The sequence below is a fragment of the Thalassotalea euphylliae genome, from assembly GCF_003390335.1.
GTDB lineage: Bacteria > Pseudomonadota > Gammaproteobacteria > Enterobacterales > Alteromonadaceae > Thalassotalea_F > Thalassotalea_F euphylliae_B.
This window is the reverse complement of the sequence record NZ_QUOU01000001.1, coordinates 1,902,302-1,959,972: the sequence shown is the minus strand read 5'-3', so window position 1 is coordinate 1,959,972 and position 57,671 is coordinate 1,902,302. Positions and strand designations below refer to the sequence as shown.

Sequence of the window (57,671 nt, the reverse complement as noted above, 5' to 3'; positions counted from 1 at the left end):
TCTATTGCATAATTATACTCACCCTAAAAAGCCACCCTATCCACATGTTTTTATTGATGTTTAAATCATTTATAAAATATTTATCACCATTTTCCAACCAATATTGCATGAAAAACCAGTTGCATGCTGAGAAATATTAGATAACAATTTATTTACATTATGGAATAAAACTTCGTTAAGGATAACGATGTGGCATCTACTCGCCCTAAAACTGATCTGAGTGCTATATCTGCACAATTAATCATTAAATGTAATCATGCCACTTATAATGCTATCTCCTTAATCGGTAGTGATAAACTGAGTGAAGATAGCTGCTACACGATAACAGTGGATACGATTGATATTGAGCCGCTCAACGACGGTTTAGGTCAATCTGTGACAATGGAATTCATCGCAGACGACGGCTTTGCACACTCTGTTTGTCATACCTTACTTGCCATTGAAGATAAAGGCTTAATTAGTGCCAGTCCCGAAAAAGCGGCAGAGCAAATAACACTGGTTGCTAACGCCAAACGCCGCTATGAACTGACCATTGGCAGTCGCTTATCCTTGCTGGATAACACCCAGCACTCACGGGTTTTTGTTGATACCTCACTAGAAGAAATCCTGACGCATATTTTGGCAGGGGCTGGCTATCATCACGGACAAATACAATTCTCACTGGCCACCCCATTGCCGCAAATTGGCCAGTGCGTGCAAGCGATGGAAAACAATCGTGCCTTTTTTAATCGCTTGCTCAGTCAATACGGCCTGTTTTACTTTTTCGATACCCGAGATAACCAATCCAGTATCGTGATTACCGATACTAACCAAACCAGCCCATACCTTGGCCGTGGTTTGGTTCAGGTGCATGCGGGTGAAGGCTTTAATCGTCAAATAACGGATATTTATGCGCCTGCTGGGGAATCAGCGTTTGTCGGCTTTAGTGGCTGTCAGGTTGACCATCAAATGGCCACTGGGCTTGCCAGTATAATGAGCCATGATATGGTAACGGATGCTAGCGACAACCAAGCCGAACACCTTGCCGAGAACAATTTTGCACAGCCTGTAGCGAGCAATCACGGGCTAGCCAGCCACTTTGCCCAGCAGCAAAGCTTGGCGCTGAATAGCCTCAATCAGGTCATAACACTGGTGGGTAATGTGCCCGATATGTTTGCGGGTTGCTCGTTTTCACTGAGTGACAACAGTGGCTTAAATACAAGCGGTGATTATCTCTGTATTAGTGTTGAACATCATTGCCAGCAGCCCAGTGATGAAAGTACCCAAGATGGGCTTAGCCAATATGTTTGTGTGGTGAAAGCTATTCCCCGAGCAACACCCTTTAAGCTGCCATTAGCTGAGCCTGCACCGCTCCCCATGGTGTTTTCTGCTAAGGTAGAAGCCTTAGGTGGCGTGCCTACCCTGACCGAGCAAGGCGATTACTACACTAAGTTTGATGTTGATAAAACCGCGCAAGCCCCTCTTGGTAGCACACAGCCGCTACGTAAGCTGGTCAATTATGCTTGTGCCAATCAGCCACACGCCACTGGCTGGCATTTTCCGCTCACTCAAGATGCGCAAGTGTTACTGGGTTGTTTTAACAACGACCCCACCCAAGCGTACTTGATGGGTTTTGCCAGCAATGATGAACAGCCAAGCATCGTCAACAGTTTCAATCACACCCACAACAGAATGCTCAGCCGCGCAGGTCATGAGCTACGGTTTGATGATGACGGCAATGTCCCGACCGTGATACTGCAAACCTTAGGCGGTGAGCACTACCTAGAGCTCAACGCCAAGGCAGGCAATAATTACATTGAGTGGGCATCACGTCTGGGCAGTTTAAGCTTAGTGGCAGGTGACGATATTTTATTTACCTCAGATGAGCAAAGCATCAACCTTAATGCCAAGGCCAATCAGCAATTTGATATTAAAGGCGTGGCCAACCTCACCGCCGAGAAACAAAACGTGGCGATGCAAAGCGCCCTCGCCCATCAGCAAACCGCAAACAATATCACCTTTGAGGCTGAGCAAGACGCGACACTACTGACGGGGCGCAGTGTTAACGTGCGGGCCGATAGCGAGATTGCGTTACAAACCGAGCAAGGCAGCCTCACCGTTAACGTGCCCGAAGGCTCCACTATTATCAATGCTGAGGGGGATATTCGCATTGAAGGCACGGGCAGTGGTGATATTACCCTGTTTAACCAAGGCGGCATGATTAAACTCGATAGCGGCGGCAATGTCGAACTTATCGGCAGTGATGTACTGACCCTCAACGGCCAAATGATTACCTTTGATGGCGATGTCACCTACGAGATTACCTCACCTAAGACGGCCAGTGAGCCAAGTGCGAATTCAGCGCCGAGTATTGCCCCGATTGCCGATTTACCACTGGTCTCAGAAGCTGGTAAGCAAGTGGCGGTAGTACCACTTGAACTGAACTATTTCGACAGCAACAATGACCCCGTTGACGATATCGGCGTGGAAATACTCGACAGTTTAGGACAGCTGCATACCGGTACCTTACAAGCGGGTCTACTCACCCTGCCTGATTTACCAATTGGGCAATGTCAAATTTCCTACCTTGGCACCACAGATGTGGATGAGCAGCAACTTATTCAGCTAAGAGAAGACTTCAAACAACATCTCGCTGATATGATTGCTGAGGTAAAAGTACGCGCCGCGCGTGAAGATGCCCTGTTTGAACAAGAGAGTCTATTTACGCAATGGGCAATTGGGGTGGGTGCTCGACTTGATGGTTTGTACTATGCAGGTAAATCATTGATCACGGGTTTAGCCGACATGGTGGTCATGTCATTAGAGTTCCAATCTCAGATGTTAGCCGCTGTTTACAATATCCGGTTATCGATATTGAACGGTGATAAAGAAGCGGTTAAACAGCAGCTAGAAACACTTTTAGCGCACTCTAACAAGCAATTAGCCGACTTACAATTGGCCGCTGACATACTCCTCAACATCATGGACGATGAAGAGACTCGCACTGCCTTGTACCATTTCCCGTTCGATTATATTGATGCGCATTCTTTTGTGGATAAACAGCGTATCTATGGCATTCTAGCCTTTGAAGTATTGTTGGCGATACTGACCGGCGGAGTGGGCGTGGCCGCCTCCATTGCTTCAAAATCTAAATATGTGATTAAAGCGCACAAAACACTGACAGAAATTGCCGATATTCTTAAGCGTAAGCGCCTCAACCGACAGCAAACCCATGCACTAGCGCCAAGCAATACCAAGGCGGTTGAGAAGATTGAAGCGCCAGTGACGGAGCTTGAAAAACACGAAGAACTTGGCAGCAAAGAGAGATCAAATAAAAGTACTTACTCCTCAGGCAAATACAAAGCAGAGCCTTCCGCCCAATTAGAATTGGCACCTAAACAGCTTGCGATATTTGATGAAATGTATTCAAAGGCTCCTGCTGCAAAAAAAGAGATTGATTTTATAGCTCAAGAAATAGCAAATATTTACGCTAACGCTAGGGTAGCCAAGGCTCCATTGAAAAGTAGAGAAAGAGCGATACAAAAAATCGTAAGTGACTATGGTGGTGATCCTACTAGAATAAAAGACTTAGCGCGCAACACTATCATTGTGTCTGAAGACAATATTGAGAATGTCGTGGGCGAGTTGATCAAAAATAACTTTAAAGTTAAAAGAATCGATGGTTCTAGGGATCCTTTAGGTTACAGCGGGATAAACTCTACTTTAAAAACAAAGACATCTATTACTGGAGAAATTCAGGTTAATACGCCAACCATGATTTACGGTAAAGAATCTGAAAATATAGCTAGACTGCTATTAGGAAATGTACTTTATGATAACATTAAAGCTAAATCTAAAGTGCCTGGCGGCCAAGGACATTTGCTATATGAAGAATGGAGATCATTACCTGAATCAGATCCCAATAGAGAATTGATAGCGGCGAAGAGTAAAGCATATTACAGTAATTTAAGGAGTCTACTCGATGGCAATTAAAACAGGCGAGTATTTAAATAGCACAGATATATATATAGACTATGAATACGAAGATGTGATGTTCAGACGTATGAGTGCAGATGGATCTATACATAGAAAATTTTATGGTGAGACTGAGTGTAAGGAGTTGTTGAGTTTTGATAATAAACTGTTCAACGACGCATTACTGTATGGAGAGCTAATCACCGAAGAACAATATGCTAAAGGAAAAGCTGTTGAAAAGTCTTGATAAAGCTATAGCCATAGCAACTCAAGCACATGCTGAGCAAAAAGATAAATCAGGCATGCCTTATATACTTCATCCTTTAAGAGTTATGCTTAAGTTTAAGAACGAAGATGAGATGGCTATTGCGGTAATGCATGATGTAGTAGAGGATAGCGATGTAACTGTTGAAGAATTGAGAATTAAGGGTTTTTCAAACCTTGTGATAGATGCTATAGATTGCTTGACAAAAAGACCCGGTGAAAATTATGAACACTTCATACATCGAATAATGGGAAACGAACTGGCAACAAAGGTTAAAATTGAAGATATAAAAGATAACTTGAATATCACCCGCTTAAAAAGTCTCAATAACAAGGATGTCGCTAGAATAGAGAAATATCATCGAGCATTGAATTTACTGCTCGAGAAAAGCTAGCCAACAGTTGTTATAGTGCAGGCGCAGCCAACCTCACCGCCGAGAAGCAAAACGTGGCGATGCAAAGCGCCCTCGCCCATCAGCAAACCGCAAACAATATTACCTTTGAAGCTGAACAAGACACCACACTACTGACGGGGCGCAGTGTTAACGTGCGGGCCGATAGCGAGATTGCGTTACAAACCGAGCAAGGCAGCCTCACCGTTAACGTGCCCGAAGGCTCCACTATCATCAATGCTGAGGGGGATATTCGCATTGAAGGCACCGGCAGTGGTGATATCACCCTGTACAACCAAGGCGGCATGATTAAACTCGATAGCGGCGGCAATGTCGAACTTATCGGCAGTGATGTACTGACCCTCAACGGGCAAATGATTACCTTTGATGGCGATGTCACCTACGAAATTACCTCACCGAAGACGGCCAGCGAGCCGAGTGCGAATTCAGCACCTAGTATTGCTCGCATCGCTGATATTAATGACGATGCTACTACTGAGCAGGACATTGCCCCGCAAACCATTGATTTAGCGTACCACTACCAAGACGGTGAGCCTGTTAAGAATGCGCCTTACACACTTAAACTCGCCGATGGCACTGAAATTGAAGGGACGCTCGATGATAGCGGCCAAGCCACGCTCGACAACATGCCCACGGGGCAATTTAGTGTGCAATACGGTGAAGACACCCGCGAATACGCCCCTGTTGATAACACAAAGCCTAACCCGCTGTATGGCAAAATCACCCCAGCCAAGGCCGTGGCCATGGTCGAATCCGGTGAGACCTCCCTGCTTGATGAAGCCGGCGACCTTGCCGCCCAAGCGGGCGATTGGCTGTGGGGCACCCTGCAAGGAGATTTCAACGCAAACCCATCCACCTCACAAATTGTGGTCGGCTCGATTATTTCCATGATACCTGTGGTTGACCAAGTGATGGATTGCAGAGACGTTTGTGCCAATATCATGGTATTAACTGACGAGGAAGAAAGTAATGATAACAATGGTTGGATTGCATTAACGCTTACCGCAGTGGGTTTAGTACCAATCATAGGCTCCGCTGTCAAAGGTGTGTTTAAAGTTGTCCTAGCGAATGCGAGTAAATCGCTCGATGTTGCGCTAGCGGTGCTCAGAAAACTCGGTAAAGGTGACCCAGAGAAATTTATTCGCGACCTTGATTGGAATAAACTCACCAAAGACGCAACCAAAGCTGCCAAAGAAAAAGTCACCGTCATCAAAGATGCCCTAAAAGCGGTGACCGGCTCTTGGGCGGCAAGATTAGTGCTCGATAGTGCCACGCTAAAGTCTATTCAAGATAACATTGCCAAGCTCAATGCCTTTGAGCAGAAAATTGATCAAGGCATCGCCAATGCGATGCAAACCATTAAAGGCAAAGTGAATAAGGCGCTAGATAAAAGTGCAGAGCCTTTACCTCATCGTGGCAATACTGGTTACCCGCAAAAAGCAAAAACGGAAGAAGGCTATGCGCCAGGAGCTGCCCCTGTAGGATTTCATAATCAGCAGTGGGATAAGATCGATGTCAATGACTTTAAAACCCATCGACAGATTGACATGAATAATTTGTCTCAATCCGACTTGATTGTCATGGATACTCTGGATGAACAAGGCAGAAGTGATTTTGTAGAAGAGATTCTTAGCTCAGGAAAAGACTTTAGCATTACTCAAATCCAAAAAGGCGATGAACTTTATGGTTTTACTTCATCAGGCTTCCCCAAAGCAAAAGAATCAGCCTACTGGATGGACAAGAAAAGCTATATGGATGTCGAGGTAAGGTTTTACAAAAATGGTCAATGGGACAAAGAAGGTATCAAAAATTACTTGGCGCTGCCTTGCTATAACACAGCTGATACTTTTGAGAAAATTGAAGTGCTTGAAGAGCATACATTAGTTAAGTCCACAATTGGTGAAGCCTCAGAGCTTATTGGCTATACGCGTGGTGATTTCTCTACAGGGCTAACGTCAAAAACAATGTCAGGTGGTGGTATACAGGTCTCTCCGGATGCCTCGAAATTAGGTGAAGTGATTAGACTGCCGAAAGGAAAATTATGATCGAGCAATATCAAGATATTATAGATAACTGCAATCTATATTTAGACGCACTAGAAAAAATCTACATAGAATCTAATGATACCCCTCAAGGGCGAATGATTTCTCAGCTAAAATGGTTAAGGCAAGAAGCAGAAGGCGAAAGACTTCAGTTACCTGTCAAGGCTGAGTATATAGGGACGTTGAGGCATGTAGCTGTAGAGCATGGTGTATTAATGAACAACGCTACCCCCTTATGGAAAGTTTATCATAAGCGGTTGTTAAATCTCGCCAAAGGTCGCTTAATTGCTAAACCTCAATACAACCAGAAGATACTGCCATTAGTAACTTACTTACTTACTTACTTACCAGCAAACGAGGCTGTATTTAGACCAAAATTACTTGAGCTACAAGCACAAATGATTAATTTACACAATACATTGCCACTGAAAAGAGAATTATTTCAAGAGCTTGGAGTATTGTTTTACAAATCACCTGAATTAGCCCAAATTTCTAATGGAATTCAAACCATGGAAATGATTAGTGAATATTGTTTTGAGGGAGTACGAGATCTGGAAAACTCCCCATATACCATGTGTCAGAGACGGGCTGTTAATAAGCCGTCGATAGCAAAGTTTTAGTAGAGCTACCCATTTTTGCAAAATGTTATATGAAATACATAAAGACAAAGAAACTCACCAGTGACATAAGGTTAATAAGTGTCTACATTAATTGAAATGGAATTCGTTCTTGCTTTAAATGTTAAGTGAGCAATCGTTATAAAAAAGTTCACACATCTATGTTGTAGCTTTGACAAGGATTCACATCCAACAACTTTTCGTTGATTTGATGGCATCAGTACGGATGCTGGCGCTGTTATTTCGGCACCCTCTTCTTGATGATAGCGATGTCACCTACGAGATTACCTCACCTAAGACGGCCAGCGAGCCAAGTGCGAATTCAGCGCCGAGTATTGCCCCGATTGCCGATTTACCAATGGTCTCAGAAGCTGGTGAGCAAGTGGCAGTAGTACCACTTGAACTGAACTATTTCGACAGCAACAATGACCCCGTTGACGATATCGGCGTGGAAATACTCGACAGTTTAGGACAGCTGCATACCGGCACCTTACAAGGCGGTTTACTGACCATGCCTGATTTACCAATTGGACAATGTCAAATTTCCTACCTTGGCACCACTGATGTGGATGAGCAGCAGTTAATCGAAAAACGCAAAGTATTCAAACAATACCTGAGCGACATGCTGGCAGAAATCAAAGCACAAGCAGCACGCGAAGATGCCCTGTTTGAGCAGCAAGACTTAATTGACCAATGGCTGATTCAACTCGGTGCCACCATGACAGGCGTTTATGATGGTGGTAAATCCGTGGTGCAAGGGATTGCCGATATAGTGACCTTTACCGTGGATGTACAGCTACAAGTCTACTCCGCTTGTTATGACTTAATCGACAGTTTAATGCGCGGTGATATTCCAGCCATTAAACAGCAAATGGAAACCATTCTTGCGCATACCGAAAAAAGTCATCAAAGTTTAACCGAGGCCTTTGAGCTACTGGTCGTCATTGTCGAAGATGACGAAACCCGCACAGCGCTCGCCAATTTCCCAAACGACTACTTTAATGCCCATTCGTTTGTTGAAAAACACCGTATTGGTGGTATTTTCTTATTTGAGATATTACTCGCAGTACTTACCGCTGGCTATGGCGCTGCGGCCTCTGCTGCCTCAAAGTCTAAATACGTCGTTAAAGCACATAAAGCACTCACCGAAATTGCCGATATTATTAAGCGTAAGCGCCTCAATCGCCAGCAAACTCATGCACTAGCGCCAAGCAATACCAAAACGGTTGAGAAGATTGAACAACCTCCGAAAAAACTAGCACAGCCTAAGTTTAAGCGTTTACCTCCTCCTGTATCCATAGCAGAAGCGCTCAACCGTTTAACGCTGGCACGACAGAGCATCATTAAGCATGGCTATCGCGCTAAATATTCTGATGATGAGCTATTGGCGATGGCACAAGCCGGAAAAGTGGCGAATGAGCGTTTTCATGTCCGATTTATGGATGCTAATTACCTAGAATACAAAGGTAAGCCCGGAAATTTAGGTCAACCATTTGAAGGCGAATCCGGTTATGGTGCCAAATATTGGTCAACGACTTTTGATCAAATCGAAGATGCAGATTCTGATCCCAAAATAATTAGCGAAAAGCTTGGGCTGGATTACCAGCCAGACAAACAATTTGTAATGGTTGTTATTGATACCGAAAAAACGAAAAATATCGCCGATACCCACAGCATAATTCCCACTTATCAAAATCTAGGGAAATTTGCGAAAGAAGAGCTACCTAGCAATTTTTCCGTAGAAGAAGTCGATAAATTAATGACACCTGAATTTCAATCTCACTATGCACAACAGTATCAGGCCGCGCTTGATTCTGGATTAATGAAAGACGAATGGCATACAGCTGGCGCAGTTAAATACTTTAGCGAACATTCAGCTGATAAAACCGAGTTTGATCTAATGCAAAAACGTTTATTAATGCAGGATAAACTAGGTAACAATCAACATTTCTTAGGCAATGGGCTGACTAAAACATTACTGCCAAATGACGGTCAATTTGGAGCGGTGGAAACCTTTAATTTTGAGCGTAAGCTCGTTAATTTAGAAGAGTTTGGTGACGCGATAAAAATCTCCGACATACTCACTCCAATAGGTAAATAATTATGACAAACTCTTACTTCTCACCGTTAATTACAATAGAAAACCCCGATAAAACACCAGAAAATATTAAATTAGTTGCCCGTTTAAATGACTCTCTCAATTATGAAGATGAAACATATTCTTTTTTTACACAGGAAAATTACTTATCCATTGTTCATCACTGGATCGCAACTCCTAAAAATAAGCCTTCATTTCTCACGACAGATCAATTTGATGCTCCTCTCGAAATACTACCTTGGTTTGTCGACAAATTGGAGTTTTTCAGAAAACCATCAAGTCAAGGTGGTCTTCCACCACAAAAAATCGCAACAGATAAAGAGCTCGTTGGAGGTGAAAACATTATCCTTGGTCGACTGATGAATGCGGGAAATGCACGACAGGAAGGGGGCTATGATATTTGTAATTTAGATCGTGGAGATCACAACGAAATGAGTAGCTCATATGCCAGAATCAAATTTTCAGATAGCTTGTTGTTCGAAGGAGGGCTTCTGGACGTATGGAAAGAACTGGCCAGTAAGTACAAAAATGGAAGCCTTTAAAACACCAATAACAACCTGAAAAATTTAACTAGTTCTCGATAAACTATCGCTCTTTTACAACTTGAAACGGAATTTATGATTGCTCGCTTTAAACGTTAAGCGAGCAATCCTTACTAAAAGTTAACACTCTTGTGTTGTAGCTTTGAAAAGGATTCATACCAAACAATTTTTCGTCGATTTGATGGCATTAGTACGTAAAGTTCCAAAAACAAACAGACGCATACAAGAAAACAAAGGCTCACAATTTAAGATTAGATTGAGACTCATATAATTGAACTGGTATAGTTGACTCATTGCCTTTATATCACTCTCTTCTATGGATTTTTTTCTCTTTAAAAAAGTAATAGCAGCAGTTGTTATGCCGCTTAATATATCTCTTCTATTACTGATCTTCTCGGCGTTGTTTTTTAAACTAAAACCCAAGCTAAGCAGAATATCGCTGACCTCTGCGATATTCATTTTAGGTATATCATCCATTACCCCTGTTGCTTACAAAACAATAGCCCCTTTCGAGCAAACGTATGAAAGTTTTAGTCGCTCAATTAAATCGGTTAGTTATATCGTTGTACTTGGTTGTGGGCATGCCACTAACCATGCACTCCCTGCAACTTCACAGCTAAAAGCTTGTTCTTTAAGGCGACTAGTTGAAGGTATGAGAGTGCTAAAGCTACACCCAGAAGCAAAACTCATTGTGTCAGGCTATGGGCTTTATGATGAACAAACAAATGCCGAAACGGTGCAAAAAGCGGCGATTGCGTTAGGTGTTCCGAATAACAAGATTATCGTTGAACCATATCCCAAAGATACACGTGAAGAAGCCCAATTAATTGCGCCGCGTGTGCGAGGAAAAACAACGGTGTTGGTAACAGATGCTTATCACCTGCCTAGAGCAATGAAGTACTTTGAACTCGAAGGCGTTCATCCAATTCCTGCACCAGCTGGCTATTATGCAATTAACCCTGATCAAGACATAGTTTGGCCGCATTTAGTGCCTAGCGCTAAAAACCTGGAAACATCCAGCATTGTTTGGTACGAAACTATGGGTCGTATTTGGCAATGGCTTGCATACTAGCAAGCCATTGATCATCAACTATGCAGGCTACTCAGCTCAAGAATATTTAACAGCTAACCAGGAAAAATTTGCGCTCGCTAAGCCCGTCATCATTGAAAAGTTGAATACGTTTTATCGTCAAGAGCAACAGTTACATCAATTAAACTGGCAATTGGAAAACGGTTTTAAGACGTTAAATTACAATCAATTGATTGCTGATGAAATTAACAGAATAACTTACCAAGAATTTAGCGATGGGCTAAAAGTGTTAGCAGCTAATGTGAATAGAAATTACCTTGTTTGGTAATCATTCGAATATCACGAATTATTCAACTTCAATCACTATCTATACAAAAGCAACTTTTTAAATAAAAGCCATCTAAAAAACAGCCTAAAATCTGCTTAGGCTGTGTTATCGCTCAAATGTTGTGATCAACGAATGATCGCTTCGTGACAAAATTAACGGCTTAAATCGAGTGCTCACACCGGGTTATCAATATCAACAAAATCCACGTTAAGCCCTAAGTCGCGAGCAACAAATTCACCTAAAGCTTTGGCGCCGTAGCGTTCAGTGGCATGATGGCCAGCCGCAAAAAAATGAATATCCATTTCACGAGCAATATGGGTTGTCTGCTCAGACGCTTCGCCAGATATAAAGGCGTCGATGCCCTGCTCTGCTGCTAATTCTATGTAACCTTGCCCGCCGCCTGTACACCATGCCACAGTTTTTATCGGTTTGTTTGATGGAGGGGCGATATGTAAACTTTGGCGCTCTAATTTCTTGCTGATCATCTCATTAAAGCTTATGCCATCAATCGCAAACGGCAGCTCACCTTTAACGGGCACACTCACTGGGTTACCTGGCTCTAGGCCGCCAGTTGTTTTCATGCCCAATAGCTTGGCCAGTTGAGCATTATTGCCAAGCTCTGGGTGAACATCCAACGGCAAGTGATAAGCAAATAGGTTGATATTGTGATCAAGCAGTTTTTTTATGCGCTGATACTTCATACCAGTAATGGTTTGATTTTCCCCCTTCCAGAAATAACCATGGTGTACCAAAATAGTGTCCGCTTTTAGCGCAATTGCCTGATCAATTAAGGCTTGTGTTGCGGTAACGCCTGTCACAATATTTGTGACTTCATCAGCGCCTTGTATTTGAAGTCCATTTGGGCAAAAGTCTTTTATTTGTTCTGGTTTTAGCAACTGCTGTAAATATTGTGCAAACTCAGCTCTGAGCATATTTAATTCCAAATTTTTTATCGCGATTAATGGCAGCCACTTTACCTGATTTCGTTTGATTTTTCTCTGTTCAAGCGACCCATTTTTCCTAGTTTATAAATAGGTGCGTAGAGAAGTGTTCAGCAATAAACCACAAAACCCAGATCATTTAACAACCACATGCTGAGCACTTTTCGAGCTCTTTTGCAGCCATTAATTAATACCCATTCATTTTTGCTGCATATTAATTCACCAAACAATTCTAATGTTGAAATTTTTTATGATTTTTTTCGTACGAATTTGATCGTAAGGCATACAAAGTGGAGCCTATAAATTTCAAGGGCTGAGCGCTTTCTTAAAAAATTCCACAGACAGATTAATTTACAAATTGATTAAGTTATATACATATCCGCTATTTCTATATGCTGATTAATTTGATACAAAAATAACGTCATGCTTTACCTAGTATAACTTTGTGCTTCCTCCCTGTAACACTTGGTTGATAATGGTTTACTGATAGAATTTGACAAAAATAATTAAAAACAAAATAAAGCAAAAGGAAATATGGAAATGACAAAGTTCTTTTCAAAGAAAACGTCACTTGCGCTAAGCATTTCAGCTGCTCTACTTGCCTCTCAAAGTTTCACCGCAATCGCAGAAGAGGCAAATGATGAAATCGAACGCATTCAAATTACTGGTTCACACATTAAACGTACCAGTATGGAAGGCCCTTCACCTATCACCAGCTTGTCGTCTGACGATATCCAGAAAACTGGTGTAACTGATTTAATTAGCTTGTTTACTAAGCTACCTATTTCAGGCCAAGGTACTTTCTCAACCCAAGCGAACAGCTCTGACGACACGGCTAACGGTGGTTCATCGGTATCCTTGCGTGGCCTAGGTGCTGACTCAACCTTGATCTTAGTAAATGGTCGCCGTGTCTCGGTAAGCCCATTCGCTAAAGGTATTGATACTGCGTTCGTCGATATTAACAACATTCCACTGTCAGCCATCAAGCGCGTTGATATTCTAAAAGATGGTGCATCAGCAACTTATGGTTCAGACGCTGTTGCCGGTGTAATCAATGTCGTGTTACGCGATGATGTAGATGGCGTTGAACTATCCGGTAAAGTTGGTTCGACAGCCGATGGCGGTGGTGATGAGCAAAGCTACAGCTTGGTATTTGGTAATCAAACGGAAAAATCAAGCCATACCTTTATTTTAGAGTACTTTGATCGTGAAGAAGTCCTTTATGCGGATCGCGACTACTCGCGCTCGGCTAATCAAGCTGCGTTAACAGGCGACCCACTAGCAACTGACTTCCGCTCATCTTCAGGTATTCCAGGCACTATTGCACTAGCGTCAGATCCTTCGAACCGTTTAATTGATTTATTCGGTAATGACATTTGTCCTGTGGAAGACCAAGATACGGCTAATAACTTATGTCGCTATGATTACGCGCCGCATATGACCATGATCCCAGACGCTGAGCGCTTTAGCTGGAACTACATGGGTAAATACGAAATCAACGACAACGTTCGTGCTTTTGCCGAATTAAACGGTCAAAACTCGAAGTCGATTGTACGCGGTGCTGGTAGCCCAAGCTTTAATGAATTATTTATGTCGGGCGACAACCCGAATCATCCATTTGCGAACATGCCAGATCACCCGTTCTACCAGCAAGATTTAACCATGCGTCGTCGTACGGTTGATATTGGTAACCGTGAAAAGCGCGTTGACTCTGACTACTACCGTGCAATCCTTGGCTTACAGGGTGAAGTTAATGATTGGAGCTGGGAAGTCGCCTACAGCTACATTAAAAGTGAATCAACAGAGCGCGGTGTTGATGGTTTCCCTAACTCTCGCCGCGTACAAGAAGCCATTGATGGCGTAGCGCAAGACGATGGCACCACCTTGTATTGGAACCCATTTGAGCCTTCTTCGAATTCACAGGCAGCCCTAGATTACATTGAAACGACAACAGTGCGTGTCGGTAAATCGACGAACCGCTCTATCGACTTTAAAGTATCTGGTCCTGTATTAGAAATGCCACACGGCGATCTGTTACTTGCATTAGGTGCTGAGTACCGTGAAGAAAGCATTGCCGATAACCCAGACGATCAGTTTTTACGTGGTGATGTATTCGGTACTGAAGCAACGCAAGCAAATGGCTCTCGCGACAACACGGCGATTTTCGGTGAACTGGCGATCCCGGTATTAGATACTTTGGAAGTGCAATTAGCTGTGCGCTACGAAGACTACTCAGATTTTGGTACCACAACCGATCCTAAAGTCTCTTTCTTATGGGCACCAAGTGATGATTTAAGTGTACGTGGTTCATACGGTACAGCGTTCCGTGCACCGTCGTTACACCAATTGGGTTTAGGCCGTACAGATGAATCGCCTAACCTTGTCGACACCCAGCGTTGTGCGATTATTGGTGATCAAGACAGAGCCTGTGACCCGCAAGAATACACAGCAGTATTTGAAGGTAACCCAGACCTAGGCCCAGAAGAGTCAGAAAGCTACAACTTTGGTGTGATTTACAACATCACAGATGATTTAAGCTTCTCAATTGACTACTACAACTATGATATCGAAGACATTATTGACTCAGATACACAGTTTGTGATGGACAACTTTGGTTTAGATCCAAACATTGTTGAGCGCCGTCCGACGTCAATTCCGGGTGACCCAGGTGAAGTTATTCAAGTTAACGATAGCTTCCAAAACATCGGTGACTTAGAAACGTCAGGTTTAGACATTGATATTCGTTACAACCTAGAAACTGAATACGGTCAATTCCGTCTTGGTTACATCATGAACTATGTAACCAAGTTCGAAGACTTCCGTGGTACTGAAGAAGGCGGTTTTGAGCAACCAGAAATTCGCTGGACGACGTCAGTTGATTGGATTAAAGACGACTTTAGCGCAACGGTAGCCGTGAACTACATTGGCGAGTTCGAGCAAGAAGCGTCACTTAACATTGACCAAAAAGTTGACTCAATGACCACAGTAGATGCAACCATTAACTACTACGGCATTGAAGATATGGTACTAACGTTAGGTGCTACTAACTTGTTCAACGAAGAGCCACCGTTTGCCTACCACGACTTTATGGGCTTTGTGGTTAACGTACACAGTGGTCAAGGCCGCTTCGCGTACGCACAAGCAACCTATAAATTCTAAGATAAGCAATTTATCATATTATCAAGCCCGACGATTGTCGGGCTTTTTCTTGTCTATAAACAAGCTAACCCCAACACGGGATAAGACGGTAATAATTTAAGGAACTAAATACCTGCTCCAAGATCAGATCTTTCGACCAAAAAAGAAAGTGACCAACAAGGAGCAGGCATGAACAAATTAGTTGAAGTATTCTGCGATGTCGATGATTTTTGCAAAGTATTTACCCCTGAATGGGAAAAGCAATTGATTGAAGATGGCACGCAAAAACGTAAGCGCAATAGTCGAATGACAATGAGTGAAGTCATGACAAGACCCTGTAACACATTTTGTGTAACTGCCAGTTTTAAATAACATCTTTTAATCGGTCTTCGAATTCGATCATAAATCGATTTAAGGCCGATTTCCAATTTCTTATCGGCATCGTCCATTTTTTAGATGCCTGCTCAATAGCTAAGTAAACCACCTTTTTCGCCGAATCGTCATGTGGGAACAGCTTACGTTTCTTAATGGCTTTACGTATAACTGAGTTCAGCGATTCAATAGCGTTGGTGGTGTAAATAGCTTTTCTGATATCTTCAGGGTAATTGAAGATGGTACTAACGTTTTGCCAGTTATTTCGCCATGAGCGAGAGATATTGGGATATTTACTGTCCCAGCGTTGCTCAAACTGCTCTAAGGCCATTAAGGCTTCATCTTCAGTTACCGATTGGTATATGCGCTTTAAATCAGCCGTGATGGCTTTGTAGTCTTTCCACGGCACAAACTTCAATGAATTACGCACCATATGAACAATACAAAGCTGAATTTGTGTGTCAGGATAAACGGTATTAATTGCATCAGGGAAACCTTTAAGGCCATCGACACAGGCGATAAGGATATCTTTGACGCCACGGTTTTGAAGCTCCGTTAATACGTTAAGCCAGAACTTCGCGCCTTCGTTTTCTGATATCCACATACCTAGAAGTTCTTTATGGCCTTCGATATTCACGCCTAAGGCTAAGTAAATGGCTTTGTTGATGACTTGCTTATCTTGGCGTATTTTTACAACCAAGCAGTCGAGATAGACGATTGGGTAAACAGCATCAAGCGGCCTGGCTTGCCACTCGACGACTTGAGCGATAACCGCATCAGTCACACGAGAAATCAGTGTTGGTGAAACATCTGCATCGTACATTTCCTTGAATGTGGACACGATTTCACGAGTCGTCATGCCTTTGGAATACAGATATAAAATCTTGTCATCCATTGACGTAAAGCGGGTTTGATTCTTTTTAACCAGTTGAGGCTCAAAACTAGAATCTCTATCACGAGGTGTATCTAAATCAATCTCGCCATCTTCTGTTCGTATAGTTTTGGGCGAATAGCCATTGCGTGAATTATCGTTGATGGATTGCTCATGACGAACATAACCAAGGTGTTCATCCAGCTCCGCATTAAGCGCAGCTTCAACCGTTACCTTGGTAAGCATTTTACGAAAGTTCGTTAAATCTGCTTCCGTTTTGATGGATTTAGCCGCTTGCTTGGCAAAGACTTCAAGTTCTTTCTTGTTCATAACTACCTATCCTAAACCCTATATGGGTATTAATAATAGGCAGTTACACAGATTTAGTTACAGAGTCCATGACAATTATCATTGGCTTTCATATGTCCCATTATCTGTAGAAGTTCAGACCTGATCTAACGATTACCAGTTTAGAACGGGTGTCCGTCAGGTTAGTTTGAACTTAAATGTTCTGGTCAACTCCAGCCGGACACTTTTCTAAAAGAATTTTCATACTCTACTGGTGACAGATCACCATTAGCTGAATGCAGTCTTTCTAAGTTGTAATACTTCATATAATCGACAACATCATTTTTCATATGCTCACGCGTAGGTTGAGCCACTTTAAGTAACCAATCATGTTTCAAACTGCCAAAGAACCTCTCCACTACTGCGTTATCCCAACAGGCTCCCACATCACCCATACTCGCTCGAATACCAAATTGTTCGAGCAGCTGACGGTAACGCTTACTGGTGTATTGAGAGCCTCGGTCAGAGTGGAATACTAAGCCTTTAGCTGGTTTTCTCAGGTTATAAGCCCTAATCATGGCTTTCATCACTAAGTCAGTCGTCATACGTTTATCTATATGCCAACCAACAATGCGTCGAGAATATAAATCCATCACAACAGCAAGATACATCCAACCTTCGCCTGTTTTTAAATAAGTCACATCACCAGCCCAAATCTGATTTGGCCCCAACGGATTAAAGTTCTGATTAAGCAAATTATCTGCAACTGCATCAGCATGCTTACGCTTCGTTGTTACCTTGTAGGCAACTCGCTGCTTTACTTTCAGGTTCAACGCTTCCATGAGCTTTCGAGTTCTGTGCTTACCAATTTCAAAGCCTTCTTTGCGTAAGTTTTTATGTAGCTCGCGATAGCCCAAGCTTTCACGACTGCGTTTAAACAGCGCTTTAGCTCGCCGATATAAATGAAGCTCTTCTGCCGTAATTAACTTGGCTGGCCGTTTGAGCCATGCATAGTAAGCAGAGCGACTGACTTGCATCACAGCACACATCTTGCGGACGTCATGAGCCTGACTATTGGCTTTGACGAACTCGTACTTTACTTCATTTCTTTCGCAAAGAAGGCGCTTGCCTTTTTTAAGATCTCTTTCTCCATTTTGAGTTCTTTATTTTCTTTTCTGAGCCGTTTTAGCTCTGCTCGTTCATCTTCACTTAACGCATTACCAGCTTGTTGTTGTTCAAGTTTAGCTTTCCAGTTATAAATGAGTTTAGTTGTAATTCCCAAAGAGGCTGCGGCTTGTGAGACCGTATAGCCTTGCTCAGTCACTAAAGCTACAGCTTCTTGTTTAAATTCGGTTGTATAGGTTTTGTTTTTTCGTTTTGTCATTTAACACCTCAATATTGGAACATTGTCCTTTATTAAAGTGTCCGGCTCAATTAAACCAGTTCACAGCAACACTCACCGAACCTAGTTCACCAATAACATCAAATGAAATATCAATTGGTGTTGGATATGGGACGGTGTTAAAAGCTGGATTAGGGAAATCCCTAAAAACTAAAGATGCATATGTTGCTGCTGATGCAGTGACTCCCAACCCCGCATTATTAATATTTTCTGCTACTTCTTTCGCATTGGCACTCCCTGTTGTAGGAACGGAAAAGGTTGAGCCACTGTTGCTCACTGTTGATACAGCAGTAGAGGAAGGCCAAGAAACACTTGGAGGAGCTGAACTATCGACCAAAACATGCGAAGTTGGATCTCCAAAGCCCCTAATTGGATTGCTGTGAAGCCTTAAACTACCTTGCTCAACATCTTGAATTAGTGTTGTTTTAGTTACTGCTTTCGCACTCCCTATATCATCAGCTGAAAAACCATCTATCTGCAATGGTACAGTTTGAGAAGCATTAGCTCCAACTTGAAACAACTCATCAAAGCTGCCATCTAACAGAGGTTTACCTGCAAAAGACGTTTTGTCAGCAATACTATTAATTTCTTGTATTAGCAATTGATATTCATCATCCAATGCTACACGATCGTTACTGGTATTACTGCCATTCGCTGATTGCAACGCGAGAACTCGTAAACGCTGTATAACCTCTGAAGCCTTTCCTAGAGCACCTTCTGCTGTTTGAGCTACTGAAATTCCATTATTTGCATTTCGATTAGCTTGAGCTAACCCCATTATTTGAGCAGTTAGTCTGTTAGAAATTTGTAGTCCTGCTGCGTCGTCCTTTGCATTATTGATCCTAAGCCCCGAGGAAAGTCTCTCAAATGAGGTATTAAGCTGTGTGCTGATATTAGAAAGTTGTTTTTGAGCATTAATACTTCCAATGTTTGTATTCAGATAGAGGGGCATTCTAACCTATTGCTATTACTTAACAGTTTTTTGACGCTTACCTTCGATTAGCACTCTCCATGCCAAAATCTAAGTTATACTTAGAATTTGGCATGGAGATATATCAACGACCTGTTTATAGGTGAAATTTTACGAGGTAAGTCTAGATAGCATGCAAAAACATAAGTATTGCTTTGCAGAAGTTAATAGCGATATGATTGGGGAGTAGCCAGAGATGACGCCCTATTTTCTAACAGCATCATTTGGTGGATGTTTATCCCGAAATATAGGCCGTAACCCCGATTGCGTTACGATAATCTGATAATCATCAGCCACTTACAGCACTCACTTCTCCGCCTTTCCCTTTGCCTACAGCAATTATTTTGTTTGAACTTGGCTTGTTACTGAGCCTTTGTTGTTAGGAAAGAATATGAAAACTGCATATATGTTACTTGCTCAATTTGAAGAAGCTATTATTCCTCTTGGTAAGGTTTGTGATGACTATTTTGGCTGTTCGCTCCGTACAGCTATGAATAAAGCCAAAGCAGAAGATCTGCCAATCCCTACGTTTAAAATAGGAAGCTCGGCAAAAGCACCATATTACATTCACTTAAATGATTTAGCTGAGTATATTGACGCTCAAAGGGCTAAAGCCAAAGAAGAGTGGTTTAAAGTAAATACATAGATAGATAAGTCAGCTACCTTTTTGGTGGCTTACTATACTAGTGAACATAATTTCCATCATATACAACATGCCTTGTACCGACTCAATCGAAACTACAACGATTACAGCTGCGCCTATATTTTTAATCCGAGCTTAGAAGCTCATTTTTTATCCAATCAGCAATATGGTTAACTTGGCATAATCTCCTACACGGCAGGAAAAACAAGATAAACGTATACTTTTCAACCAAATGAATGTGTTGAGGTCCATATTTATATTCGTATACTTAATAAAAAGAATGAGAATTGAGAGGAAGTTAACATCATAATATATGGCCTTCCGGTTCAGAGCCAGATACGCCTCTGAACAAACGGGCTTTCATGGGGATGGTAGGATAAGAGACGCTTGCCCGCGAGAGTCCAATTGCTGTGCTGCTTAAAGCAGCTGATATTCGAGCATTGAATATCAACAAGGGGATCTATCTACAGCAGCAGTGAGATGAGTCGCAATAAAAAGTTGGATCTGATTGGGCAATGTTAATAATAACCCTTCAGTTTGGAATTAGACTTTTAGCGGTGAGGCATCGCAGATAGGCGGTACTAACAAGTAAGCTTGGCTAACTTACTACCGATCAGCCTTACAGTTATGCAGACGGTTAGTGGCGTGGCATAACCCGAATACTATTTGAGAATTGCTCAAATGTCTTTGGCAAGACTAAAGCTGACCATATAACAGGTTGGCTTTGGGTGAGTGTTGCCGAAATACTTCTAATCACACGATCACTAAACGAAAAACTAAAAGTATATCATGACAGCTTGCGCAGCAAGATGGCATGTCTTTGAGGAGCGAAGCTCGTCAAAGACCATTACTATAGTGATCAAATTCAATATGCTACTGATTGCTAGGTCAAATGCTTCGCATTTGTCCGAGGCATAACGGCCTAAGGCCTCAAATGCCTCGGGAACTGAGAATAAATGTATTTGATCGCAGCCAAGCTATATAGTTGCTAATGAACTAAGAAAGTTTGTTGAAGCGAATCATATAAGGCTTTGTGACCTCAAGCCAAACCACTAACCTTGCTCTAGCATCTAACATAAATCGTTGTGCAACGATTTAAGCCCGCCATAGTTCATTCAACGAGCAAATGGGGTTTCATTTATTGGCTCTATATCAAGATCGGCTTCCATTCCATAATCACTTTTACTTTCAATCGAAGCAAGCTGCTACACGGAGAACGAATATTAAAAACGGATAGTTAAAGCTTCAAAGCACAATGTGTGACCCGAGGTCACAAAATTCTGACCACTGGTCAAGGCCAAGTACTAATCGTTGTGCAACGATTTTAGTCATCAATTTCGCGTTCAACGAGCAAATGGGGTTTCATTTATTGGCTCTATATCAAGATCGGTATCAATTCCATAATCACTTTCAAGCGAAGCAAGCTGCTAAACGGAGAACGATCATTGAAAGCACAATGTGTGGTGTGACCCGAGGTCACAAAATTCTGACCACTGGTCAAGGCCAAGTACCAATCGTTGTACAACGATTTTAATCAAAGATAGCGTATTGAACTAATGAAATTATAGAAACGAATGATTTAAGGTGCTTTACGGGGAGTTGCGAGGGCGTTCAGAATTCTGTGTCAGCCTAAATTGCTAAATATCTAGCACGCCATCTAATCGCCCCTCGAAGTGGATGGCTAATTGCGACAATGTCAGGTTCCAACTGTGGATTGGCATTGTCCATTTCTTCGAAGCGTTCAATATGCCCGCATACAATAATTTCATCAAGCTATTTTCGTTCGGGAAAGCGCCTTTCGTTTTGGTCAATTTCCTAAACTGGCGGTGCACTGCCTCGATAGCATTGGTGGTGTAAATAGCTTTGCGCACGTAGTCTGGATACTTGAAGTAAACCGACAAGTTAGCCCATTTTCTGCGCCAAGACTCAATCACGATGGGATATAGCTTGCCCCATTTAGCATCTAATTCGTCTAAGGCTGCTTCTGCGGCATCTTTGGTCGTTGCACGGTAAACAGGCTTTAAGTCCGCCATAAATGCTTTCTGGTGCTTTGAAGCAACATACTTCATCGAGTTACGAATTTGATGAATAACGCACTGTTGAACCTCTGTTTCAGGATAGATAGTACCAATGGCCTCAGGAAAGCCTTTAAGTCCATCAACACAAGCAATTAAAATATCGGATACGCCGCGATTGTGTAAATCGGTGAGCACTGATAGCCAGTAGTTAGCGCCTTCGCTTTCTGAGACGTATAAGCCAAGTAACTCTTTGCGACCTTCGATATTTATGCCGAGTACGGTGTAAACAGCTTTGCTAACATAACGGCCACTTTCCTTGATTTTATAGTGAATAGCATCAAGCCAGATAAACGGGTACAGCGTATCAAGGCTACGTGATTGCCACGCTTTTAGCTCTGGTATGAGCTGGTCTGTAACGCCTGTTATCGTGGCTTCTGAGATTTCAATGCCGTACATTTCCTGAACATGGCTGCGAATATCACGATAGCTCATGCCTAACGCAAACATGGATAGGATTTTATGGTCAATCTCAGCGGTTAGCTTAGTTTGATTTTTCTTAACGAGTTGAGGTTCAAATGAGCCAGTACGGTCTCTTGGGGTTTCAAGCTCAAACTGGCCTACGGAGGATTTAACCGTTTTCTTGCTTGTACCGTTCTTACGGTTAGGTTGTTGCTCTGAGTCTAGGTGTTGCTCTAGCTCGGCTTTGAGTGCAGCTTCTGTTAATTGTTTAATGAGTGGCGTTAAAACACCATCTTCACCCGTTAACCCTTTACCTGATTGAAGTTCTGCTAATGCTTTGTTGAAGTCGAAAGATTGAGTCATGTGTCATTCCTATTTTCTTAATATTACTGAAATGACACAGATTTCTAAACACTACCCCATAACCATAACCGGCGCTAAATTTTGCTGACCACTCTGCTTTATAGCTATAAGAACCAGAAATAATTGGCGTTATGTTTATGACGACAAAGTTATTCTCTTCTAATTCCTTTAGTTTTAGCTCAAGATCTTGTGCTAATTGTAAATCATCAACCTGGCAGTCACTTGAGCCTGTAGGGACGAATTCTTCTTCGATTTTGGTTTCTGCAACGTCAAAAACCTTTAGGAACTTTTTGGTGTTACCCGTTGGTACTGCTTTTTTCTTGATTCTGCCAACGGGCATCATTTGAGATCTAACAATAAAAACGTGCTGGGTCATTATTCATCTCTTTTGGGTCTGTAACCATAAATATGACCATATACTTCAGCACTGCGCCCTACGGTCTTATGATAGTAATCTGACTCTAAATACGATTTATGGTTGGCATCATTGCGCGAATCACTTGAATTAGACTTAAACTCGCTACTAGCACTAATCTTATTTATCAAAAATATTACAAAACATGCGAAAAAACCCAATAAAAAAGGCCACCATTCATTGAAATTGATATAAATAAGGAACTCTATATATTTTTGCATAGTGTTCTCCATAGTGTTCTCCTAAAAAAGGCTGTATAGAAATTATACAGCTATTTGATGTTTTTCATCAAATCTATCCTTTGAAGTAAATCCTTGTATTCTTGATCTTGTTGTTTTTGTTTTTCAATAGCTCGATCAGATATGACCTGAGGAGGTTGCTCTGGTGTAGATTCCCAACCTTGCATTCTATAAAACTCTCTCTCGCTTTGATTTAAATCACGAATAATATCACCGGATTTACCACTAAATGTGTCGTTAACACGGTTAACATCATTATTATAAATACCATCGATGGCTTCTTGTTTGGATGCTTGATTAACATCGAGTATGTAGTCATTCCAACGATCTAAACGTTGATCAAAATCAGAAGAATGTCCTAAATTAATTTCACCAATGTTAGGAATGTCAGTAGGGGGCGTACTTCGCAGAAATATCTCTTCAAATTGATCATTAATTACCAGTTTAGAACGGGTGTCCGTCAGGTTAGTTTGAACTTAAATTCTTTTCAGTCCAAACCGATTTACCATCAATGAGCGTTTCCATTGGCGTTCTGCCACAGCAGATTTTACCCTGATGGGTTCGTTCATTGTTGTAGTATTCGAGCCATTCGTCCAGATCTTTTTGAAGCTCATCTAAGCTCATATACAAGCGTTTACGGAATGTTACTTGATAGAATTCCTGTAATATCGTTTTGTGGAAACGTTCACAGATACCGTTAGTTTGCGGTGATTTGACCTTCGTTTTTGTGTGATCGATATCGTTAATTGCCAAATACATTTGGTAATCGTGATTCTCGATTTTTCCACAGTATTCCGTGCCACGGTCAGTAAGAATACGTAGCATAGGAAGGTCATGAGACTCGAAGAATGGCAATACTTTATCATTAAGCGTATCAGCCGCTGTAATCGGTGTTTTCATTGTATAAAGTTTAGCGAAAGCAACCTTCGAATAGGTATCAACAAACGTCTGCTGGTAGACACGGCCAACACCTTTAAGATTCCCCACGTAAAACGTGTCCTGTGATCCTAGATAACCGGGATGCGCGGTCTCTATTTCACCGCAAGCCTCATCGTCTAGCTTCTTGCGCTCAAGTGCCTGAACTTGGCTTTCGGTGAGTATAATGTTTTCTTTCGACACCTTGTCTTCTAGGGCTTTTAAGCGACCTTTGAAGTTGGCTAAGCCATGACGCAGCCAGACGGAACGAACACCACTGGGAGAGACGAAGATGCCTTGCTTGCGTAATTCATTACTCGCTCTGGTTTGCCCATGGGCAGGATATTCGACCGCGTAATCAATAACAGCCAATTCAATCGCTTCATCGACTCGGTTTTTAACATTAGGTACTCGACGGTTTTGATTGAGTAAAGCTTCAACGCCACCTTCTTCATTTGCTTGTTGATAGCGATAAAACGTATCGCGAGATACACCCATCACTTTGCAAGCTTGCGTAATGTTACCTAATTCTTCGGCTAAGTTGAGTAAACCGACTTTGTGTTTAATGACAGGGTTGTTAGTATGAATCATGAGAGTTACCTCTTTGTTTAGTTTGGATTAGACACCCTTAAACTAAACTGGTAACTCTCTCTTTTGAAAGTGAAATGTCAGATCAGATTGGAACTTCTATAGCTTATCGTACTTCTCTGTCTGCTGATAAATCTACTCGGGGCGAATTTGAATGACTTGCTTGTGCTTACTCTATAAAAAGCTCACCAAGTAATAAAATTGCAGTTAGCCAGCTAATTAAAACCTAGTATCATTTTCACAAGGTATTCCGTCTTTATCGCCATCCATTTTTGTATTGGGACAATGTTTAGTAAAGAACTCTGCTTCTGCGCGAGATGTCATTTGGCTGCAATACTGACGCCCATCACAGGTAAACATTGGTTTAGTCGCCAACTTTAACATGCTGGTTGAAGATTGGGTTGGTTTGGATTCAATGAATTTCTCTAACCCTAGTCGACTAAACAAGAATGCTGATATAGCAATAACTATAGCGACATAAAGCAATCTATTGTGAGAACCTCGCTTATGTGTCTTTGACACGCTTGCATGGTGATACGCTTTTACCCCCTCTATTCTCGCATTGGTCGCTCTTGTTTTACCTTTATGTGTTTCAACATCAAAATGAATATAGTCACCTTGTTTAGGCTGTCGAGCCATATGTTTGAGCGCTGAAATGTGAATGAAGGTATCAAAAGTTAATTCGGAAGCTTTAATAAAACCAAAACCTTTGTTGTCATTCCATTTGACTAACTGACCGCGATACATAAATGTCCTTGTTTAAACTAATGTTGAAATACTAAATAGCCTCAGCCATGGGTAGCTAATTTGCTGTTAGCGGCTATTTTTCTGCTAGAAGAGAATTATAAAATTAAATGGGTGAATTTAAGTAAATGGATTTATAAGTTATTTACTCTTTTTATCCGAACCTGAGGTTTACAAAAAACAATGTAATTTAACTCCTAGTGAACACGATATACAAAGCACCATGCTACAAAGTTATTGCTAGGAGTTTATGGCAGGCAAAATGAATCAAAGAAGATTACTCACCTTCAAGGCCTCTTACGGGCTTTAACTGCTCCCACTCATGGCATGAGGGGCAAGACCAGTAATGTGTACTGCTATTAAAGCCACACGAACGACAGCTATATCTTGGCCGCATCTTCAAATAAGCAGAGACCAACTCTTTGATCACATCTAAACTTTCTGTTTGGTTATCAGCAGACTCGTTAGCAAGTTGCAGTTTTATAAAGTGCTTAAACCCTCTAATAGTAGGTCTGCGTTTTAGTCCCGCTAACAAAAACTCTATCGCTTTTTCTGCACCATATTTGGCACTGACCAATTCCAAATACTTAATCAAGGTACTGGTTGTTCCCGTCTCATCGTAAACATTTTTGATAAACTGGAAGAAAGCGCCCTCGTCACCCATTGCTTGATAGCAAGCGTGCATCTTCTCAATAACCTCTGGAAAGAAATCTTTATCTTGCTTATAGATAGCGCGATAACACTTAGCCGCTTGGTCGTGCTGCTTGTGCTCCTCATAAACGCTCGCTAGATGCCAATTAGCACGACAGGATTTCGGGTCGCAAACTAATGCTTGCTCTAACAATTCAATAACCGAGATAAATTCACCTTGCTTTTGTGCTTCTAGCGCTTGTTCACAATAGAAGTTAGCCAGATTGTGCAGAAGCTTTTTATCCTTTAGTTTAAAGATTGTTTTTTTTAGCGCGATACCTTGTTGCCAGTCTTTTGTTGACTGATAAATTTGCAGTAAATAACCCAGAGATTTTCGCTGATAAGGCTTAGCCTTGAGCAACTTATGAAACATATGCTCAGCACGGTCGTACAAACCGGCTGTTAAAAAATCTTTCGCTAACTCAAAAATAGCCTGCTGCTTAGCTTTGGTGGGTAAATTGCCATTGCGTACTAAATGTTCATGAACCTTTAACGCGCGATCGAGTTCGCCGCGTTTGCGAAACAAATTTGCCATCGCAAAATGTGCTTCAACGGTATCGTCTTCAACTTTGAGTGCTTCAATAAGGTAATCAATCGCCTTGTCTTGCTGATTCGATAACAAGTAATTCAGACCGGTAGAATACTTAATCGATAAATCTTGTTTAGCATTCTGGTCTTTTTGCTTAATACTATTGCGCCCCATAAACCAGCCATACCCCATGGCAACGGGTAACAACAGAAACAACAGCTCCAGCATAAGGTTAACTAGCCTTTATTTTGTTTGCGTTTTAGCGGCTTTAGGAGGTTTATCAGCAGCATAAAGACTAAACCAAGTATAAAACCTAAGCCGGTAAATATACTTACTGCCATCGCAACTGGCATAGTAGTTTTGGCAACTAAATAATTTAGCGTGATAAGTTGATCATTTTGACTACCAAAGGCGAAAGCAATCAATAGCAACAAAACCATCACAAAAATAGTGATATATAACTTCAAATTTGCACCCAGTGTTTATTATCTAAATTTGTTTTTTACGAAATTATCATTAAACCAATCAAAATTGGTAAATATTTAAAGAATCCGAGACAAAAAAAACGGCATGCCGAAGCATGCCGTTTTTTATAAATTTTCGCAACTAAGCAAAGGAAGCATTTACGCGTTCACGTAACTCTTTACCTGGCTTAAAGTGCGGTACATATTTACCGGAAAGCTCTACTGCTTCACCAGTCTTAGGGTTACGACCAGTACGTGGTGCACGATAGTGTAGAGAAAAACTACCAAACCCTCGAATTTCAATACGCTCTCCTTTCGATAAAGATTGCGCCATCAACTCCAGAATTTCTTTGATAGCAGATTCAACATCTTTAGCTGGAATGTGAGTTAAACTTTCCGCTAATTTTTCAATGAGTTCTGACTTGGTCATTAGACCTCCCAGTTGTCATTCAGCATCACGCTAATGCAGTTAACGATCAAGGAAGTGACTAATGACTAGTCACTTCCTCACCTTAAGCGCTAAAGCAATTAACCTTTAGCGTTTTTGAATGCTTCTGCCATAGCGTTAGTGAAACCAGCATCGTCTGCTTGGTTCAGGTTGTCCATCGCTTGACGCTCTTCAGCTTGATCTTTCGCTTTGATAGATAAGCTAATTGTGCGGTTCTTACGATCAACGCCCATGAACTTAGTTTCAACTTCATCGCCCACTGATAATTCAGTTGTTGCATCTTCGATGCGGTCACGAGAAATGTCAGAAACACGTAGGTAGCCTTCAACACCTTCAGCTAATTCAATCTTAGCGCCTTTAGCGTCAACTTCAACTACTTTACCTGTTACAATAGCACCTTTTTTGTTATCTGTCAGATACATATTGAACGGATCGTCTTCAGCTTGCTTAACACCTAGCGAGATACGCTCACGCTCTGGGTCAACCTGAAGTACAACAGCAGTGATTTCGTCACCTTTCTTGTATTCACGAACAGCTTCTTCGCCGCCGTTCCATGAAATGTCAGATAAGTGAACAAGACCGTCGATGCCACCGTCAAGACCGATGAAGATACCGAAGTCAGTGATTGACTTGATCTTACCAGTAACTTTGTCACCTTTGTTGAAGTTCTTCGCGAACTCTTCCCAAGGGTTTGGAACACATTGCTTAAGACCTAGAGAAATACGACGACGTTCTTCGTCAATTTCTAATACTAGCACTTCAACAGTGTCACCTAAGTTAACAACTTTAGATGGGTGGATGTTTTTGTTTGTCCAATCCATTTCAGAAACGTGAACAAGACCTTCAACGCCTTCTTGGATTTCAACGAAACAACCGTAGTCAGTTAAGTTAGTTACGCGGCCAGAAAGCTTAGAACCTTCTGGGTAACGGTTAGCGATTGCTACCCATGGATCTTCGCCTAACTGCTTCATACCTAGAGATACACGTGTACGCTCACGGTCGAATTTAAGAACTTTAACTTGAATCTCGTCACCAACGTTAACGATTTCACTTGGGTGCTTAACACGCTTCCAAGCCATGTCAGTGATGTGAAGAAGACCGTCGATACCGCCTAAGTCTACGAATGCACCGTAGTCAGTAAGGTTCTTAACGATACCTTTAACTTCTTGGCCTTCTTGTAGTGATTCTAGTAACTCGTCACGTTCTACGCTGCTTTCTGATTCGATAACAGCACGACGAGAAACAACAACGTTATTACGCTTCTGATCAAGCTTAATAACTTTAAATTCTAGGTCTTTACCTTCTAGGTGAGCAGTATCGCGAACTGGGCGAACGTCAACTAGAGAACCTGGTAAGAATGCACGAATGTTGCTTACTTCAACAGTGAAACCACCTTTAACTTTACCGTTGATAACACCGATAACAGTTTCTTTTTCTTCGTAAGCTTTTTCAAGCACTTGCCATGCTTCGTGGCGTTTTGCTTTTTCACGAGAAAGTACAGTTTCACCGAAACCGTCATCTGTCGCATCTAAAGCAACGTCAACTTCTGAACCTACTTCAATTTCTACTTCACCAGCAGAGTTTTTGAATTGGTCGATAGAAATTACTGACTCAGATTTAAGACCAGCGTCAACAATAACGTTGTCTTTTTCGATTTTTACAACAGTACCCTTGATAATTGAACCAGGGCGCGTTTCGATCTCTTTTAAACTTTCTTCAAAAAGTTGTGCAAAATTTTCAGTCATACCTGTATATGAACTCGTATAAATAATCCAATCAACATCAGTGTTTCATGGGGTTGTTAAAAATACTTTGTGTGTCCGTACCCAAAGTTTAAATGGTTTCCGTTTGCGTTAATTTTTCATTGACAAATGAAAGAATTTTACTGACCACTTCGTCAATAGAAAGTTCAGTAGAATCAATAATTAACGCACCTTCTGCTGGCACAAGCGGAGCAACCGTACGGTTCTGATCACGCTCGTCACGTTGACGTATGTCATCCAAAAGGCGCCCGATTTTAACATCAAAGCCCTTTTCCTTCAACTGCTTAAATCTTCGCTCGGCGCGCTCTTCCGCGCTCGCCGTTAAGAAAACTTTCACTGGCGCGTCAGTAAATACCACAGTGCCCATGTCGCGACCGTCAGCCACTAAACCCGGCTCAACGCGAAATGCTCTTTGACGACGCAATAGCGCTTCGCGAATACGCGGAAATGCCGCCACTTTTGACGCTAGCGCGCCTACTTCTTCCGTGCGAATACTATTAGACACGTCTTCGCCTTCGAGAATGACTTTGCTTTCGCCATCATCGGTAATTTCAAATTGCACATCAAGATGTGCAGCAATCGGAATTAACGGCTCTTCTTCGTCAACTTCAATGTTGTGATGCAGCAAAGCCACAGCTAACACGCGATAAATCGCGCCACTGTCTAAAAGTTGCCAGCCCAATTGGTTTGCTACTAGTCGTGAAACGGTGCCTTTACCAGCGCCGCTTGGGCCATCAATCGTGATTACGGGAATGCTTTCTTGCATACATTTTATCTCCTAATGTCGCAAATCGGGCGCATTATACGGGAATTAATAGCGAAAATCGTTCAAAAATTTGTTTTTTAATATTTCTTGGATAACGCCAATGCGCGGATTTATTTTTTAGCTTTACTTAGAAGGCTTGTTGCCTGACTAGTTCAACTTTTATTGCATTGGTCGCGCTAAAGTTGATCTAGATCAGATGCAACAAGTCTTTGGAACTGATTAGCTCGAAACTTGAGCTAATTTATCAAAGTAATCAGGGAAGGTTTTTGCGGTACATTTAGGATCGTTGATAGTAACTGGCGTATCACTTAACGCTACCAGCGAGAAACACATGGCAATGCGGTGATCGTTGTAGGTATCGATTGCTGCATGGGTTAACTTTTCTGGTGGGGTTACAGAAATGTAATCTTCGCCCTCGTCTACTATTGCACCGACTTTGCGAAGCTCAGTTGCCATGGCTGATAAGCGATCGGTTTCTTTGACGCGCCAGTTGTAGATATTGCGAATACTGGTGGTACCTTTAGCAAACAAAGCTGCTGTCGCAATGGTCATGGCCGCATCTGGAATATGGTTCATGTCCATATCAACTGCGGTTAATGGCTTGCCTTTAACCGTGATCGACTCTTCTTGCCAAATGACTTCCGCACCCATTTTCTCTAACACATCAGCAAAGTGCTTGTCACCTTGAACACTTGATGTACCAACACCGTGTACGGTAATTTCACCGCCTTTAATTGCACCCGCCGCTAAGAAGTAAGAAGCAGAAGATGCGTCACCTTCGACCATGTAACGCTCACGCGCTTGGTAGCTTTGCTGGCCTTTGACATGGAAAGATTGATAGTTTTGATTTTCAACGTCAACGCCGAATTTCGCCATAATATCCAGCGTGATATCAATGTAAGGCTTAGACACTAACTCGCCTTCAATTTCAATATGAGTGTCTGTTGGTAATAACGGTGCAATCATCAGAATTGCCGTTAAGAACTGACTTGAAATCGAACCATCAATGGTGACTCGCTCACCACCAAGAGTTTTACCTTTGATTTTTAGTGGTGGGTAATTTGTGTTTTCTAGGTATTCAATATCGGCATTTAATTGATTCAGTGAGTCAACCAAGTGACCAATTGGGCGCTCTTTCATGCGCGGCTCACCCGTTAATACGAATTCACCTTCACTTGCCGCTAATGCTGCACATAGCGGTCGCATCGCCGTCCCAGCATTACCTAAATATAACTCAAGTGGTGCTTGTGCTTTGAAAAAGCCACCATTGCCAACCACTGTGCATTCAGTGCCGCAATCACTTAGTTGGTATTCAATACCTAAGCTAGTGAGTGCATTCAGCATATGCTCAATGTCTTCACTCACTAATAAGTTAGTAATCTTCGTCGTGCCTTTTGCCAATGCGGCAATTAGTAAGGCACGGTTTGAAAGGCTCTTAGAGCCCGGTAAAAATACTTCACCGTCAATTTTGTTGATCGGTTGTAGTGTTAATTGTTCCACTGTAGAACTTCCTTCAATCTCTTTAATCACTTTGATTTAGTGACTCTATTTACTTCAATTTATTACGGTCAGCGAAATCCGTCATAAAATCTACTAATGCTTGTACGCCTGCCAATGGCATTGCGTTATAAATACTGGCGCGCATACCGCCAACGCTGCGGTGACCTTTTAATGCCAATAAACCCGCTTGCTCAGCCTCTGCTAGGAAAGCATCATTTAGCGATTCATCAGTCAACCAAAATGGCACATTCATTAACGAGCGATACTGGCTATCAATGTTATTAACATAGAAGTTATTGCTATCAATATAGTCGTAAAGTAAAGCGGCCTTTTCTTTATTCACTTGCTCGATAGCCTTAACACCGCCAAGCTCGGTTAGCCACTCAAACACCAAGCCCGCTAAATACCAGGCAAAGGTCGGTGGTGTGTTGTACATCGAGTCATTGCTAGCTGCGAGCTGATAATTGAGCACGGATGGCGTGGTTAATCTGGCATTGCCCAGTAGGTCTTCACGAACAATGACGATAGTTAGACCCGACGGGCCAATATTTTTTTGCGCACCGGCGTAAATTAAACCAAATCGGCTAACATCAATTTCGCGCGACATAATGGTCGAGGACATATCGGCGACTAGCGGAATATCCCCCGTTTCAGGAATATCAAAGATTTCAATGCCATCTACGGTTTCGTTCGGGCAGTAATGCACATAAGCAGCGTCTTTAGACAATGCCCAATCAGCTGGCGCTAGCACCGTTTGACTCTCATCTGTTTTAGTGACCACTTCAACGGTATTGATTTCACCGTAATTAGCGGCTTCTTTGGCTGCCGCTTTTGACCAAGAGCCTGAAATCACGTAATCCGCTTTGCCACCCTCAGGCAATAGATTATGCGGCACCGCCGAAAACTGGCCGCGACCGCCACCATGCATAAACAGCACTTTATAGTTAGCAGGAATATTCATGAGCGATCTGAGATCTGCTTCGGCTTTGGCAGCCAGCTGCATAAAAACTTTACTGCGATGGCTGAGCTCCATCACCGAGCAACCATTGTCTTGCCAATTAATAAATTCAGCTTGTGCCTTTGCCATTACTGGCGTTGGTAACATCGCTGGCCCTGCACAAAAATTATAGGTTGCAGACATCTCAACACTTCCTTCTAACTATTTTTAATAACTATTATTTTCTCTAGCGAAAAAAAATGGGCGGATAAGCCGCCCATTTTTCCTTTATCTTATACCTTGGGCGTTAGGCGTCAGGATCGCTATACGATTCGCCATCAAGGTTTTCAGCATCAGACGCTGGCGCTGTTTCACCTTCGCTTGCTACCACTTCACCTTCAACAATGTCGCCGTCCACTAACTCATCGCTTTCGATTTCATCGATACGCTGAAGTGCCACTACGTGCTCATCTTCTGCAGTACGAATTAAACGAACACCTTGAGTGTTACGACCAATCACGCTCACTTCGTTAACACGGGTACGAACAAGCGTACCGTTGTCGGTGATCATCATGATTTCATCGTTATCTTCAACTTGAACGGCGCCAACGACTTTGCCGTTACGCTCACTCACTTTGATAGACACAACACCTTTGGTTGCACGGCTCTTCGCTGGGTATTCAGCTAGCTCTGTACGCTTACCGTAGCCATTTTCAGTAACCGTTAAGACCGCGCCACCATTTTTCGGCACGATAAGTGATACCACTTTCTGACCGTCTTCAAGGTTAATACCACGAACACCGGTTGCGGTACGCCCCATAGGACGAAGCGCTAACAGCTCTTCACCAGTTTCCGGATCGCGTTTTACTTCACCTGTTTCGCTATCGCGCTGTTTCTCGTTAAAGCGAACCACTTTACCTTCGTCTGAGAACAGCATGATATCGTTCGAACCATCAGTGATATCAACACCGATAAGCGTATCATCATCACGTAGGTTTAAGGCGATAATACCGTTAGCACGTTGGTTAGAGTACGCCGTTAATGGCGTTTTCTTAACCGTACCAGACGCAGTCGCCATGATAATGTACTTGTCTTCTTCGTATTCACGTACTGGTAAAATCGCCGTGATACGTTCGTCGCTCTCTAGAGGTAACAAGTTAACAATTGGACGACCACGCGCCGTACGGCTCGCCAGTGGCAATTGATAAACCTTCAACCAATAAAGCTTACCGCGGTTTGAGAAACACAAGATAGTATCGTGAGTATTAGCAACCAATAAACGTTCGATGAAGTCTTCTTCTTTCATCTTAGTGGCGGCTTTACCTTTACCGCCACGGCGCTGCGCTTCATATTCCGTCAACGCTTGATACTTCACATAACCTTCGTGAGAAAGCGTTACTACAACATCTTCTTCGTTAATTAAATCTTCAAGAGAAATGTCGTGCGAAGCATTGGTGATTTCTGTGCGGCGCTCATCACCGAACTCATCGCGAATTGCTTCTAGCTCTTCTTTGATCACTTCCATCAAACGCGCTGGCGAGTTAAGAATGTGCAGTAGTTCAGCAATTAAGTCTAATAACTCTTTGTACTCGTTTAGAATCTTTTCGTGTTCCATGCCCGAAAGCTTGTACAACTGCAAATCGACAATTGCTTTTGCCTGCTCTGGCGTTAGATAGTAAAGACCGTCGCGAATACCGTATTGCGGCTCTAACCACTCTGGGCGAGCTGCATCTGAGCCAGCAGCTTCAAGCATGCCTGCCACATTGCCTAATGCCCAACCTTGTGAAACCAGCTTTTCTTCAGCTTCTCTGCGGTTAGCTGAGCTTTTCACTAGCTCGATTACAGGGTCGATATTAGCAAGTGCAATTGATAAGCCTTCTAAGATATGGGCTCTGTCACGTGCTTTGCGTAATTCGAAAATCGTACGACGAGTCACGACTTCACGGCGGTGAAGTAAGAATGCTTCGAGCATTTCTTTTAGATTAAATAATTTCGGTTGGCCGTCAGTTAACGCCACCATATTTAAACCAAAAGACACTTGCATTTGAGTTAACTTGTACAAGTTGTTTAACACAACCTCACCCACATCACCGCGTTTCACTTCGATGACCATGCGCATACCGTCTTTATCAGATTCATCGCGCAGTGCTGAAATACCTTCCAAGCGTTTTTCTTTAACCAGCTCGGCCATTTTTTCAATCAAACGCGCTTTGTTAACTTGGTAAGGTAATTCGTGAACAACAATAGTTTCTTTACCTGACTTATCGTCAACTTCAATTTCAGCGCGAGCGCGGATCTTTATTTTACCGCGACCGGTTTTGTACGCTTCGATAATCCCCGCTTTACCGCTGATGATACCTGCGGTTGGGAAATCAGGGCCAGGAATGTATTCAAGCAAGTCGTCAATCGTTAACTCATTGTTATCGATTAACGCTAAACAGCCGTTAATCACTTCCGTTAAGTTATGCGGTGGAATATTCGTTGCCATACCAACGGCAATACCCGAAGTACCATTCACTAACAAGTTAGGAATGCGGGTTGGCATTACTTCTGGAATTTGCTCAGTGCCATCGTAGTTAGGCACAAAATCAACGGTTTCTTTTTCTAGGTCGGCAAGAATAGAATGCGAGATTTTATTCATGCGAATTTCGGTGTAACGCATTGCCGCCGCTGAATCACCATCAACTGAACCGAAGTTACCTTGACCGTCAACTAGCATGTAGCGCATTGAGAAGTCTTGCGCCAAACGAACGATTGTATCGTATACCGCAGTGTCACCGTGTGGGTGGTATTTACCGATTACATCACCAACAACACGTGCTGATTTTTTGTAAGGTTTGTTCCAATCATTACCTAGTACGTTCATTGCGTATAATACGCGTCTGTGCACAGGTTTTAGACCGTCGCGTACATCAGGTAACGCACGGCCCACGATTACGCTCATCGCATAATCGAGGTAAGAGCTTTTTAGCTCGTCTTCAATATTGACTGGGAGAATTTCTTTTGCCAGATCGGACATAAATCGATGGTATCCCTATTTAATACAGAAATTTTCGAAATTATTATTTTAATTTAAGGCCAGCATACTACCACAAAAAAAGGGGATGCCATAACGCTTTGTGGGGCTTAGTTTTGCATAGAAAACAGGGGGATTTCAACCTGTGTTACCACAAGGTTAATAAGCGAACTAAGAAACTGATTTATCGAAATTTTTATTCAAATATTTGAAGGTATTCGAACACAATTTTAAATGTTTTGGGAACTGCTGCACTTTCATTTGACTAAAACTTACTCAACTTTAACAAATTGCCTCCAGCTACATGGTGGAAAATACACAACATCTGTAGCAACGAAAAGACATAAACTACATATAGGTTACAAAATGGAACAGTGTTGACGAAGACTTGGATTCGGTTAATAGTATAATGGACTTTTATGTTTTCATCAGGAAGTGGTATGAAGGACAGTGGATCAACAACCAAACAACTAGTCACAGTGTTGTATTTAGACAACAACGATGTTCAATTGAAGCATCATTACGGCTGCTATCCACGCCGAGATAATGGTCGCGTCGTGTTACCTGATGATTTTAAACAGAACAAGCAAATACTTGCCGTATGTAAAGGCATGGTCACCGTGTTAAGTGGCCTAGGCGATCGCATCGGTAATGATAATTTTGTCATCGCCGACAACAACCCGCTATCGGCGTTAGAGTCTAATCACTAAGCTTGCTTGGGCTTTAATGACTGTTCAAAACACTTTCTTTTTTCAAGCGCTTTTTCGTGTACTTGAGCTGCCATTGCCTTATCCAAACCAAGCGCAAAATATAGCTCAGCAATTAAGAATAAAGGCCCAATCAATAATTGGTTAATGTCGTCGACAAATGCAGGCTTAGCGCGCTCGAAAGCATGGCCAATAAATTGAAACAGCCAACCGACGATAAACACCCCAATCGCTAGTGCCGCAGGGTACTCAACACCCACAAAAAACTGAGTGCTGTAGATCAAAGGCCCAAATATGCAGGCTATCATTAGGGCTAGTGCGACATGTAGTACTAAATAATAAGCAAGCACACACAAGCCAACCACACTGGCCAATCCGATAGCGAAATCTTCCCCCATGACGCGAGCGTCGAAGCTCACCAAATTCAGTAGTAAAGCCACTGCCCAGATGATTAAAGGCACTCCAATGACATGGGTTTTTATATTATGCTTATTTAAATGAACACTTTTGTAGTTAGACAACTGTTCAATCACGTTTTTCATCGCTGGCTACTCTGTTGTAATTAGGTTTTATTATTATGTTTGTACATTTTTAAATCTAAGTAGTTTCACCGTAAAAAGCAATCTTGCGCGATTACTCGCCCTGTTACTTGCGGTTTACTAGGCTATCACCTCCCGCCTAATCCCCAATTAGCGCTGCCAAAAAATAATACATTGCGGGTTGCCTCAACAAAAAGCGAATCTGCACTGGGCTTCGATAGGCGCTTGGTTTAGAATTCTCAACATCATTTTATAGCTCAATCAAAAAGAACAGCGCACTACATGTCAGATAAAATCAACGTAAACCCAGAAGAAATCGCCAAGTTTGAACAAGTGGCCAGCCAGTGGTGGGATCTAACTGGTGATTTTAAACCCCTGCATCAAGTTAACCCGCTGCGTCGACAATTCATACTTCAACATGTCGATTCTGTGTTTGACAAACAAGTACTTGATGTTGGTTGTGGTGGCGGTATTTTATCTGAGAGCTTGGCAAAGCTAGGCGCCAACGTCACAGGTATTGATTTAGGTGAAGAGCCGCTCAACGTTGCTAAACTGCACGCTTTGGAGTCTGGTGTTGAGGTTAATTACCAAAAAATACCTGCTGAGCAAAAGGCAATTGAATGCCCAGCGCATTTTGATGTGGTGACTTGTATGGAAATGCTAGAGCATGTGCCAGATCCAGCATCTATCATTAAAGCCTGTGCTCAGATGGTAAAGCCACAAGGCTACGTATTTTTCTCAACGCTTAACAAAACAGTAAAAGCCTACTTATTGGCAATTTTAGCCGCGGAAAAGGTCTTAAAAATTGTGCCTGATGGTACACACGATCACGATAAATTTATCAGACCTTCACAACTTATCGGCTGGGCGGAAAGCGAGGGGTTAAAGTGTATTGATGCTACTGGTATTCACTACAACCCAATCACTGAAAATCACAAGCTAGGCGGTAGCCTGGATGTTAACTACATCATTTGCTGCCAAAAGGTGAGCTAATGGCTACCCTTTCTGCGATAACCGACACACCTTCAACGAACAAGCCATTGAAGTATCATGGAGTTCTGTTCGATTTGGACGGAACACTGCTTGATACCGCAAATGATTTAGGCGAGGCACTTAATGCCATATTAGCCAATCACAACCAGCCATTGGTTGAGCGAGCACGATATCGTCCTGTTGCATCAGACGGAGCCAAAGGCTTGCTTGAGCTTGGCTTTGGCGAGCAGTTAGCATTGTTTGATTATGAACAACTGCGTGCTGAGTTTCTCGACTATTACCAACACCATATTGCGGTGCACACCACTTTGTACCCGGGCATTGAAACGCTAATTGAGGCGTTAGATGCCAACCAAATTCCATGGGGCATAGTCACCAATAAGCCAATCGGGTTAACCAGCTTGTTATTACCTCACTTTCCACTACTGGACTCTGCGGGCTCAGTATTAGGCGGAGATTCACTCGCGCAGCGTAAGCCTCACCCTGCGCCCTTACTCAAAGCTGCCGAAGAAATTGGTATTGCGCCCGAGCACTGCATATACGTTGGTGATGCGCCACGTGATATTGAAGCAAGTAATGCAGCGGGAATGTATAGCATTATTGCAAACTGGGGCTATATACCAGCCGAGGCAAACACACAGCAATGGCACGCCCAGATGAGTTGTGATCATCCAGGTGAAATGCTAGCGCTGGAATCTTTGTTCACAAAACAACCAAAAAGCTAACCTGTTGATAATTATAGAGATCAGACCATATATGCAAAATAGAAATAAAAAATAGAATTTAATGTAATAAATAATTCTATATCGGCAAAAAAGTGAAAAAAAACCGTTGCGTTTTTATTAAGGTAAAATTAAAAAGCACTACTAAGTTAGTCATTACTAACCAGTCAAATTTAGCCCAGATTATTAAATAATCACTCTCATTTTTTGCCCTTGCAAAGATGGTCAAACCTCATTATCTTGTGATCATATTTTTTAAATAACCCAATATATTGTGTATCGAATATTCAAATAACCACTACTGATAGTGGTTAGCAGCTTCTTGAATAATTGCTCATCAATATCTGTTCAAAAAATAAGAATAATAAATACACTCAAGGTCTTTCATGAATAGTAATCTTTTTGTAACTAAACGAAATGGCAAAAAAGAAGCCATTGATCTGGAAAAAATTCACAAAGTCATTGCTTGGGCCGCCGAAGGCCTTGAAGACGTTTCAGTTTCGCAGGTTGAATTAAAATCTCATATCCAATTCTACGATGGGATCAAAACCTCAGACATTCATGAAACGATCATTAAAGCAGCCGCAGATTTAATCTCTGAAGAATCACCTGATTATCAATATTTAGCTGCTCGCCTTGCGATTTTCCATTTGCGTAAAAAAGCTTATGGCCAATTCGAGCCACCTAAGCTATTTGATCACGTCGTCAAAATGGTGGAATCGGGCAAATATGACCAGCATTTATTAGCAGATTACACACAAGCTGAATTCGAGCAGATGGAAAGCTACATTGACCATCGCCGCGATCTCAACTTCAGCTATGCGGCCGTTAAGCAGCTAGAAGGCAAGTACTTAGTTCAAAACCGTGTGACTGGTGAGATCTACGAAAGTGCCCAATTCTTATATATTTTGGTTGCAGCGTGTTTATTTGCTAAGTACCCAGCCGATACCCGTTTAAGCTACATTGAAGGTTTTTACAACGCGATTTCAACCTTCAAATTATCGTTACCAACACCCATTATGTCTGGTGTGCGTACACCAACTCGCCAATTCTCATCATGTGTTTTGATCGAGTGTGATGATAGCCTTGATTCCATTAACGCCACTTCAAGTGCGATTGTTAAATACGTTTCTCAGCGAGCTGGTATTGGCATTAATGCTGGCCGTATTCGCGCCCTTGGCAGCGAAATTCGCAACGGTGAAGCGTTCCACACCGGCTGTATTCCGTTCTACAAACACTTCCAAACAGCGGTTAAGAGCTGTTCACAAGGCGGTGTACGCGGCGGTGCGGCTACCCTATTCTACCCGCTTTGGCATTTAGAAGTAGAGAGCTTGCTTGTCCTTAAAAACAACCGTGGTGTAGAAGAAAACCGCGTTCGTCACTTAGATTACGGCGTACAGTTTAATAAACTAATGTACCAACGCTTGATCAAGGGTGAATCAATCACCTTATTCAGCCCAAGCGATGTGCCTGGCTTATACGACGCATTTTTTGAAGACCAAGAAAAATTTGAAGCGCTGTACATCAAATACGAACAAGATGAGTCGATTCGCAAAAAGCGTATCAAAGCAATTGAATTATTTGGTTTATTTGCCCAAGAGCGGGCAAGCACTGGCCGTATCTATCTGCAAAACGTTGACCACTGTAATACACATGGCCCGTTCAATCCTGAATACGCGCCAATTCGTCAAAGTAACTTGTGTTTAGAAATTGCTTTACCGACTAAGCCGATGACAGATGTTAATGATCCTAACGGTGAAATTGCATTGTGTACGCTGTCAGCATTTAACTTAGGGGCAATTGACAGCCTGGACGAATTAGAGGGTCTGGCTGATTTAGCTGTTCGCGCGCTTGATAGCTTATTGGATTACCAAGACTACCCAGTACCAGCGGCACATAATGCAACCATGGGTCGTCGTACGCTAGGTATAGGCGTGATTAACTATGCCTACTACTTAGCGAAAAATGGTGTGTACTATTCAAACGGTAGTGCCAATAATTTAACGCACCGCACGTTTGAAGCAATTCAATTTTACTTATTGAAAGCGTCGAACCTATTGGCTAAAGAACAAGGTGCTTGCCCACTGTTTAACGAAACCAAGTTAAGCCAAGGCATTTTACCTATCGACACCTATAAAAAAGAGATCGATAAAGTCACTGGCGAGCAGCTTCACCTTGACTGGGAGTGGCTGCGTGAAAGCATTAAAGAGCACGGTGTTCGTAACTCAACTGTATCGGCACTCATGCCATCAGAAACATCATCGCAAATTTCAAATGCGACCAATGGCATTGAACCTCCACGCGGTTTGATCAGTATTAAAGCCAGTAAAGATGGTGTTTTAAAGCAAGTTGTACCTGAATACAAACGCCTTAAAGGTAACTATGAATTACTGTGGAACATCCCAAGTAACGATGGTTATTTAGAGCTCGTTGGTATTATGCAGAAATTTATTGATCAAACAATTTCTGCCAATACCAACTACGACCCATCGCGCTACGAAGGTGGCAAAGTACCTGTTAAGCAAATCATCAAAGACTTACTTACTGCGTACAAGTTGGGTGTCAAAACACTGTATTACCACAACACACGTGATGGCGCCGACGACAGTCAGCAAGATGACGGTTGTGAAGGCGGCGCGTGTAAGATCTAAACTTTTACACGCTACGTAGAGTGCGAGCCGCATGGTTAAATGCAGATTGCTAAGCGCAAATTGCATAAAAATGACCTGCGGCTTGTTTGTGTTTTGAAGCATAAGCTTTCGACATGCAAAACACGCAAAAATAAAAACAGCAAAACAGAACTCAAACATTACGCTAACAGTACTGTTGCAATTACAAAGCAATTACCATGCACTTTCAAAAATGTCAGTGAAGTACGACATTTGGAGCTATTAATGACTTATACAACTTTTAATCAGACCCCAACAAACGCCCTGCTTGAACCGATGTTTTTGGGTAACAGTGTTAACGTTGCTCGCTATGATCAACAAAGATATATGGCGTTTGAAAAGCTGATAGAAAAGCAACTTTCGTTCTTTTGGCGTCCAGAAGAGGTTGACGTATCTAAAGACCGCGCCGACTGGCAAGGCTTAACGCCATCAGAAAAGCATATTTTTATTTCTAACCTAAAGTACCAAACCCTGCTCGATAGTATGGCTGCACGCTCTGTTAATGCGGTATTACTGCCGCTAGTTTCATTGCCAGAGCTAGAAACTTGGATTGAAACTTGGGCATTTAGTGAGACCATTCACTCTCGCTCATACACGCATATTTTGCGTAATCTATTTACCGAGCCAGGTGAAGTGTTCGACGATATTGTCGTCAACCCTGCTATTTTAAATCGTGCCACCAGCATTGCTAAATACTTCGACGATGTGATTTTGACAACGCAATTGCTGCAAGCGCAGGGCGAAGGCAGTTATGAAGTAGAAGACAAAACGGTTGAAGTTAGTCAGCGTAAATTAAAAGAGCGTTTATTCCTTGCAATTTGCTCGGTAAATGCCTTAGAAGCTATTCGTTTTTACGTCAGTTTTGCTTGTTCATTTGCCTTTGCAGAGCGCGAATTACTCGAAGGTAACGCGAAAATCATTAAGCTGATTGCCCGTGATGAGGCGCTTCATTTAACGGGTACTCAGCATATTCTAAACAACTGGATGTCGGGTAAAGACTGTCCAGAAATGAAGGAAATTGCGGACGAACTCAAAGAAGAAGGTCGCCAAATCTTCCTTGATGTGGTTGAACAAGAAAAAGAGTGGGCTGAATACTTGTTTAAAGACGGCTCAATGATTGGTTTGAATGCACAGATCCTAAATCAATACATCGAATACATTAGCCACCAACGCATGGGCGCTATCGGCTTAGAATCGCCATTTAACGTCAAGAGTAATCCATTACCTTGGATGAATGCCTATTTGGTGAGTGACAACGTGCAAGTTGCACCGCAAGAGTCTGAGATTTCCAGCTACTTAGTCGGCCAAGTCGATGCGGCCGTTGCCGATGACGATTTTGACGACTTCGATCTATAAAATTCACCTGTGTGCTTTTGTCTTATGCGCTTTGATATAACACCTGTAGAAATGACTAAATGACTGTTTTTCAAGGACGAGTGGTACTGTTTTTCAAACATGAGTAGTAGTGAGAATAACAAGCTGTCACACAAAGTCACCGCTAATGGCCAAGAGGTCATTTTTACCGACAAGCACCCAAACTTATTGGTGTGTTTAGAAGAGGCCAATATCGAAGTGCACTACCATTGTCGCGATGGCTATTGTGGCGCGTGCCGTGTCAAACTAGGTAAAGGGCAAATCTGCTACCCGCAAGGTGAGCCACTCGCATTTGTCGGTGAAGACGAGATTCTGCCCTGCTGCTGTGTTCCAACCGCGGATATTGAACTAACCGTCGACTAGCTAGCAGGCTTGGAAAACTTTAATAAAAAAACCAGCAATACGCTGGTTTTTTTAGTTGTAAGCTTTGTGAGCAGTAAGACTTGGTAGCTGCTCACTATGCATTAGTCATTAGTGAACGTAATGGTGAAATTACTCTATCTTTAACTCGACTTTAATGCCATTGATAACGCGCGCTAATTCAAACGACACATTGTCGAATAACCCTTGATAACTTTCTTTGTCGCCGTCATTAGCAGCGACATCCAGTAATTTGGCGCGCTCAAATAACTGTAGTGCACCAACAGAGCAGGCGACGCCCTTTAAAGTGTGAACCAAGTGCTTAATACGTCCTTGATCATCGTTATCGATAGCCTGCTGAATTCTCAAGCCATCTTCGTGATGGTCATCGTAGAACATGTGCAGGATTTCTCTAAACAAGCTGTCATCGCCCAGTACGTTGTCCAAACCAACCTGATAGTCGATACCGACCAAGCCGTCTTCCTGATTTTCAGCCGCCATTGGTTCAGTTTCCACCACTACTGCTTGAGTTGGTTGCGCTGTTTCTGACGGGTGACTTAGCGTTATATTTCTCGATTGCTGTTTCGCTTGATATAAAAACTTATCAGCGTTTTGCATCAATTGGTTGAAGTCGTAACCGACATTGGGGTGCTGCGCACACGCAATACCAATACTGGCGGTCACAAAAATTTGCTCTGTGCCCAATTCCATTGGCATTTGCTCTAACGCCTTTCTAAAGCGCTCACAAACGCTTAACGCATCCGGTAAGCCCACATTAGGCATACATACAGCAAATTCTTCGCCCCCTACGCGGCCTGTAATATCATAATCGCGAAATGTACTGGCAAGTAGACCAGCAAACTGTTTGAGGACAATATCGCCTGCTTCATGGCCATAGTTGTCGTTAACCGACTTAAAGTGATCAATATCAATCATCGCCATCGATAAATTTTGAATAGATCGCGATGTTTGATTGATCGCTTTTAGGCTCAGCTTCTCGAACTGCCCCTTGTTGTTCAAATTCGTTAAAAAGTCAGTTTTGGCAAGGTTTTCCAGTGTTAACGTTTTTTCTCTCAGGCGCAGGGCATTGCGAATGCGCGCCAGCAATACTTTAGCGATATAGGGCTTGGTCACGTAATCATGGGCGCCGAGTTCTAACGCTTGAACAATTTGATCCTCGTCATCAGACGCAGACAGCATGATGACAGGAATGTTAACCCACTCTGGGTTTTCCTTAATTTTTTTTAAAGTCTCAATACCTGACATACCAGGCATATAAAGATCGAGTAGCAAAATGTCTATATTGTCATTTTGAATTGCCGTTAATGCACTCTCTCCATCAAGCGCTTTGACTACCTGATAACCTTCTGCCTGAAGGTCAAATTCCAGTAACATTAACGTATCTTTGGCATCGTCTGCAGCCAAAACTGTGTACATAGTTTGTCCTTAATAAATGCCTTTCATTGCCAATACTATCGAATAATACTCAACAATATAAGACCGCTTTTTAACTTAATACTTTCAGTGCCTTACATAAGTTTAGCAAACACTTGAATAAAATTGCGTTTTTGGCTTTGCTACTGAGTATCATCAACATCAATATTCGACATGCGCTAAGCCTCAACGGAGTGCGTTAAAAACTCACTTAAATGTGTCATAAACTCTTGGTACGTATCACTAAGTGGCGTTGTTAATCGAGTCAGTTCGTCATGATTACCCGCTTTTGCCGCCTGCTCAATTTGCAGTGCAATACCACCGAGCTTGAGGCCGCCAAGATTGTTTGATGACCCTTTGAGCTTGTGTGCAAACGCTAACACCTCATCTTTGTCCAGCTTTGCCAATGCCTCGGCTAAACTATCGAATAATTCAGGCGCCTCATTCACGTATAATTCGACAAGGTTACGCACTAACTGTTCATTGTTCCTGACCCGTTTAAACAAGGCCAGCTTATCCCAAAGCACATCGACATCATCCTCGTGTTCCCGCCCGTTAACGGGGGTTGCCTCCTGACCAGACAATACATCCTGATTGATTTCGTCGCTTAATTCCGCTTTTTTCACCCAATGACTCAAACTCAGACCAAGTTTGTCGGCATCAATAGGTTTAGACAAATAATCGTTCATACCAGCTGCAAGGCACTTTTCCTTATCACCTTTCATCGCATTCGCGGTCATGGCGATAATCGGTATACCTTGGTAGGCATGACCAGCCTTACCCGCTCGAATTGCCTCGGTCGTTTGATAACCATCCATTTCTGGCATTTGACAATCCATCAAAATAATATCGTATGGCGCATTAACTGGTGACTGAACCAAACACGTTAACGCCTCTCTACCATGATTGGCAATATCGGCATGGCCGCCACAATTCCCAAGAATGCCTTGCACCACCGCTTGATTAATCCGATTGTCTTCCACCAGTAAAATACGAATCCCTTTAAGCGAATTATCTTGTCCATCGCCTCCTGCACTCGGGTGCACATTGTAGTGAGTCAATAACGGCGACCCACCGTGCTCGCTCTCGGTACTGTTTAATACAACGGCCATCGCGTTGCGCAGATCACTTGTCGTTGCGGGTTTGGGAAAATATGCACTATAGCCAAGCTCGGCAAAATAACTTGCATCCCCACGCTCATTCATTGAGGTCATCATGATCAACTTAATTTTTTGCGATTGTGGAGATTTTTTCAATTGCTGACCCAGCACGACACCATCAATGTCATCTAACTTGCGATCGAGTATCGCCACTTCAAAATAATCTTTGGGTCGCTGCTCGATTTTCGCTAGCGCGGCTTGTCCACTGTCAGCAGTCACCACCGAAGCCCCCCACACCGACAGCTGTTCGGCGAGGACTTCTCGATTGGTACTATTAACATCAACAACGAGTATATGATGGCCAACAAAGCTGATCTCCGGAATGGCAACAGGTGTCTGCTCACTGCGCTGCATGACTAAATCAAAGGTAAACTGACTACCGACATTAATCGAGCTTTCAACAGCGACACTCCCCGTCATCAACTGGCATAACTTTTTCACAATCGCCAAACCTAACCCAGTGCCGCCATAACGTCTTGTGGTACTGGCATCGACTTGTGTAAAAGAGTCAAACAGCTTGCCGAGCTTACTTTCGGCGATACCAATTCCGGTATCGATGACCTGACATTCAAATTTTAACTGCTCTTGCTCATCAATGAGCACTGGTGACAACTTCGCGCGGATAACAACTTCGCCTCGCTCGGTAAACTTAATGGCATTGCCGACGAGGTTAGTAATAATTTGCCTCAGTCTTGTCGGGTCACTCTTTACCATAGATAAGCTTATCTGGCTGACATCGAGAATAAGCTCTACGCCTTTTTCTTGCGCCTTTATCGCCATCGACTCGACAATATCTCCCAAATGCGCACGCAAATCAAAATCTAAAACTTCCAGCTCGAGCTTACCGGCTTCAACTTTGGAAAAATCGAGAATATCGTTGATCAAGTTCAACAGAGAAAAAGCACTAGAATTAGCCAGCTGTACATAGTGTCGTTGCTTAGTCGATAATTCACTTTGTTCAAGTAAGCCCAACATGCCCATCACACCATTCATTGGTGTTCTAATTTCATGGCTCATGCTAGCTAAAAATTCTGATTTTAAGCGCAACGACTCCTGCGCCATATCCAGTGCTTCTTGTTTTAAATCATGTAATAGCCGTTGCTCAGTGACATTGCGATTGGTACCAACGAGGCGCTTGATATCGCCTTGCTGCTCAACAATCGCTTTGGCATGTGCCTCAATGTAGTTGACTTGATTGTCCGGCATTAAAATTCTGAACGTCAGGTTGAAGTCTTCACCTGTCGACATCGATCGCTCTATCGCCTGATCGACAATTTCACGATCTTTTGGGTGTACTGCTTTTAGCCAAATCTGCTCAGGTAGCACACCGTCGCTTTTTTCATAGCCATAAAGACTGTACATCCGCTTATCCCAAGAAACACGGCCGGTGACACGGTTGTATTCCCACACACCAATTTGCGGGGCTGATAGAGCAAAATCTAATCGCCATGCAAGTTCATTGGCATCACGCAAGGCCGATTTACGTTCTGATTCGAGTAGTTTGTAGTAAGTGTTATCGCGGATCAGGCCGGTATACATTAAACCCTGCTCGGTGATCACCTCAGAAACAACAAGCAGCATTGGAAATACTTCCCCATCCTTGCGCATCGCTGGTAATTCTCTGCCCGTTATCGAGCGGCAACTGGACTTAGGATCGCTAAAGTCCACAGCAATCTGCTCAAACTGGGCGGCGGTATCATGGGGCAAAAGCAAGGTTAAATGGTTACCAATCATATCTTTTGCTCGATAACCAAACATCCGCTCAGCGGAACGATTAAACGCTAAGATGTTGCCATCAACGTCGAAATTAACCACGGCATCGGCTATCGAGTTTAAAATAGATTGCAGTTTGGCTGACGTGTCCTGCGATTCTAGTAAGGTGCGATTGACAGACGCTTTTTGCGCTTCAACATGTTTAAGTAAACGCTCAAAACTGCGCGCTAATCGGCCAGTTTCGTCTTTTTTTGTGGTTGGCAATGGTAAAGTATCACCACTGGTTTCATAGTGGCTGATACTGCTAATCATTTTAGTCAATGGCGCAATCATTCGCCTAGACCCAATAATAGAGAGCACAAAAGCAATTAATGCCAGTGCTAATCCAAAAAGTAATAGCTGCTCTTCTAAGCGGGTAAACGCGGCAAACAAACGGTGACCATCATGGCTAAACTGTAAGTTAAGCGTAACGTGCTGGCCGCGCTCAATGAAATTTAATTGTTTGGCAATATTGAGGCTAAGATCTGCGCGCTTGATTCGCTCAAACAGTGATTGTTTTGTGTTGTCCAGTTCAGTACTAGATGCTAAGTCGGTTTCAACGTGTTGCGCTAAACTCTCGGCACTTTCACTAGTTTCGGTAGCTTGTGAAGTTAGTTGTTCGTTAAGCTGTTGAGCACGGTTTGCAATACTAAGCCCACTGCTTTGATAAACTAAAGTTGACTCACCATCAGTGATTTGAATACTTTCACCCGCCTTGTAAAACCTCGTCAATAATTCATGCAATGACGATAAATCAAACGCCACCACTAAGCTTGCAACATGCTTTTCACGGTGGAACAAAGGATTGACCGTTATCATTAACGTGGTCGCTTGCTTTTTGATTTTAAGGTGTTGAAAGTAGGTGTCTTTTACTTGCTTAAACTGCTCAGGCCTAGTCCTAACTATAGTCAAGATTTGCTGCTGATGAGGAGCAGAAACACTGTGCTGGGCTGCAATTAGCTTACCGCTATCTGCGAGCAATGAAATCGTAACAAATTTAGGTTTAGCGGCAATCAGTGAGGCGAAAGCCGCGTTGAACTGGCGCTCCTGGTTGCTCAAACTAATGCCGTAGTCTTTGGCCGTTTCGTCGTTAACTAACTGCTCAACAAGGTGGGCGTTAGTGATAGCAATGGCATCTTCGAAGTTCACCTCAAAGTAGCGCTTAACCATAGCCGACACAAACTCTGCATTTTCAGCGAGGTCTTGTTCAGCGTGTTGTTGGAGAATTTTGCTACCTTCCAAGTAGGAAGTTAGGCTCATGACAGAGACGACAAAGATTGCGATGACAACACTAACAAAAGGCACTCTGAACTTTAGTGTCGTCCAAAAAGAAAAGCGCTTATATTGCTGTTTATTATTGTTGGTCATTGCGTTACATCTTTAATGCTTTATTGCTCAATATTACATGACGCTGTTCAAATTACTAAAAAATTGCGCGAGTTCAGTTGAATTGAAAGGCTTGCGAAGCACGGGGTAAGGCCAGGTTTTGTCATCATTATCAATGTAACCACTCATTGAGCCAATGGTTATTTGTGGAAAGCTTTGCTGCACAATGGCAGTTGCTTCACGACCGGTCATATCAGGTAAGATCATATCCGTCATAAACACATCAAAAGGGCCTTGCTCATTGATTGCATCAACCAAGGCTTCTTTAGACGTCACGTGCACCGTGTAAGCACCAACACTTTCTAAAAACAGTGCCACAAATTCAGCAATACTGGCCTCATCATCCAAAATTAACACCCGCTGACGCTGCATGTTGTCGAGTGTAACTCCCCTTTCGGCATGCGGATAATAAATGGTCGCAGTTTTGTTGGCAACGGCTCGTTTACAGGTGAATTCCAGCACAAAATGAGCGCCACCTAGTTCTGATTTTCCGTAAACCCGTATTTGAGCGTTGTGCTTGTAGATTGTACTGTACACATTCGCCAGACCGATACCGTGTCCCTTGCTCACCGACTTGCTGGAATAGAATGGGTCAAAGATCTTGGTGAGATTTTCAGACAATATCCCCACACCGCTGTCTTTCACATGAACTTCAAATGAGCCTTTCGCATTGTAATGGGCAGAGAGTTGAATTTTACCGCTACCGCCTTGGTCTTTGATGGCGTCTTGCGCATTGATCACTAAATTGAGCAAAATATTGATAAACTCACCTTGCGGAAAGTAAATCGTGCATTTTTCTTTTGGTAAGTTAATTTCTAACTCAATCGTATTGATCAGTATTTGCCTAAACAAATATTGGTTATCGAGGATGTCATTGAGCGGATCGAATTCAACCACTTTAACCATCGGCTTTTTGGTAAACGCCAACAGCCTTTCAGTGACACTTTTCCCCTTGTCGATAGCATTTTTAACACGATCGATATAGCGAGATATGTCTTGCTCTCCTTGCGAAAATTTAAGCTCTAACATTTCAATCGCGCCAAGTGCGACACCTAACACATTATTAATATCATGTGATACGTTGCCAAACGTGTTGCCCAATAGCGCAAGTCGGTTGCTAATCAGCTGTTGCTGCTCCTTCCTGAATTTGTCGGTAACATTTTCGACAATCCAAATGTAGACCCCTTCGTCAGCTTCATACGTTACCGATAAATCAAATACCGTGTTGTAGTCATCAAAACTTATGTGGGTGCGCTTGAGCTGGCCGTCAAGCTGTGCAATTTTTTTAAACGATAAGTACTCAGTAATACTGAAGTTGACGTAGTCAAACAAAGCGGTATTGCTGTCGCCTTGCTGCGGTGAGATGTCTTGATACACGACATTATCCTCTTCGTTAATGAAGAAGATCGGTACCTTGATGGTATAGTTCACTAAGGCGAGCAATTTGAGCTTTTCAAATACCGCTTCACTGCGCGTAATATCTCGGCTAATGCCAAACAAAGCGATAACCTTGCCGTCTGAATCGACTTCCACTTCGCCAATGGTTTCTATTTTCGCTTTCTTGCCATTGGCAAGCACAATACTCGACTTATGATAAAAGCTTTGGGCACACTCAATGCTTTGCTGGTAGGACGCTTGAATACGCTCTTGTTCATTGGCTTCGTGAAACGCAAGTACTTTTTCCAGGCTTGGTTTAAAGGTATGTGCTTGGGTGCCGTAAATGCGATATAACTCTGTCGACCAAAACATTTTTTGGTTACCGACATTGTATCGCCAATGCCCTGAGTTGCTAATTTTTTCTGCCAGCGACAAGTAATTGTTTTGCTTGCGCAGCTGTTGAATGAGCGATTTGGTTTCGGTGACATTGCGTATCGCACCATACATGCGCTCTGGTGCACCGTCTTGACCTCGCTTCAAACGAGCCGTTGCGTTTACCCACAACACCTGATTGTCATTGGTCGTCACTTGGTAGGTTGAGTTAAAGCTACTTTCTTCGCCAGACACCAACTGCCTAACTTGCTCTTGCAGTTCAAGCCACCGATCTTCACTAACATGCTGTCGCCAAAAACTTTTAGGTGCTGATAGTGGCGCTTTCTGATAACCGAGCAGCGCCGCTAGTTCCGGCGAACAATAAAGGAGATCAGACGCAATATCCCATTCCCAGTAGGTCTCATCTAAAGACTCTAAAGCCGTTCTCGTGTCTTCTTTTAACGGCTCACTTTGCTCTTTGGGCAACTCTTGCACAGCAGTGACGAAAACCCATTGTTTATCATCTTGTTGAAGAGTCTTCACGCCAACATGCACTAAGCTAGCTGTGGCTGTTTTTAACAAGTGTATCGCGCTATCTGTTAGCGCTGAGTCTTCATCACTCGTTAATTCATTCGTGAGTTCATGTGTTAACTCATAGCCTATTAACAGATAAGACAAAGGCTTACCTGTCAACTGTTCCGGTTGGTAACCCGACAGCATCGCCATGGCCGGATTAACCTGGCTAATTTCTTGCTCATCGTCAATTTCGACAACAGCAATTGGCAGCTCAGCCAACGCAATCGTATTTGCCATCAAAATAGCTCATCTTCTTCATCAAAATCAGCAACTGGCGCTGCTTGCGCTTGATTCAAAGATTTTAGGCTATCGACACTGTTGAGCGCTTGATCAAGCAACTGAGACACTTCGAGAAAGTTGACGTCATCTTGAGTGTGTTTTTTCAGGGCGTTGTGCACTAGATCTGTTAAGTAGCTTTCTTGCTCTTCACTCATGTCCAAAACATGAAAGCTCATTCCCATACTTTGTACAATTTCATTCATCACCTCTTGTTGGTGATGTTTAGAAATTTCAATCATCTTCTTGGTTTTTTCAACAGCCTGCTGAATTTGCTCTTGCACATCTACCAGCGAATTTTTGTAAGTGATAAACGCCATACGCGCGCCAATACACTCAATAACAGAAGCCAGTGCATCAATATAAATATCAGTATCAATAGCCCCTTCTTCGAGATTTAGCACCAGAATGGATACTAAAGGATGATTAAAGATAGTGCGCGTACCAAAGCGATAAAGACGAGGCTTAACCTTGAGCAACTCCATCACGCCTATTTCCACTGGCGAGCACAAGCCATTTTTCGAACTGTAAAAAAGCGGTTTGCCATGCAATGGGTAAAAGGCAATACAGCCATGTAAATTCATGCTGTAGAAAAAGGAAAAAACCTGATCGCGAATTTCTTCAAGACTAAAGCACTGGTTAAGGCGGGAAGTCAGCTGCATACAGGCACCATATTTTGAAGCCTGCGCCATCGAGATATTGATCACGCGATCTTTCGACATTAATTCACTTTCAAAGTCGTGTATTTTGTCTTGATAATGAATTAACTTTTCTAATTTTTGGGTCAGAGTTAACAGCGAGATAGGCTTAGCAAGAAAATCGTCAGCGCCACACTCCAACCCTTTTAAAATTGCTTCCTCGGTCGCCAACCCCGAATAGAGCACAAAGGAGTGCGCGCCAATTTGTTGGTCTACACACTGTTTTATCCAATTAGAGCCAACTTCTTGGCCGATGTATTCATCAACCAATGCAATATCAAATTTACCATGCTCGGCAATTTTAGCTTCACCAAGCGCAGTGGAAGTCGCCACTTCAACGGTAAATACCGTTTCAAGGCACTCAGTCAGTAACTCTAGGTATTGATCATCATCATCAATGATCAATACCGATTTTTTTAATTCAGTCATGTAGAAAGTCCTTAGTTTTCGGCAAGTGCTAACGCTGCTGTCCATAGAGTGGTGTTTTGAACCTTCATTACACCATTTGCACTTGCTCTTTGCGCTGGTCAAACTAAAACATCGTGGGTTTCAGCCTCACAAGCTCGCCTGTAAAAATACTTGTTGTTGGTTACGGGTGTTAATGGTTAAGCAATAAGGTAACTCGCCGTTACCGCACTTCCCCCATCGCGATAACTCAGCTGTTCACACAATTGACGCACTAATAAAATGCCTCTGCCACTGAGTGCGTTTTCAAGTTGCTGTGCTGAGCTCTTTTCCACATATGACTGGTAGTCAAAGCCTTGACCACTATCTTTAATGGAAATATCCATACGACCGCATTGACTTAACTGGTAATAACGCAGCGATATTTCGACCTTGCCGCAGGTCAGTGCTTTGAGCTTTTTCTCCCTTTCATGGAAATACAAAGCAAACCCCTCAGCTTCTTGTTTTAGCGCAGAATCTAACCCTAAGACACCGTGGTCGAGCGCGTTGACGAAAAGCTCAGTTAAAATAGTAAAGAGGTTTTGCCACTGCTCACCGCCGCCCTCGACTTCTTGGATAAAGCTCATGGCGATTGGAACAGGGTTAACTTTGGCTAAAGTTTCGCCGGAAAGAATAATATCCCATTGCCACAAAGCGCCGCACTCAGGAACGTCAACGAAGCTACCAAACGGTGCGTTTTTAGGTGTGGCTGCTGGGCTCAGCGCAACTGTTTTTATCCATTGATCACAAGGAACGCTGATCAGTGAGATATCATCTTCTTGCAAAGCTCCCTGACAAAAATCACTCACGTCACTAATGACGGTATCGGCGATACGATTCTTTGCAACGCCGCGCTGTGCGGCTTGTTCAAATCGTTCGATACCATACATTTCACCTTGTGGGTTACCTGCTTCAATAATACCATCACTGAGCAGCACCACACTGTCTGTGGGCGCAACCGTGACCACGTCAAGTTTACTGCCTGGCAGCAATGACTGAATGACCCCTAGTGGCGGATGTGTTGACACTATTTTGTGTTTAATATTGCCTTGCTCATCGTATACATAAGTATCGGGAAGACCTGCATTAAAGACATACGCGGTGGCATCTATGCTTGAGATACTCACAAAACTGGCGGCCAAGAATAAATCAGATGGCAGCAAATCGTACAATTGGTTATTGATTTGAACGATGATTTCAAACAGGCTAAAACCTTTTTTTGTCATCACTCTAAATGTTTCTGCAAGCGGGATAGCCCCAATGGAGGAGCGCAAACCATGGCCGGTAAAATCACCGAGCAAGACATTGACATCGCCATTGGGGCATTGAGCAGTCAGTTGAATATCGCCACTAAAGAGTTCGGCTGGTTTTTTTACAATCTCAATGCGATCGAGTGCGAAATTTCGTGACTCAATCACCCCAGACATCAACTGCTCGGCAAGCTCTGCATCTTGTTGCTGGGCTTGTTGTAGTGATTTGACTTGCGCATAAAGATCGCTAATACGCTGAATTGACTTGATTTTTGCCTTAAAAACTTCAGGTGAAAACGGGCGAACCAAAATACCATCGCCACCCGCTTCAATACTTTCGATAAACGCCTGATCTGTGTCCATGCTGGTGATGAAAATCAGTGGTGCCAAAGTGTTTTTTGAAAGTGACTTGATTTGCCTTGCCGCTTCATAACCATTCATGATCGGCATATTGATGTCCATGAGTACCAAATCAGGCTGATACTTGTTGTACATATCAACCCCGCGCGCTCCATCATTGGCGGTGAAAACCCGATACCCCTCTTCTTTCAACAGAACACTGAGCACTTTGCACTGCATTACAGAGTCATCAACGACGAGTGCAAGCTTGTAATGACGCTCTTGCGGGACTGACATAAAACTAATTCTCTATGGTAAGTAAACGATGGAATTGTGCAATTTCTAGAATTTTTGCCACCGATTCGTTTGGCTGCTTAATAATCACTTTGCCAGATAATTTTTCGGCATGGTCTTTCAACAATAAAATCATGCCCAGTGCCGAACTGTCCATATAAGACGTTCTCGACAAATCTAGGGTAAAAACGGCACCTTCGGTGACTTCGCCGATATAGCTGTCGCGAAACAGTTGGTGTAACGAGAAATCAAACCTGTCATCAATACTAATGGTGATCTCTTTAGAGTTCGCACTTACGTGTTTCTTCACTGACATTTACTACTCTCCTCATTAAAATAATTCAACATCGCCTTCATCCATGGAAGACTGTGATACTGTTCTTGCTTGGTTTGCCTGCTGGCTACTGGCTAAGCCCTCTGCGCATAGCTGCTGTAGTTCTCGCAGTGGTTGCTCGATATCATCCACTGAAGAAATTTTTGCCAGCGCTTGGTTAAGCTTAGCTAAATTATTCAAATTTAACGTTAAAGAATCTAACGTTTGATAGGTTAAATCTTCAAATTGCAACGAGCGAACGCCAGTTACTGCGGTTTCATCTATTTGACCTGAAATTGCCGCAAGGCGCTCTACGATGGTTTGTGTTTTGTCGTTAACGTCGCCAACGTGCTTCATCATGACACTGACGTTGTCTTTGGCGCGCAATGTAGAGGTCATATCAGCAGACGCCATCACTTCTACCGAGCCCCGCAATTTTTCAATGGTTTGCTGTGCGAGCGATATTTCTGTGCGAATATCATTGTTAAGATCAGTTGAGTTTTCAGAAAGTGCGCGAACTTCATTGGCAACAACGGCAAAACCTCGGCCGGCATCACCGGCACGCGCCGCTTCAATAGCCGCATTAAGCGCAAGTAAATTGGTTTGGCTGGCCAGGTTTTCGACTTGTTCCAGCAAGCTAAAAATACCGCCAATTTGCTTGACCATTTCGTCGGTGTAAGACATGGTTTCTAAACTTTGCTTACTGGTATTGATAATGACGCCAACGAAATCTTCTAGCGTCTTGTTGGAATCGGAAACAAAAGAAGCTAGCGTTGTTTTTCCTTCGTCGCCGATATTCTGGTTAGTATCAATGACTTCGCTAATCATTTGCTGCTGCTCTTGGCTTAATGCCTGTAAGCTCTTAAAGCTATATGAAATACCACCAATGGCATCTCTGACTAACCCCGTTACCCGCTGATGCTCTTGTTCAATCACGCTGACTTCATGGGCAATCAAGGCTGACATTTCCGTCAAGCTAGCGCGCAGCACGGAATCATCACCATGCTCAGTTTTACGCTGGTCGCCGCTCTGAGAAATACTCTGAGAAATGCCCTGAGCAGCGCTAGCTGAGCCATTTACGGAGTTCTTAGCTTCACGACTTGACGAGGGTTGAGCCGTGGTAAAAAGGCCCTGGCGGTTAAATGTGTAAACCATTACGCCAGCAATGACCAACACAACGAATAAGCACAAAGTTGTTAGCCAAGTAACAGCAAACATCAGTTGGTTAATTATCGCGAGCACACCTATCGCCATTAAGGTATGCAATTGTAACTTGGAGTTGTTAACCATTAATAACCTCTTTCATCTGCTCACGGGATAACGCCGCATAAGCTAATAGCTCTTGCGCAATATCAGTTAATGAATGCTCACTCGTATGGGCATTAAGTGCATGGGCAGCTCCTGGCATTCCCCAAATTAAACTCGACGCTTTATTCTGAATCAAGGTGCGCGCACCGTGTTTTTTCAACTTCGCCATACCTGCCGCGCCGTCTTGCCCCATACCAGTTAACAATAGCGCTTGGGTGTTGCTGGCAATAGGCATAAGTGAATCAAACAAGACATCAACTGATGGTTTATGCCGATTCACTGGCTCGGAATCTTCGAGTACCGAGAATAGCGAGCCGTTTTTCAATACCACTTGCAAATGCTGATCACCTGGCGCGATATAGACATTACCTTCTTTCAGTTTTTGTCCGTGTCGCGCTTCTTGCACTGTCACAGCAACATGACTATTAAGTCGAGTCGCAAAACGTTCACTGAATTTTACCGGAATATGCTGGGCAATAACGACTGGAGGACAATTGACGGGTAGTTGCGTAATAACTTGGCGCAACGCGTCAGTCCCGCCAGTAGAGGAACCGATTGCCACCAAATGATTCGCACGCTTACAACCGGCAAAGGCCAAGGTTGATTGCTCTGCTTGTTTGGTTTGTTTAGCTGAGCTGATCGCAGAAGACAATTGATAGCTTTTCTGATCAACTGTAACCGCTGATTTAAGCTTATCTAAGAGCGCATCTTTAAATGCGTAACGATTGGCCAATAACACCTCAAAACTAGGTTTCGCGATAAAGTCTATCGCGCCCAGTTCAAGAGCTTCCAAGGTGATGTCTGCACCTTTTGTGGTCAAGGTCGATAACATAATGACGGGCATCGGTCGCAAACGCATTAAATTACTCAAAAAAGTGATGCCGTCCATCTTAGGCATCTCGACATCAAGCGTAATCACATCAGGGTTGAGTTTTTTAATCTGCTCGCGCGCCACGTATGGGTCTTTGGCTTCACCCACAACCTCTAAAGCCGGATCTGAGCTAATGATCTCCGTTAAAATGCTGCGGATCACCGAAGAATCGTCGACGATTAGTACCTTAATTTTCTTCATATTCGTTATATTCATTGTTAAAACAACTCAACATCACCTTCAACTGATTCATGGTCAATGCGAGTGCGGTAGTCGCGCTCGCGTTGCGCAATCGTATCATTGTGTAAATTATCCAAGAGCTTGACAAATGCACGCCCTGTTATCGGATCAAAAATGACTTTCCTTGGGTAAATCGAACCGACATCGTGTTTAACCACCTCAATGCGCTCAATACTCAAATAGTTGAAGACAAATGCCGTGTTACGCTCTCCTATATCTGACATCTTTTTCAGTACTTTACCGCCGCCAAATACTTTGGCGCGTAAGTTGCGACGTTGGGCGCCATGCTTGAGCAAAGTATTGATTAAATGCTCCATCGCAAAGTTGCCATAGCGAGTTGCATCTGATGCTAGTCCGCGCTGTCCCCAATCCACTTCATGCGCATTTTTGTCTGTTGCAGGCAGCATAAAATGATTCATGCCCCCCACTTTCGTGCGCTCATCCCAAATG

General features: G+C 42.8%; 45 protein-coding genes and 1 pseudogene (1 of these 46 cut by a window edge). 18 read left to right on the top strand and 28 right to left on the bottom strand.

The features are described 5' to 3' along the window. Positions 1-189 precede the first annotated feature (189 nt). The 7 genes from DXX93_RS21115 (at position 190) to DXX93_RS08540 (ending at position 9,930) form a co-directional block, all read left to right on the top strand. Entirely contained in the window at positions 190-3,972 is a 3,783-nt protein-coding gene (locus tag DXX93_RS21115) for a contractile injection system protein, VgrG/Pvc8 family (protein WP_116007736.1), read from the top strand. Continuing rightward, complete coding sequence (locus tag DXX93_RS08565; protein ID WP_116007735.1) at positions 3,962-4,201, top strand: hypothetical protein; 240 nt, start codon at positions 3,962-3,964, stop codon at positions 4,199-4,201. Before DXX93_RS21115 ends, DXX93_RS08565 begins: the two co-directional genes overlap by 11 nt. After that, positions 4,188-4,613 carry an HD domain-containing protein gene (locus tag DXX93_RS08560; RefSeq protein WP_116007734.1) on the top strand — a complete coding sequence of 142 codons (426 nt, stop codon included), beginning with the start codon at positions 4,188-4,190 and terminating at the stop codon, positions 4,611-4,613. Before DXX93_RS08565 ends, DXX93_RS08560 begins: the two co-directional genes overlap by 14 nt. Positions 4,614-4,666: 53 nt before the next feature. Then, entirely contained in the window at positions 4,667-6,676 is a 2,010-nt protein-coding gene (locus tag DXX93_RS08555) for a hypothetical protein (RefSeq protein ID WP_147302662.1), read from the top strand. Continuing rightward, positions 6,673-7,293: a hypothetical protein gene (locus DXX93_RS08550; RefSeq protein ID WP_116007732.1), complete on the top strand. Its 621-nt coding sequence runs from the start codon at positions 6,673-6,675 to the stop codon at positions 7,291-7,293. The genes DXX93_RS08555 and DXX93_RS08550 overlap by 4 nt, the downstream gene beginning before the upstream one ends. Positions 7,294-7,501: 208 nt before the next feature. Beyond that, positions 7,502-9,391 (top strand): hypothetical protein, encoded by a 1,890-nt coding sequence (locus tag DXX93_RS08545; protein WP_147302661.1) that lies wholly within the window; start codon positions 7,502-7,504, stop codon positions 9,389-9,391. A 2-nt stretch (positions 9,392-9,393) separates the two neighbouring features. Then, positions 9,394-9,930, top strand: coding sequence for a hypothetical protein (locus DXX93_RS08540; protein ID WP_116007730.1), 537 nt, complete (start codon positions 9,394-9,396; stop codon positions 9,928-9,930). 153 nt (positions 9,931-10,083) lie between these two features. Here the strand turns inward: DXX93_RS08540 and DXX93_RS20985 are convergent, their stop codons facing one another. Further along, positions 10,084-10,407, bottom strand: coding sequence for a hypothetical protein (locus DXX93_RS20985; protein ID WP_258872780.1), 324 nt, complete (start codon positions 10,405-10,407; stop codon positions 10,084-10,086). Here DXX93_RS20985 and DXX93_RS08535 point away from each other — a divergent pair. Together DXX93_RS08535 and DXX93_RS08530 are read left to right on the top strand one after the other, a co-directional pair. Beyond that, complete coding sequence (locus tag DXX93_RS08535; RefSeq protein WP_258872630.1) at positions 10,289-11,002, top strand: ElyC/SanA/YdcF family protein; 714 nt, start codon at positions 10,289-10,291, stop codon at positions 11,000-11,002. The two genes, DXX93_RS20985 and DXX93_RS08535, sit on opposite strands and share 119 nt — an antisense overlap. Next, a complete protein-coding gene (locus DXX93_RS08530) occupies positions 10,992-11,288 on the top strand; it encodes a hypothetical protein (RefSeq protein WP_147302660.1) in 297 nt (98 codons plus the stop codon). The genes DXX93_RS08535 and DXX93_RS08530 overlap by 11 nt, the downstream gene beginning before the upstream one ends. Positions 11,289-11,461: 173 nt before the next feature. On the opposite strand, the gene DXX93_RS08525 is transcribed toward DXX93_RS08530, so the two are convergent. Continuing rightward, positions 11,462-12,220, bottom strand: a complete 759-nt coding sequence (locus DXX93_RS08525) for a Nif3-like dinuclear metal center hexameric protein (protein WP_116007727.1) — start codon at positions 12,218-12,220, stop codon at positions 11,462-11,464. Between the two features lie 549 nt (positions 12,221-12,769). Between DXX93_RS08525 and DXX93_RS08520 the strand changes: the two genes are divergently transcribed. Further along, positions 12,770-15,388, top strand: coding sequence for a TonB-dependent receptor plug domain-containing protein (locus DXX93_RS08520; RefSeq protein ID WP_116009889.1), 2,619 nt, complete (start codon positions 12,770-12,772; stop codon positions 15,386-15,388). 168 nt (positions 15,389-15,556) lie between these two features. Continuing rightward, positions 15,557-15,697: pseudogene (locus tag DXX93_RS08515) on the top strand (IS982 family transposase); the annotation flags it as partial. A 34-nt stretch (positions 15,698-15,731) separates the two neighbouring features. Here DXX93_RS08515 and DXX93_RS08510 read toward each other — a convergent pair. From DXX93_RS08510 to DXX93_RS21110, 3 genes are all read right to left on the bottom strand, one after another. Continuing rightward, positions 15,732-16,940 (bottom strand): IS256 family transposase, encoded by a 1,209-nt coding sequence (locus tag DXX93_RS08510; protein WP_116007348.1) that lies wholly within the window; start codon positions 16,938-16,940, stop codon positions 15,732-15,734. Between the two features lie 185 nt (positions 16,941-17,125). Beyond that, positions 17,126-18,282 (bottom strand): IS3 family transposase gene (locus DXX93_RS08505; protein WP_116007726.1). Its coding sequence is split into 2 segments (ribosomal slippage): positions 17,126-18,039 and positions 18,039-18,282, totalling 1,158 coding nucleotides; the frame shifts between segments, so codons are not numbered across the junction. Positions 18,283-18,328: 46 nt separating this feature from the next. Then, the gene (locus DXX93_RS21110; protein ID WP_116007725.1) at positions 18,329-19,252 is read right to left on the bottom strand and encodes a flagellin N-terminal helical domain-containing protein; all 924 of its coding nucleotides are present in this window, start codon (positions 19,250-19,252) and stop codon (positions 18,329-18,331) included. 409 nt (positions 19,253-19,661) lie between these two features. On the opposite strand from DXX93_RS21110, the gene DXX93_RS08495 reads away from it, so the two are divergent. Continuing rightward, on the top strand, positions 19,662-19,916 hold the full coding sequence (locus DXX93_RS08495; protein ID WP_116007724.1) for a pyocin activator PrtN family protein: 255 nt from the start codon (positions 19,662-19,664) through the stop codon (positions 19,914-19,916). A 1,634-nt stretch (positions 19,917-21,550) separates the two neighbouring features. On the opposite strand, the gene DXX93_RS08490 is transcribed toward DXX93_RS08495, so the two are convergent. The 13 genes from DXX93_RS08490 to gyrA form a co-directional block, all read right to left on the bottom strand. Then, entirely contained in the window at positions 21,551-22,753 is a 1,203-nt protein-coding gene (locus DXX93_RS08490; protein ID WP_116006715.1) for an IS256 family transposase, read from the bottom strand. Continuing rightward, complete coding sequence (locus DXX93_RS08485; protein WP_116007723.1) at positions 22,701-23,129, bottom strand: hypothetical protein; 429 nt, start codon at positions 23,127-23,129, stop codon at positions 22,701-22,703. The genes DXX93_RS08490 and DXX93_RS08485 overlap by 53 nt, the downstream gene beginning before the upstream one ends. A gap of 310 nt (positions 23,130-23,439) precedes the next feature. Further along, positions 23,440-23,574: a hypothetical protein gene (locus DXX93_RS20975; RefSeq protein WP_258872629.1), complete on the bottom strand. Its 135-nt coding sequence runs from the start codon at positions 23,572-23,574 to the stop codon at positions 23,440-23,442. A 298-nt stretch (positions 23,575-23,872) separates the two neighbouring features. Continuing rightward, a complete protein-coding gene (locus DXX93_RS08475; protein WP_116007550.1) occupies positions 23,873-24,913 on the bottom strand; it encodes an IS481 family transposase in 1,041 nt (346 codons plus the stop codon). Between the two features lie 216 nt (positions 24,914-25,129). Continuing rightward, the gene (locus tag DXX93_RS08470) at positions 25,130-25,657 is read right to left on the bottom strand and encodes an excalibur calcium-binding domain-containing protein (RefSeq protein WP_116007721.1); all 528 of its coding nucleotides are present in this window, start codon (positions 25,655-25,657) and stop codon (positions 25,130-25,132) included. A gap of 274 nt (positions 25,658-25,931) precedes the next feature. Beyond that, positions 25,932-27,101, bottom strand: coding sequence for a lipopolysaccharide assembly protein LapB (gene lapB, locus DXX93_RS08465; protein WP_116007720.1), 1,170 nt, complete (start codon positions 27,099-27,101; stop codon positions 25,932-25,934). A gap of 8 nt (positions 27,102-27,109) precedes the next feature. After that, complete coding sequence (locus DXX93_RS08460; RefSeq protein ID WP_116007719.1) at positions 27,110-27,340, bottom strand: lipopolysaccharide assembly protein LapA domain-containing protein; 231 nt, start codon at positions 27,338-27,340, stop codon at positions 27,110-27,112. A gap of 139 nt (positions 27,341-27,479) precedes the next feature. After that, positions 27,480-27,767, bottom strand: coding sequence for an integration host factor subunit beta (gene ihfB, locus DXX93_RS08455; RefSeq protein WP_116000013.1), 288 nt, complete (start codon positions 27,765-27,767; stop codon positions 27,480-27,482). Between the two features lie 98 nt (positions 27,768-27,865). Continuing rightward, positions 27,866-29,530, bottom strand: a complete 1,665-nt coding sequence (rpsA, locus tag DXX93_RS08450; protein ID WP_116000012.1) for a 30S ribosomal protein S1 — start codon at positions 29,528-29,530, stop codon at positions 27,866-27,868. 88 nt (positions 29,531-29,618) lie between these two features. Then, a complete protein-coding gene (gene cmk / locus DXX93_RS08445; protein ID WP_116007718.1) occupies positions 29,619-30,314 on the bottom strand; it encodes a (d)CMP kinase in 696 nt (231 codons plus the stop codon). A 219-nt stretch (positions 30,315-30,533) separates the two neighbouring features. Further along, on the bottom strand, positions 30,534-31,814 hold the full coding sequence (gene aroA / locus DXX93_RS08440; protein WP_116007717.1) for a 3-phosphoshikimate 1-carboxyvinyltransferase: 1,281 nt from the start codon (positions 31,812-31,814) through the stop codon (positions 30,534-30,536). Positions 31,815-31,863: 49 nt separating this feature from the next. Beyond that, the gene (gene serC, locus DXX93_RS08435; protein WP_116007716.1) at positions 31,864-32,955 is read right to left on the bottom strand and encodes a 3-phosphoserine/phosphohydroxythreonine transaminase; all 1,092 of its coding nucleotides are present in this window, start codon (positions 32,953-32,955) and stop codon (positions 31,864-31,866) included. Between the two features lie 103 nt (positions 32,956-33,058). After that, a complete protein-coding gene (gyrA, locus tag DXX93_RS08430) occupies positions 33,059-35,770 on the bottom strand; it encodes a DNA topoisomerase (ATP-hydrolyzing) subunit A (RefSeq protein ID WP_116007715.1) in 2,712 nt (903 codons plus the stop codon). Positions 35,771-36,207: 437 nt separating this feature from the next. Between gyrA and DXX93_RS08425 the strand changes: the two genes are divergently transcribed. After that, positions 36,208-36,477: a DUF2375 family protein gene (locus DXX93_RS08425; protein ID WP_181902174.1), complete on the top strand. Its 270-nt coding sequence runs from the start codon at positions 36,208-36,210 to the stop codon at positions 36,475-36,477. Here DXX93_RS08425 and DXX93_RS08420 read toward each other — a convergent pair. Beyond that, positions 36,474-37,016 (bottom strand): Mpo1 family 2-hydroxy fatty acid dioxygenase, encoded by a 543-nt coding sequence (locus DXX93_RS08420; RefSeq protein ID WP_116007713.1) that lies wholly within the window; start codon positions 37,014-37,016, stop codon positions 36,474-36,476. The two genes, DXX93_RS08425 and DXX93_RS08420, sit on opposite strands and share 4 nt — an antisense overlap. A 279-nt stretch (positions 37,017-37,295) precedes the next feature. Here DXX93_RS08420 and ubiG point away from each other — a divergent pair, with 279 nt between their 5' ends. The 5 genes from ubiG (at position 37,296) to yfaE (ending at position 43,134) form a co-directional block, all read left to right on the top strand. Then, positions 37,296-38,006, top strand: coding sequence for a bifunctional 2-polyprenyl-6-hydroxyphenol methylase/3-demethylubiquinol 3-O-methyltransferase UbiG (ubiG, locus tag DXX93_RS08415; protein ID WP_116007712.1), 711 nt, complete (start codon positions 37,296-37,298; stop codon positions 38,004-38,006). Next, a complete protein-coding gene (gene gph / locus DXX93_RS08410; protein ID WP_116007711.1) occupies positions 38,006-38,731 on the top strand; it encodes a phosphoglycolate phosphatase in 726 nt (241 codons plus the stop codon). Before ubiG ends, gph begins: the two co-directional genes overlap by 1 nt. A gap of 383 nt (positions 38,732-39,114) precedes the next feature. Beyond that, positions 39,115-41,379: a class 1a ribonucleoside-diphosphate reductase subunit alpha gene (nrdA, locus tag DXX93_RS08405; RefSeq protein ID WP_116007710.1), complete on the top strand. Its 2,265-nt coding sequence runs from the start codon at positions 39,115-39,117 to the stop codon at positions 41,377-41,379. A gap of 243 nt (positions 41,380-41,622) precedes the next feature. Continuing rightward, positions 41,623-42,753 carry a class Ia ribonucleoside-diphosphate reductase subunit beta gene (gene nrdB / locus DXX93_RS08400; RefSeq protein WP_116009888.1) on the top strand — a complete coding sequence of 377 codons (1,131 nt, stop codon included), beginning with the start codon at positions 41,623-41,625 and terminating at the stop codon, positions 42,751-42,753. A gap of 99 nt (positions 42,754-42,852) precedes the next feature. Beyond that, the gene (gene yfaE, locus DXX93_RS08395) at positions 42,853-43,134 is read left to right on the top strand and encodes a class I ribonucleotide reductase maintenance protein YfaE (protein WP_116007709.1); all 282 of its coding nucleotides are present in this window, start codon (positions 42,853-42,855) and stop codon (positions 43,132-43,134) included. Between the two features lie 129 nt (positions 43,135-43,263). Here the strand turns inward: yfaE and DXX93_RS08390 are convergent, their stop codons facing one another. The 9 genes from DXX93_RS08390 to cheD form a co-directional block, all read right to left on the bottom strand. Next, positions 43,264-44,568, bottom strand: a complete 1,305-nt coding sequence (locus DXX93_RS08390; protein WP_116007708.1) for a diguanylate cyclase — start codon at positions 44,566-44,568, stop codon at positions 43,264-43,266. 176 nt (positions 44,569-44,744) lie between these two features. Then, on the bottom strand, positions 44,745-48,845 hold the full coding sequence (locus tag DXX93_RS08385) for a hybrid sensor histidine kinase/response regulator (RefSeq protein ID WP_116007707.1): 4,101 nt from the start codon (positions 48,843-48,845) through the stop codon (positions 44,745-44,747). A 33-nt stretch (positions 48,846-48,878) separates the two neighbouring features. Next, positions 48,879-51,425: a hybrid sensor histidine kinase/response regulator gene (locus tag DXX93_RS08380; RefSeq protein ID WP_116007706.1), complete on the bottom strand. Its 2,547-nt coding sequence runs from the start codon at positions 51,423-51,425 to the stop codon at positions 48,879-48,881. Further along, positions 51,425-52,591 carry a response regulator transcription factor gene (locus DXX93_RS08375; protein ID WP_181902173.1) on the bottom strand — a complete coding sequence of 389 codons (1,167 nt, stop codon included), beginning with the start codon at positions 52,589-52,591 and terminating at the stop codon, positions 51,425-51,427. The genes DXX93_RS08380 and DXX93_RS08375 overlap by 1 nt, the downstream gene beginning before the upstream one ends. 176 nt (positions 52,592-52,767) lie before the next feature. After that, positions 52,768-54,492: an ATP-binding SpoIIE family protein phosphatase gene (locus DXX93_RS08370; protein WP_116007704.1), complete on the bottom strand. Its 1,725-nt coding sequence runs from the start codon at positions 54,490-54,492 to the stop codon at positions 52,768-52,770. A 4-nt stretch (positions 54,493-54,496) separates the two neighbouring features. After that, positions 54,497-54,805 carry an STAS domain-containing protein gene (locus DXX93_RS08365; RefSeq protein WP_116007703.1) on the bottom strand — a complete coding sequence of 103 codons (309 nt, stop codon included), beginning with the start codon at positions 54,803-54,805 and terminating at the stop codon, positions 54,497-54,499. A gap of 15 nt (positions 54,806-54,820) precedes the next feature. Next, entirely contained in the window at positions 54,821-56,092 is a 1,272-nt protein-coding gene (locus DXX93_RS08360; RefSeq protein WP_116007702.1) for a methyl-accepting chemotaxis protein, read from the bottom strand. Continuing rightward, the gene (locus DXX93_RS08355) at positions 56,085-57,197 is read right to left on the bottom strand and encodes a protein-glutamate methylesterase/protein-glutamine glutaminase (RefSeq protein WP_258872628.1); all 1,113 of its coding nucleotides are present in this window, start codon (positions 57,195-57,197) and stop codon (positions 56,085-56,087) included. Before DXX93_RS08355 ends, DXX93_RS08360 begins: the two co-directional genes overlap by 8 nt. A 2-nt stretch (positions 57,198-57,199) precedes the next feature. After that, on the bottom strand, positions 57,200-57,671 hold the 3' portion of the coding sequence (gene cheD / locus DXX93_RS08350) for a chemoreceptor glutamine deamidase CheD (protein ID WP_116007701.1). 191 nt of this gene lie beyond the right edge of the window; only the last 472 of its 663 coding nucleotides appear in the window; its start codon lies off the right edge, out of view — the gene reads right to left on this strand; it ends in the stop codon at positions 57,200-57,202.

Bases quoted from the DNA above. Each gene is read 5' to 3' on its own strand.
- DXX93_RS08565 (WP_116007735.1), top strand. From the start codon at position 3,962: ATGGCAATTAAAACAGGCGAGTATTTAAATAGCACAGATATATATATA.
- DXX93_RS08550 (WP_116007732.1), top strand. From the start codon at position 6,673: ATGATCGAGCAATATCAAGATATTATAGATAACTGCAATCTATATTTA.
- DXX93_RS08545 (WP_147302661.1), top strand. From the start codon at position 7,502: ATGGCATCAGTACGGATGCTGGCGCTGTTATTTCGGCACCCTCTTCTT.
- DXX93_RS08540 (WP_116007730.1), top strand. From the start codon at position 9,394: ATGACAAACTCTTACTTCTCACCGTTAATTACAATAGAAAACCCCGAT.
- DXX93_RS08535 (WP_258872630.1), top strand. From the start codon at position 10,289: ATGCCGCTTAATATATCTCTTCTATTACTGATCTTCTCGGCGTTGTTT.
- DXX93_RS20985 (WP_258872780.1), bottom strand. From the start codon at position 10,407: ATGGATGATATACCTAAAATGAATATCGCAGAGGTCAGCGATATTCTG.
- DXX93_RS08525 (WP_116007727.1), bottom strand. From the start codon at position 12,220: ATGCTCAGAGCTGAGTTTGCACAATATTTACAGCAGTTGCTAAAACCA.
- DXX93_RS08520 (WP_116009889.1), top strand. From the start codon at position 12,770: ATGACAAAGTTCTTTTCAAAGAAAACGTCACTTGCGCTAAGCATTTCA.
- DXX93_RS08510 (WP_116007348.1), bottom strand. From the start codon at position 16,940: ATGAACAAGAAAGAACTTGAAGTCTTTGCCAAGCAAGCGGCTAAATCC.
- DXX93_RS21110 (WP_116007725.1), bottom strand. From the start codon at position 19,252: ATGCCCCTCTATCTGAATACAAACATTGGAAGTATTAATGCTCAAAAA.
- DXX93_RS08495 (WP_116007724.1), top strand. From the start codon at position 19,662: ATGAAAACTGCATATATGTTACTTGCTCAATTTGAAGAAGCTATTATT.
- DXX93_RS08490 (WP_116006715.1), bottom strand. From the start codon at position 22,753: ATGACTCAATCTTTCGACTTCAACAAAGCATTAGCAGAACTTCAATCA.
- DXX93_RS08485 (WP_116007723.1), bottom strand. From the start codon at position 23,129: ATGACCCAGCACGTTTTTATTGTTAGATCTCAAATGATGCCCGTTGGC.
- DXX93_RS20975 (WP_258872629.1), bottom strand. From the start codon at position 23,574: ATGCAAGGTTGGGAATCTACACCAGAGCAACCTCCTCAGGTCATATCT.
- DXX93_RS08475 (WP_116007550.1), bottom strand. From the start codon at position 24,913: ATGATTCATACTAACAACCCTGTCATTAAACACAAAGTCGGTTTACTC.
- DXX93_RS08470 (WP_116007721.1), bottom strand. From the start codon at position 25,657: ATGTATCGCGGTCAGTTAGTCAAATGGAATGACAACAAAGGTTTTGGT.
- lapB (WP_116007720.1), bottom strand. From the start codon at position 27,101: ATGCTGGAGCTGTTGTTTCTGTTGTTACCCGTTGCCATGGGGTATGGC.
- ihfB (WP_116000013.1), bottom strand. From the start codon at position 27,767: ATGACCAAGTCAGAACTCATTGAAAAATTAGCGGAAAGTTTAACTCAC.
- rpsA (WP_116000012.1), bottom strand. From the start codon at position 29,530: ATGACTGAAAATTTTGCACAACTTTTTGAAGAAAGTTTAAAAGAGATC.
- cmk (WP_116007718.1), bottom strand. From the start codon at position 30,314: ATGCAAGAAAGCATTCCCGTAATCACGATTGATGGCCCAAGCGGCGCT.
- serC (WP_116007716.1), bottom strand. From the start codon at position 32,955: ATGTCTGCAACCTATAATTTTTGTGCAGGGCCAGCGATGTTACCAACG.
- gyrA (WP_116007715.1), bottom strand. From the start codon at position 35,770: ATGTCCGATCTGGCAAAAGAAATTCTCCCAGTCAATATTGAAGACGAG.
- DXX93_RS08425 (WP_181902174.1), top strand. From the start codon at position 36,208: ATGAAGGACAGTGGATCAACAACCAAACAACTAGTCACAGTGTTGTAT.
- DXX93_RS08420 (WP_116007713.1), bottom strand. From the start codon at position 37,016: ATGAAAAACGTGATTGAACAGTTGTCTAACTACAAAAGTGTTCATTTA.
- ubiG (WP_116007712.1), top strand. From the start codon at position 37,296: ATGTCAGATAAAATCAACGTAAACCCAGAAGAAATCGCCAAGTTTGAA.
- gph (WP_116007711.1), top strand. From the start codon at position 38,006: ATGGCTACCCTTTCTGCGATAACCGACACACCTTCAACGAACAAGCCA.
- nrdA (WP_116007710.1), top strand. From the start codon at position 39,115: ATGAATAGTAATCTTTTTGTAACTAAACGAAATGGCAAAAAAGAAGCC.
- nrdB (WP_116009888.1), top strand. From the start codon at position 41,623: ATGACTTATACAACTTTTAATCAGACCCCAACAAACGCCCTGCTTGAA.
- yfaE (WP_116007709.1), top strand. From the start codon at position 42,853: ATGAGTAGTAGTGAGAATAACAAGCTGTCACACAAAGTCACCGCTAAT.
- DXX93_RS08390 (WP_116007708.1), bottom strand. From the start codon at position 44,568: ATGTACACAGTTTTGGCTGCAGACGATGCCAAAGATACGTTAATGTTA.
- DXX93_RS08385 (WP_116007707.1), bottom strand. From the start codon at position 48,845: ATGACCAACAATAATAAACAGCAATATAAGCGCTTTTCTTTTTGGACG.
- DXX93_RS08380 (WP_116007706.1), bottom strand. From the start codon at position 51,425: ATGGCAAATACGATTGCGTTGGCTGAGCTGCCAATTGCTGTTGTCGAA.
- DXX93_RS08375 (WP_181902173.1), bottom strand. From the start codon at position 52,591: ATGACTGAATTAAAAAAATCGGTATTGATCATTGATGATGATGATCAA.
- DXX93_RS08370 (WP_116007704.1), bottom strand. From the start codon at position 54,492: ATGTCAGTCCCGCAAGAGCGTCATTACAAGCTTGCACTCGTCGTTGAT.
- DXX93_RS08365 (WP_116007703.1), bottom strand. From the start codon at position 54,805: ATGTCAGTGAAGAAACACGTAAGTGCGAACTCTAAAGAGATCACCATT.
- DXX93_RS08360 (WP_116007702.1), bottom strand. From the start codon at position 56,092: ATGGTTAACAACTCCAAGTTACAATTGCATACCTTAATGGCGATAGGT.
- DXX93_RS08355 (WP_258872628.1), bottom strand. From the start codon at position 57,197: ATGAATATAACGAATATGAAGAAAATTAAGGTACTAATCGTCGACGAT.